This is a genomic window from Leisingera aquaemixtae (assembly GCF_019801145.1).
In the GTDB taxonomy this organism is placed as follows: Bacteria; Pseudomonadota; Alphaproteobacteria; order Rhodobacterales; family Rhodobacteraceae; genus Leisingera; species Leisingera aquaemixtae_A.
The window spans coordinates 57,672-102,990 of record NZ_JAHVJQ010000014.1 but is presented as its reverse complement, the minus strand read 5'-3'; the positions used below and the strand labels follow the sequence as shown (position 1 = coordinate 102,990).

Genomic DNA, 45,319 nt, shown 5'->3' with positions numbered 1-45,319 from the left:
GCCTGTTCTTTGATGCAGTCAACCCGGAACTGGAAGGCCGGATGCTGAAGGAATTCGAGCGCATCAAGGCCGGGTTCTGATCCCCGCAAGCGGCGGGCCCTGACGCCCGCCGCCCCGCCGTTTTTTCCGCTCGAACCTTTTGCCAACCACTTGCCAATCAATGAGCTACACGTCAGTCGACCGTACTTGTGTTAGCGGCGCAGGGAAGCTCAGAGCCGGCATCACGTTGCTCAACGAACGTTTTAACACTGATTGATACGTTCATCTCTCGCTCAGAATTCCGTAGATTGGCCTGTCCGCCATCAACTTACCTACTTCAGTTGATGACGGACAAATTCTTGGTCAAAGATTTTGTTGCGGCCCACCGGAATGGCCGCAATTCCCTCTGCCATGCAGCGGGAGGAATTCGGCGGTGCAGCGCACCGGCGCGCTGCGAGCGCGCGCAGCAAATTTTGACACTTCCGCTCAGGGCTCACTGCTGACCTCGAATGCGCTGCAGCATCCACGGGCTCCAGATCGCCCGGCTAGGCGCGACCGGCCCATTGCGGACCTTCGCCCTACCTTCACGTTGCTGCAGGCGCAGCCTGCTTTCCGGTCATTCGCCGCACGAGCAAAATCTGGAGATGATCGAACTCGCAGTCTGCCGGACGAAGTGTGAATTCGCAGCTCCTGCGCCTATGGCCGGTTTAGGCGCTTCGCGCTTATGCTGCACATTCGAAAGTAAAAATCTGCCATTCTGCGTCCAGTAGCCGATTTTTTGGAACTGGCGGCAGGTAATTTTCAACCCTTCGTCGCAAGCCAGTGAATTTCCACCTGTACAGAACCTGACTGAACACTAGCTCGTGGTTGAATGTATTCTTCATCTAACAGCAGAAAATGGAGAAGTGAAATGGCATTCTTTAGATTACTTGTATCGTGCGCTCGAGTCGGCGCCGCTCTGCTTGCGTCAGTATCGATGGGATGGGCATGCACCGGGATCATGCTGACAGGAGCAGATGGAAGCATCATTCGCGCAAGAACCGCAGAATGGGGGCCGTTCGACCTCGAAACGAAAATTAATGTTGTCCCTAAGGGCTTCGTTTATAGCGCTGGCGAGATGCCTGACGGAGCGGAAGGAGCGTCTTGGACTGGCCGCTTTGGCGTAGTCGGCATCAGTATGCTGGACCATGGTGCGCCTGCCGACGGGATCAATGAGACCGGTTTGACCGCAGGGCTGTTTTATCTGCCGGGCTTCACGGATTACCAGGAATACTTACCTGAGCTCGCCGGCAATTCCATTCCTGGCGACTTGCTTGCCAGCTATGTCTTGTCAAACTTTGAAACGGTTGATGAGGTGCGGGCCGGTCTTGAGGGCATTCGTGTCGTGGGCGTTGTGGATGAAACGCTCGGCTTTCCGTTTCCCCTTCACATGTTGGTGGCAGACCGCTTGGGCGGGAGGATTGTCGTCGAGTATATTGACGGTGAGCTAACTATCTTTGAGGCTCCGCTTGGTGTTATCACCAATTCCCCGACCTACGACTGGCACATGACGAACCTCAACAACTACGTCAATTTGTCCGCCCTCTCGATTCCCCAGGTTGAGGCCGCCGGGGTGACGTTCGCGCCGCTCGGAGCGGGAAGCGGCATGATCGGCTTGCCAGGAGACTTCACCCCCCCATCACGCTTTGTCCGAGCTGTTGCCTTCTCGCAAACAGCACGAGAAACCGAAGGCGGCTACGATACAGTGCGTGAGGCGTTTCGAATCCTCGACAACTTCAATATTCCCGCTGATGCCGCAGAGGGCGCAGATGACGACGTCCAGTCGGAGGACTTGCTCTTCAGCGCAACCCAAGTCACGACTGCAAGTGACTCGCAAAACCTCACCTATTACTATCACACGATGTACGACCGGACCGTGCATAAGGTCGATCTCAAGCAAATCGACTTCGGAGCCATGGGCGGCGAGATGATCGTCTTCCCGACAAGTGGTGATCGCGAGCCCACAATTGTCGATATGACGCCAACCAATTGAGATTTAATAATCTCGGGCGGCAGAAACGGCAGCCGCCCGAGACACATGTAGCCTCAAAGTAGCCTACGTTGCATGCTTGTCAGGACAATCTTCATCACCGGACGCAGCGCGTACGCCTTGATCAGCGCTCACAAATCAACTGAATCTTTTGGTTGTGTTGGGCCCGACGTCTAAGGTAGACGCCAGGTCCCGCCAAACCGCATCAGGAAGCTTTCGCGTCGCGACGGGTAACTGCCACCACTAAGCAGTTCAATCATGTGCTCTGCAAAGGGCGGCGGGATTGGTCCTGAGCTATCGTTTTGAGCGCAGCATCGCACTTCACTTGATGGCTGAATTTGAGCCTGGTTCTGTTCACAGCGGTGATGCCTGAAAGGCTTCGAACTTACGTTTCAAGTTTTCTGTATCAGCTGCAGTCCAGTTCCTTGGCTGGGTCACAGCAATCCAAGCATCAATGTATTCAGCAGGGATAAAATTATGCCCGTATCCTTGCGAAACAGATGTGGCCATGGGGATATCAAAGGCAACCTGAAGAAAGGTGACCAGCGGGAACCATCGGAAGTATGGAGACACGTCCCGGCCCCGGTATTCCCCCAGCCAGCCCGGCTTTGACATGGCCAACTCAGCTGAGAAGAAGCTCATCGGATCGCTGGCATGCTGCAGGTAGACTATTCGCAATGGTCCCCATTCCGAAAACCCTTGAGGGTCAAATCCGTCCTGGTTCATGAACCTGATCAAAGCACCGTCCCGGTAACGCGGCCGCCATTGGGGGGACCCGCTCTCACGGTTCCGGGTAATAGATGACCAGGTGCGACTGGCGAATGGCGGCCCAGCCCAAACAGCCCCATTGATTGGATCTGCAAGCAGTTCAACAAGATCAGTGGAAGCCTCAGACCCAAGTGCTCCCAAACTCAAACCAAACAGGTACAGGCGCGGCCGCTTGTTCTTTGGCAACGCCTTCCAATGTTCGAAAACCTCTCGAAATAGGGCTCTCGCAGCCTGTCGTGAACGTGTTGGGTCAACCATTAGCGTCAACCAGCTAGGAAGGTAGGAATACTGCATCGACACGATTGCAAGGTCGCCGCTATGCAGAAAAGCCACCGGTTGTATGGCTGCCGGATCCAACCATCCAGTCCCGGTGGGTGTTGCAACTATCAGGACAGACCGGTTGAAGCCCCCAGCACGTGTGAGTTCTGTAACTGCAGCCTTTGCGCGGTCTTCCAGCGTTTCTGCAGTATTCACGCCCGCGTATACACGAATTGGCTGCTTAGCTGGCCGGTTTGTAAATGCTTCGATCTGCTGGCGATCCGGTCCGCTCGTCAGAAACAGCTTTCCATTGCGGCCGATATCTTCCCAATCGATAAGCTGTACAGATGTTTCGAACCCGGAGGGGGGCTCCACACCAGCGTCAACAATCCTGTCGACTTCGGCAAAGGCTTGATCGAGAAACGCCAGCATATTCCGCACGACTAAGCCATCGAAAAGCGAACCGGCAACAACTGCCACAATGATTGCGCCAGCTCCGATAGACACTCTTTTTGGCATCAATCTGGCACTCCACCTAGCCACACGCTTAGCCGACCAAAACAGAGTGCGAGCCAGGAGCATCAAGGCTACCACTGCAACAAGCGCGATGGAGGCCACGCGGAAGGGATAGGCACTGTCGACAGGCTCCATTTCCATCACCAAGCGAATAGAGTTCTGCCACAGGGTGATGCGACTTAGTGTGAACACCACAGCCAGAACAGATGCAGCAAGGGCAATCTGGCACAGGCGGGTTCTCCAAATTCCTCGCACTTGCCGAAACTCTAGAAACTCCCAGAGGAGCCGCAGAAGGTTGCCTATTGAGTAGCCTGCGATAAACGCGACACCTGACAATGTGCCTTGGACTTCCGGAACCCTTGGTAAAAGCGATGGGGTGAGAGATGCGCAGAACAACGCCATCCCCACCAGCACTCCCACAACCGACAGAGACCGTAAAAACACAAAAACCATACCCCGACTCTGAACTTAACCCGCGCACAGGAGTCAAACTAAATCGATGACATAGATTAAATGTGCCGCATCAAGAAAGCCGCGAAGTGAACCTGTGGGGATAGTCTCAAACAAGGGGCGCAGGCGCGTCGCCTCGGATCTGGAACAGGTCGGCGTAGATCTCGGGATTTTCGCCGTTCTGATCGGAGCGGAAGATACGGAGCGCCGCAAGCCTCATCCTGATCAGCCCCACCTGAGTGGTCCGGTTTGATTGCTAGTGCATGACCGGCCTTTGATCCATCAAAACGATGGTTTCCGGCGCGGGTGCAGTACCGTTACCAAGTACATCAGCTTAGCGCAGACAGCCGACGTTGCTGCCTTATACAGCGCACGGCGAGTTCGAGTTCTGTAACTCGGACACAAATCACAGTGCTTCAACCAAATCCAAGGAACCACTGAATTATGAACGCGTTCGCTAAATCGACAAAGAAAGCTGACACCAAAGGCAAAACAATAAATGCCACTGGCGAAGGACCATAGCGTTGTGTGACTGCGGTCATATTTGCAATGGCGGTTGGCGTCGCACCCAAAGAGAACCCAGCGAAACCCGCCGAAATCACTGCTGCAAAGTAGTTTTTTCCCATCATGCGGAAGACAATGAATATGATGAATAAAACGGCCGCGATTGATTGCAAAAGCATGGTGGTTATTAGAACGCCAGCACTGCTGGCGAGCGTCCACAACTCCATACTCATCAGCGACATTGCCAGAAATACTGACAGGCTGAATTCGGAGATCACGTTCATCGCAGGAGTGCCTGCGGGCCATTTGAGCTTAGAAAACAAGGGCGGCAGCAAGTTCGACAGTAAGATGCCGCTCAAGAGGCACGGCACGAAAAGCGGCAGTTTAATCCCTGCTGCCTCAAGTGTTTCGAACACTGAATACCCAATCGCGATGGCGATGTGAATCCAGAGCACGCAATTCATCAGGTCTACATGGGTAACGGTTGAAGGTTGATCGGTGATTGGCTCTGCAACCGTCGCAACTTCTTCTTCTGAGTTCTCGACACTCTTTAGATCGTTCTTTTGGGTGAGAAAACGAGCAATGGGACCACCCAGAACACTGGCCAAAATCAGGCCAACCGTCGCAGTGGCTATTCCTAGCTCCGAAGCCCCGGTGACTTGGTAGTTGCTCTCAATGGTCGGCCCCCATGCGATGGCTGTGCCGTGGCCGCCGATTAAGGATGCGGTACCCAGCAGCACACCTGCTTGTGACGGCATACCGAACAAGAGCGCACCAATCATGCCCACCACATTCTGCACGAGCATAAAGGCTATCGTGAGCCCAAGCATGAATACAAGAAGTGGTCCCCCCTTTAGCAGGTCAGCAAAACGGGCGTTTAGACCAACAGTCGTGAAAAAGTAGACCAACAAAAAATCTCTGGCGCTTAGTTCGTAACTGATCGCCCGACCTGTGCCCAGAACCACAAGCAAAGCCAGAATGGCCGCCAGGAGACCTCCGCTGACTGGCTCTGGGATGCTGTACTTAGACAAGACTGCATAGCGACGGGTCAACCGTGCACCAAGAAAATAGACCAATATCCCAATTGTAACGGCGCCAAAGCTGTCAATTTCTATCGGATCAAGCATTTCCATGGTGTCTTGTGTCGCTGTCCAAGCAAGTGAATTTCTGTCAGTTACGTTGGGATCGGTTTTATCTAAGTTTTGAGCTTGAAGAGTTAGATCAGATATCCTTTTTTGATTTTGCTCGGAGGTATCCCAGACCACCTCTTGAATGCGTGCGCGAAGTTTACTGATTACCGATGTTACATGCGTTGCGGGGCAGATAACGCAAGTTTTTTCTTCGGCGGCAGCATTTTCCCGCTCTGCTTCCCGTTGGCCTGGAAAAAATACTGCGGTAGAGGCCGACGTATGCTTTGACGTGTGGCGTCGAAGCGTTAAGCCTCGCCCCATTGCAGAAAGAGGATAGGTTTGCAACTGGCGCCAACTGCGCTTCGCTACCCCTGGTGTGGAGCGCAGCATCAGTCGGGACCGCCTCCCCATACTAGATGGCTGCTTTCGGGAAAACGACCCTAATGCTTCGCACTTGCCGCGAAATGCGCGCTGCACCTGGTACGAGTGTTACGAAGAGCCGCGAGCAGCCAAGTGCGCTTGCAGCATCCAGGGCATGGGGCGATGGCTGCAATGGGCTCAGAGCCGACTTGCGGCGATGCGGCAGCTGGGTTGCAGCGAAACCTCACCGGAACCCTCCCGACAGATGGCACAAGCAGCCCGAAGCCGACCTCCGGCCGCTGCATGGCCGCGAAGAGTACGCATGCAGGTCGGGCGGGAAGCAGCCGTTCGCTGCGCCAAACATGAATGTCCAGATTACGGAAAATGTGCGCAACGCCCGTCTGTGAATGTACGGCGCCTTGGTATTGGCGGCGTTCGTCGACAACTGGGTGATCCAAGGGGTCATTCACGCAGACAGTTTCCGGATCAGAGCAATTGTTGACTGGTCCTTGCCCTCAGATGAGGCGCCCTTGATCATTGGCACCAGGGCGCTGGCCAGTTCCTTGCCCAATTCCACTCCCCATTGATCAAAGGAATTGATCCCCCAAATGGCGCCTTCAACGAACACCCGATGTTCATACAGCGCGATGATCTGGCCGAGGGAGTACGGCGTCAGCAGCGGATAGGCCAGCGTCATCGAAGGGCGGCTGCCTGGAAAGGTCCGGTATGCCGCTTGGACGCGCTGCTCGTCACCGGTATAGCCAAGCGCTGCAGCAATCTCCAAAGCCTGCTCCAAGGAGCGGCCAAGCATCAGCGCTTCAGATTGGGCCAGGCAATTCGCCTTCAGCAAATCATGATGTTCCCGCAGACTGGGTTCATGACTGCACGAAGCCACCAGAAACTCGGCGGGGATAATTTCGGTTCCCTGGTGCAACAGCTGATAAAACGCATGCTGCCCGTTGGTTCCCGCTTCGCCCCAAACAACGGGTCCAGAGCCGCGTACCAACTGGTCTCCGCCGTTTGAAACACGCTTGCCGTTGCTCTCCATGTCAAGCTGCTGAAGGTAGGCGGGCAATTTGGCCAGACGCTGGTCATAAGGCAGGATTGCACGTGTCGGATGGCGGCAGATGTTTCGGTGCCAAATCCCTACGAGCCCCATAAGCAAGGGCATGTTTTCCTGCGCGGGAGCGGTCACGAAATGTGTATCCATCGCCCGGGCACCCGCCAGAAAGTTGCGAAACTCCGCTGGACCGATGGCCAGCATGATCGGAAGGCCCACTGGCCCCCAAAGCGAGTAGCGGCCGCCAACCCAATCGGAAAAGCCAAAAACACGCTCTGGGCTGATCCCCATGCCGGCGGTCTTGTCCAGTGCAGTGGACACGGCAGCCAGATGTGAAGCCGCATCGTCCCCCAGCGCATTCTTCAGCCAGCGGATCGCCGTTTCGGCATTGGTCATCGTCTCAATCGTGGTGAAGGTCTTTGACGCAATGATGACCAGCGTCGAGCGGGGATCGAGCTGGCGCAGCGTGTCGGAGATCTGGGCGCCGTCGACGTTGGAGACGAAGTGGCAGCGCGGTCCGTTGTGATACGGGCCAAGTGCCCGGACAGCCATAACAGGCCCGAGGTCGGAGCCGCCGATGCCGATATTCACGACATCGGTGAATGCCCCGCCCCCTGCGGTTGCGATGCGGCCCGAGCGGATGCCGTCGGCAAAATCCTCCATCGTTTGCAGGGTTTTCCTTATCCCCCGACGCACGTCCTCGCCATCAACCACCAACGGCTCTTCATCTCCGGCGCGCAGGGCAGTATGAAGCACCGCCCGGTCTTCGGACCGGTTGATCCGCTCGCCGCGGAACATGGCATCGCGCTGGCCGGCAACGTCCCGCACCGCGGCCAGTTCCAGCAGCAGACCAAGCGCCGCACCGTCGATGCTGGTTTTTGAGAAGTCCAGCAGCAGCCCGTCTGCTTCAACCGAAAACCTGTTAAAGCGCTGCGGGTCGTCGAACAGGGAAATGATCGGCCGCCCTTCTGCCGCGCTGTGGTTCTCCTGCAGCTTGGTCCAGATATCCATCATGCGTTTCCCCCCAGTTGCGCGGCCTGTCTGGCCAGCAATTCAATCCCGTCCCAGTTCCCGGCCGCAATCAGATCCTTCGGCGCGACCCAGCTGCCACCCGCACACAGCACGTTGCCGAGGGACAAATAGCTTCCAGCGTTTGCGGGACTGATGCCGCCGGTGGGACAAAAAGTGATCTGCGGCAGCGGTGCGCCAATGGCTTTCAAGGCCGGGGCGCCTCCTGACGCCTCCGCAGGAAAAAACTTAAGCATGTCGTAGCCGCGCGCCAGCAGCCGCATGGCCTCGGTCGCGGTTGCAGCGCCCGGCAGCAGCGGCAGCTGTTCCGCCTCGCAGGCAGCCAGAAGCTCATCGGTCGCACCGGGCGAAACCCCGAAGGCTGCTCCGGCGGCCTTGACGGCGCGGACATCCTCCGGCGTGATCAGCGTGCCAGCGCCGACATGGCCGCCCGGAACCTGGGACATCACGCGGATCGCCTCCAGCGCGTCTGGGGTGCGCAGGGTGACTTCCAGGGCGGGGAGCCCTCCCGCGACCAGCGCTTCGGCCAGCGGGCGGGCCGTGGAGGCATCTTCAATAACCAGCACCGGCACTATCGGGGCGAGGCCGCAGAACTCGCGGGTCAGCTGGCAGGCATCTTTGGGTGATAAGGTCATGGATCAGGCTCCGAAAATGGAGGCGCCGTCCGTTGCGGCGCTAACAGAGTTTCTGAAGGCTGCGAACAGCTCGCGGCCGGTCCCGGACTGATTGGCGGTCAGGTTCGCAACCGCCGCCGGGCGCTCGCAGACACCTTCGGTCAGGATATCGAGTGTTCCGGCTGTGGCATCCACACGCAGGAGGTCCCCGTCCTGCAGGCGGGCAATTGCGCCGCCGTCGACGGCTTCGGGGCTGACATGGATCGCGGCGGGCACCTTTCCAGAGGCGCCTGACATGCGGCCATCGGTGACCAGGGCAACCTTCTGGCCGCGGCCTTGCAGGATCGCCAGCAGCGGCGTCAGGCTGTGCAGCTCAGGCATGCCGTTGGCCTTTGGCCCCTGGAAGCGCACGACCACGATCACATCCCCGGTGAATTCACCGGCTTTGAAGGCGACTTTGACCTCATTCTGATCAGCAAAGACACGCACTGGCGCCTCGACAACCTGATGTTCAGGCGCCACGGCAGAGACTTTCATGACCGCGGTACCAAGGTTGCCGGTCAAGCGCTTGAGGCCGCCGGTCGGCTGGAACGGGTCGTGCGGCGGGCGCAGGATGGCCTCGTTCAGACTGCGGCCCGCACCCTTGCGCCAGGCCAGAACGCCATCGTCCAGCACAGGCTCCTGAGTGTAATTCTCCAGCCCCTCGCCTGCCACGGTCATGGTGTCCGGATGCAGCTGCCCGGCTTCCAGCAAGCGGCCGATCATGTAACCAAGGCCGCCTGCGGCATGGAAATGGTTCACATCCGCAAGCCCGTTGGGATAGACCCGTGCCAATAGCGGGGTGACTTCGGAGAGATCCGAGAAATCTTGCCAGTCGAGCACGATCCCGCCCGCACGTGCCATGGCCACCAGGTGGATTAGAAGGTTGGTCGAACCGCCTGTGGCATTCAGCCCGACGATGCCGTTCACAAAGGCCCTTTCATCAAGAATGCTGCAGACTGGCGTGTAGTGGTTGCCAAGCGCACTGAATGACAAGGCGCGTTTGGCACCTTCCTGGGTCAGGGCATCGCGCAGCGCGGTGTCCGGCGGCACGAAGCTGGCGCCTGGCAGGTGCAGCCCCATGAATTCCATCAGCATTTGGTTGGTGTTGGCTGTGCCGTAAAAGGTGCAGGTGCCCGGCCCGTGATAGGCGGCCATCTCAGCAGCCAGCAGCGTATCCCGGTCAACTTCACCCGCTGCAAATTGCTGGCGGACTTTGGCCTTTTCGTCATTGGCCAATCCGCTGGCCATGGGCCCCGCGGGCAGGAAGACAGTGGGAAGATGGCCAAAGGCCTGGGCGGCAATGACCAGCCCGGGCACGATCTTGTCGCAGACCCCCAGATAGACGGCGGCGTCGAATGTCGCGTGGCTGAGCGCAACCGAGGCTGCCAGCGCGATCACATCGCGGGAAAACAGGCTCAGCTCCATGCCCGCCTCCCCCTGGGTGACGCCATCGCACATGGCAGGCACCCCGCCCGCCACCTGCGCGGTGCCGCCCGCCTCGCGGGCTGCCTGCTTGATCAGGGCCGGGTAATATTCAAAGGGCTGATGGGCCGAAAGCATGTCGTTGTAGGCGGTGACGATGCCGAGGTTGCCTGCTTTGCGCTCGACCAGTTGCGCCTTGTCGCCACCGGAAGCGGCATAGGCATGAGCCTGGCCGCTGCAGGACAGATGGGCGCGGGCCGGGCCCTTTTCCGCGGCCCGGTGCATTCGGTCCAGATAGGCGGCTCGAGTGGTTTCGCTGCGGGCAATGATCCGATCGGTCACGCGCAGAAGAGTGTCATTGAGCTGGCTCATTGGTGCGTTCCCTTGGGAAAACAGATTGGCGGGACGTTACAGAAGAGGTGAGGTTTGGCCGGGGCGAGGCTGGTGCAATCCTGATGCATTGCTCAGCCCCCGATCTCGCGCCACCGCCGGCCCTCGCGGTGCAGCAGCATTAGGGCGTCCTCGGGGCCAGACCCTCCCGGATCGTACGGAGACGGGGTAGGCCCGGCGTCCTCCCAGGCGGCAATGATGGGATCCGCCCAAGCCCAGGCTGCCTCGACCTCATCGCCTCGCATGAACAGGGTCTGGTCGCCGCGGATCACGTCCATGATCAGACGTTCATAGGCATCTTGGTGTTCAGCGCGTTCCCCCAGAGCCTCGGCAAAGGTCATGTCCAGGGACACTTCCGCGAGGCGGAAACCACCCGGACCCGGCTCCTTGATCGTGTTGCGCAGGGTGATGCCTTCATCCGGCTGCAGGCGAATAATCATTGCGTTGCTGCGCCGCCCGACCATGTCCGGAAATATCATGTGCGGCGGGTCGCGGAACACCACCGCAATTTCGGAACAGCGCGCCCGCAGCTTTTTGCCCGTGCGCAGGTAGAACGGCGTGCCCGCCCACCGCCAGTTACCGATATTCACTTTCATGGCGATGAAGCTTTCGGTGCTGCTGTGCGGGTTGCCGGCATGGTCGCGGTAGCTGCCCGCGCTGCCTTGGGCGCGGTACTGGCCGCGCACGATGTCCGATGGCGCCACCGGTTCCAGCGCCTCGATCACTTTGACCTTCTCATCGCGCACCGCGTCGGAGGTAAAGCGCGACGGCGGCTCCATCGCGGTCAGGCACAAGAGCTGCATCAGGTGGTTCTGCACCATGTCCCGCATCGCACCGGAGCGGTCGTAATATTCGCCGCGCCCCTCGACGCCGAGGCTTTCGGCCACGGTGATTTGGACATGGTCCACATGGGTGGAGTTCCACAAAGGCTCCCACAGGGCGTTGGCAAAGCGCAGCGCCATCAGGTTCTGCACGGTTTCTTTGCCCAGATAGTGGTCGATCCGGTAGATCTGATGCTCGTCGAAGTTGCGGCGCAGATCCGCATTCAAATCCCGCGCCGACGCCAGATCGTGACCGAAGGGCTTTTCCACCACAACCCGGCTGTTCGCCGATGCGATGCCCCGGCTTTTCAGATTGGCTGCGATGGGGCCGAACAGCGCTGGCGAGACGGAGAGGTAGAATGCCTGTACCACATCCGGCCTGATCGCCTGCGCCAGAGTGTCCCAACCGTCCTCGCCTCCGGCATCGACACGAACGTACTCCAGGCTGGCCAGGAACTTTTCCAGCAGTGCTGACCGTTTGGCCGCCTGCGGCGCAAATTCCAGCAGGCTGGCATGCACCGCCTCGATGAACTCCGCCCGGTTCATCGCTGAGCGGGCAGTGCCGATGATGCGTGCCCCCTCCGGCATCTGCCCCACCGCAAACCGGTGAAATAGGCCAGGCAGGATTTTGCGGCGTGCAAGATCGCCGGTGGCACCGAACAGGACCAGGTCAAAAGGATCGACGGGGATGACACGGGACACCATCAGCTTAGCCGACCCGCTTGAAGGGCGCCCCGGCCCGCGGCTTGCGGCCAATGGCGGCGAACTGGATGGTCATGGCGTTTTCTCCTGACGGCCTTGCTGCGGGTCATAGTTTGAAACTTCGGCGGTAGCGCTAACATTTCTTAGCGGAAAAGAGGACAAGAAAGTGCGCATTTACAGTTCTCCGGCCCAGGGCGGATTGGCGCCGGAGCGGGACACCGTAACGGCGGCCACTTTTGCGCCATGCGCCATTGCCTGCTGCAGAACGTCAGGCGGCAATGCGGCCAGCTCCGGTTTTGTCAGCCGGCCAAGCTCGGACAGTTTGGCGAGAACACCCGCATTGAAGGTGTCGCCGGCTCCGACGGTGTCGGAAATTCTGGCCCGAACAGCAGGCACATGCACTTCGCCGCCGTTCGCAAGATACCCGGTTGCACCTTCGCCGCCGCGGGTCAGGATCAGCACCGACGGCCCCCGTTCCAGCAGGATGGACACTTTCTCGCTCAGCGACAGCGGGTCCGGCAGCAGCCAGTTCAGATCCTCGTCGGACACTTTCACGATATCCGCCTGCGCCACCATGCGGTCCAGCCGGGCGCGGTACCTGGCGATGTCCTTGATGAACCTGGGGCGGATGTTCGGGTCAATCATCACTGCGCGATCCGTGGCTTCGCGGTCCAGCAGCGCGGCATAGGCATCGGCGCAAGGCTCAGAGGCCAGGCTGATCCCGCCAAAAAACAGGGCCGAGACCTCCTGAGGAAGCTTTGGCATATCCCCAGGCATCAGCATGCGCCCGGCTGAGTTCTCGTCGAAGAAGCAATAGGTGGCATGGCCATCCACCAGGCGTACAAAGGCCAGCGTGGTGGGGCGGCCGGACTGGATCACCAGCGAAGTGTCAACATGACTGGCCTTCAGCGACTCGGCCAGCTGCCGCCCGAACATGTCGGTAGACAGGCCGGTCAGCATCCCGGCCCGCACCCCAAGCCGCCCCAACGCAATTGCTGTATTGAACACCGCCCCTCCGGGATGAGGCACAAACCCGTCCGGTCCGTCCGCAGTTGGCGCGGGGATCATGTCAATCAGGGCTTCTCCACTGCATAGGATCATGTTTCCAAGCCCCCCTTGGCCTGCTCATGCCCGGTATAGGCGCGTAAAGCAGCTTCGCATCCTTCCGACCAGATCAGGCTAAGCCAGCGCGAAAACTCCACAGCGAACCATTGGTTGCCGGCCAGATCACCGTAGATATCATGCTGCTCGAGCCAGGCTTGCGGACGCAGCCTTGCGGCCATTGCAGCCTCAGCCAGCGCGTCCCAATAGGGGTCGTTGGCCTCAATCCCGGTGCTGTCCTCCCGGGTGCCTGCACACATGCGCGCCCAAAGCGCCTCGACGAGGCTCAGGCCTGCGATCGGGCCGCCTGCTGCCAGTGCATCCCGCAGAATGGGATGGACAAATCCCGGGTGCCGGGAGGAGCCGTCAAAGGCTACCCGCCGGACCGTGTCGCGGATGGCGGCGTTGGAAAACCGCCGCTCGATCAGTTCGGCATAGTCTTGCGGGTTCATTCCCGGAACCGCTGCAACGTAAGGGGCAATCTCCTCTAGCTGGACCTTTTGGAACAGCGCGGCAATCAGCGGATGCTCCATGCAATCGGCGATGGTCTCCATCGACAGCATCTCTCCGGCATTGGCCAAAACCTGGTGGCCCGCATTCAAAATGCGGATTTTCATCACCTCGTAGTCATGCACGGAGGGTGTGAACACTGCCCCGGCCTCATCCCAGTCGGGCCGGCCCGCACAGAAGCCATCCTCGATCACCCATTGGCGGTAGTTTTCATGGGTGACGGGGGCGGCATCTTCGATGCCCAGCTCACGGGCAAGGGCGATTTCGACGGGACCGGTTGCGGGCACAATGCAGTCGACCATCGAATTCGGGAAACTGCAGGTCTGATCGATCCAATCCGCCAGCTCCGGGTTGGTGAGCCTTGCCAGCGAGACCACCGCCTGCCGGGTGGCGTTGCCATTGCCGCGCAGGTTGTCGCAGCTTTGAACGGTAAATGGGCCGGCTCCGGCATCGCGCCTGGTTTTCAGCGCAGCTGCAATGGCTCCGAAAACAGTGCAGGGACGGGTTGGATTCTCCACGTCATGACGAATGTCGGGGTGCCGCACATCCAGCCCGCCGGTTGCCGGGTCCAAGAAATAACCGCCTTCGGTCACGGTCAGCGACACGATACGAATTGCGGGATCGGCCATGGCGCGGATCAGCGAGCCGTTCCCGTCTTCTATGGGCAGGTAATCGATCATCGATCCGGTGATCTCGGCCGAAACGCTGCCAGGCGCCAGTTCAATCAGGGTGGTCAGACAATCCTGCGCCAGCAGTTTCTGCCGCATCGCGGCATCATACGGGCGTACCCCGGCACCGATGATGGCCCAATCCTTTGCCAGGCCCTTCTGCATCAGCCGGTGCAGATACCAGGCCTGGTGGGCGCGGTGGAAATTGCCGAGGCCGATGTGGATGATCCCCGGCTTCAGTGAGGCGCGGTCGTATCCGGGACCTGCAACACCTTCGGGCAGATCCTTCAGCGCCTCCTGGCTCAGTTTAACCGGAGTAAGTTGTGCTGTTTCGCGTTCCATCAGCTCATCCATTGCCCACCGTCCACATTGTAGGTTTGGGCGACGACGTAACTGGCCTCGTCAGAAGCCAGAAAAACGGCCATGCCGGTGAGATCGTCCGCCCGCCCCATGCGCCCATAGGGCACCGCCTGCGCCACCTCTTGCTTCTTCTGACCCGGCGCCTTGCCCTCATATTTTGCAAAGAGCGCATCGACGCCGTCCCAGTGCTCACCCTCCACCACGCCGGGAGAGATGGCGTTCACGTTGATCCCGTGCCGGATCAGATTGAGGCCGGCGGATTGGGTTAGGCTGATGATGGCGGCCTTGGTGGCGCAATAGACGGCAACCAGTGGTTCTCCGCGCCGGCCAGCCTGGCTGGCCATGTTGATGATCGTGCCGCCCTCGCCGCGTTCAATCATGTGCCGCGCCACTGCCTGCAGGGTGAACAGAGTTCCGGCGACATTGACCGCAAAGGTGCGCTCATAGTCTTGGCGCGTGATTTCACTAACCGGAGCCGCGGTGAAGACGGCCGCGTTGTTGATCAGGATGTCAATCCGGCCCAGCTCTGAGACCGTTTCGGCAACGGCCTGTTCGATACTGGTCTGATCGGTGACATCCAGCCGGACGGCAATCGACCCGCCACCCAGTTCCTCAGCCGCTGTCTGCGCGCCGTCGAAATCAATATCAGCAATAGCCACACGGGCCCCTTCACGGACATAAGCCTCCGCGAAGGCGCGGCCGATCCCGCGGGCGCTGCCGGTGATCAGCGCTGTTTTGCCTGCCAGCCGTTTCATGCGATCCGCAGCCCTTCTGCGTCGAATTTGTGAATCACATCGGCGCGCGGGGTCATGAAGATGCGGTCCCCGTGGCGGAACCCGACTTCGCCGTCAGCGCGCACGGTGATGGTTTCTGCCAGACCGGTGCCGTGGACGTGAAAGAATGTGTCCGAGCCCAGATGTTCTGAGACGCTGACCACACCCGACCAGGTGCCTGCCTCGCCGGACACCTCGATATGCTCGGGACGGATGCCAATGGTGTGGGCGCCGTGTTTAGCGGCTTCTTTGCCCTCGATGAAGTTCATCTTGGGTGAGCCGATGAAGCCGGCCACGAACTTATTACGCGGAGTGTGATAAAGCTCGAGCGGCGAGCCGACCTGTTCGATCACACCTGCCTGCAGCACTACGATCTTGTCGGCCATGGTCATGGCTTCGACCTGGTCATGGGTCACGTAGATCATCGTGGTTTCCAGCCGTTCATGCAGTTCGGAGATCTCCAGCCGCATTCCAACGCGCAGGGCCGCATCAAGGTTCGACAGCGGCTCGTCGAAGAGAAAGGCCGAAGGTTCCCTCACGATGGCGCGCCCGATGGCCACCCGCTGGCGCTGCCCGCCAGACAGCTGGCCGGGACGGCGGTCCAGGTAATCGGTGAGGTTCAGCGCATTGGCGGCGGCTTCGATGCGGCGGTTCTGTTCCTCGACCGGGACTTTGGCCATCTTCATCGGGAAAGCGATGTTCTTGCGCACCGACATATGCGGATAGAGCGCGTAGGACTGAAACACCATCGCCAGGCCGCGCTTGGCGGGCGGAACATGGGTGGCGTCCTGCTTGTCGATGCGGATCTGGCCGGAGGTCACGTCTTCCAGCCCGGCGATCAGCCGCAGCAAGGTGGACTTGCCGCATCCAGAAGGGCCAACGAAGACCGTGAATTCGCCGTCGTCGATAGTCAGATCCAGCGGGGGGATAACTTGCACGTCGCCAAAGCTTTTGGAGACTTTGTCCAGAGTGATGCGTCCCATTTTGATGTCTCCTTATTTCACAGCGCCGAAGGTCAGGCCGCTGACAAGTTGCTTCTGGCTGAACCAGCCGAGGATCAGGATCGGGGCAATGGCCATGGTGGAGGCCGCGCTCAGCTTGGCGTAGAACAGACCTTCAGGGCTGGAATAGCTGGCGATGAAGGCGGTGAGCGGTGCTGCCTTGGCCGCAGTCAGGTTGAGCGTCCAGAAGGCTTCGTTCCAGGCCAGGATCACATTCAGCAGCAGCGTCGAGGCGATGCCGGGAATGGCCATTGGCGTCAGGATATACAGCACCTCTTCGCGCAGGGTGGCACCATCCATCCGTGCCGCTTCGAGGATCTCCCCGGGGATTTCCTTGAAGTAGGTGTAGAGCATCCAGACGATGATCGGCAGGTTGATCAGCATCAGCACGATCACGAGACCAATCTTGGTGTCCAGCAAGCCCAGTTTGATGAACAGCAGGTAGATCGGGTAAAGAACGCCAACTGCTGGCAGCATCTTGGTGGACAGCATCCACAACAGGATGTCTTTGGTCCGCTTCGAGGGCACAAAGGCCATCGACCAGGCGGCAGGCACCGCGATGATGATACCCAGGATGGTGGAGCCCCCGGCGATGATGATCGAATTCCACAGGAACCGGCCATAGTCGGAGCGCTCCTGCACCACCGAGTAGTTCTCCAGCGTCCAGTCAAAGAACAGGAAGACCGGCGGGTCGCTGATAGCTTGGGCTTCGGTCTTGAAGCTGGTCAGGATGGTCCAGAGGATCGGGAAGAAGATCAAGAGGCCCACACCCCATGCCAGGGCAGTATTCAGGGCTTTGCGTTGCGATGTGATTGCACGTGCCATGAGGGCCTCCTTACGCGTCCAGGTTCTTACCGACGATGCGCATCAGGAAGATGGCAACGATGTTGGCGAGGATGATGGCGTAGACCCCTCCGGCGGAACCCAGCCCGATGTTCTGGCTTTCCAGCACCCGCTGAAAGATCAGATAAGTCAGTGTTTTGGTGCCAAAGGCGCCCTGGGTGGTGACAAAGATTTCTGCGAAGATCGAAAGCAGGAAGATCGTCTGGATCAGCACCACCACGGTGATGGCGCGCGACAGGTGCGGCAGGGTGATGTAGGCAAAGCGCTTCACCGGCGGCGCACCATCCATTTCCGCGGCCTCCAGCTGTTCGCTGTCCAGCGACTGGATGGCGGTTAGCAGGATCAGAGTCGCAAAGGGCAGCCACTGCCAGCTGACGATCAGGATGATCGACTGCGTCGACGCCTCGGTCAGCCAGACCAGCGGCTCGGCGCCAAAGGCCCGCCACACATGCGCCAGCAGACCGTTGACCGGGTCCATGAACATATTCTTCCAGACCAGCGCCGATACGGTGGGCATCACGAAGAAGGGCGCGATCACCAGGATGCGGACGACACCGCGGCCCCACATCGGCTGGTTCAGCAGGATCGCCAGCAGCACCCCCAGGACCACGGTAATCGCCAGAACACCGCCGACGATAACCAGTGTCGCCTGTACACTGGGCCAGAAGGCGCTGGAGGAAACGAAGCGGACGTAGTTGTCAAAGCCGACCCAGCCCAGATCGCCGCCCCGCAGCGGCAGGAACTTCTTGAACGAGAAATAGAGCGTCATCGTCAGTGGTACGAGCATCCAGCCCAGAAGCAGGATCACGGCCGGCGCCATCATCAGCCGGGCTGCGGTGCGGGCGTGTTTCGTGCCGCTCTGGTGGTCCGCCGCAGCGGGCTGGCTTGCCGGCTCGGGTGCGGGCGGGGCCATCGTCAGCCGGTCCGCGGGTTGGGAGTGTTGCGTTGCCATTTGGTGTACCTCCTCCGTTGACGGCACGCGGGCCGCCTTGGACGATTATGCGCTCTGGGGGATCGCTGGGGCCAGAGGGCGGCGGCTTGGCCGCCCCCGGGTGTCCGTGCGGGAGATCAGTAGCCTGCGGCTTCCATCTCGTCAGTGGTCAGTGCCTGAGCCTTGGCCAGGGCTTCATCGACGCTTTGCTGACCAGCCAGCGCAGCTGCAAATTCCTGGCCGACCTGGCCTGCGATGCCGGCAAATTCGGGGATCGCTGCGAACTGGATGCCGACATAGGGAACCGGGTCTACCGTCGGATTGGTGGGATCGGCCGACAGGATGCTTTCCAGCGTCATCCGGGCAAATGGCACGTCCTTGTAGTTGGGGTCTTCATACAGAGAGGTGCGCGCACCTGGCGGCACGTTGGCCCAGCCTTCTTTCGCGGCCACCAGCTCAATGTACTCCTTGGAGGTGGCCCACTGGATGAACTCCTTGGCAGCATCCGTTTTCTGGGTGCCTGCAGGGATACCCAACGCCCAAGCCCAGAGCCAGTTGCCGCGTTTGCCCTTGCCGGTGTCCGGCGCCAGCGCAAAGCCGACCTTGTCGGCGACTGTCGAGTCGTTGGGGTTGGTCACGAAGGACGCCGCCACGGTGGCGTCGATCCACATGCCGCATTTGCCCTGCTGGAAAAGCGACAGGTTCTCATTGAAGCCGTTGTTCGACGCGCCCGGAGGGCCGGCGTCGTTCATCAGGTTCACATAGAACTCCAGGGTTTCCTTCCACTCCGGCTGATCAAACTGGGCTTGCCAGTTCTCGTCGAACCAACGCGCACCAAAGGCGTTGGCGGTGGCGGTCAAAAAGGCCATGTTCTCGCCCCAGCCGGCCTTGCCCCGCAGGCAGATGCCATAGATCCCGTTGTCCTTGTCGGTCATGGCGCGGGCGGCCTCGGCTACGAACTCCCAGGTCGGGGCGTCTGGCATCTCAAGGCCCGCCTTCTCCATCAGGTCGGTCCGGTACATGATCATGGAGCTTTCGCCATAAAACGGGGCCGCATAGAGCGTGCCATCGACGCTCAGGCCGCCGCGCATGGCCGGCAGGATATCATCGGCGTCATAATCGGCAGGCAAGTCATCCAGCGGCACCAGCCAGCCGTTCTTGCCCCAGATCGGGGTTTCGTACATGCCGATGGTCATGATGTCGAACTGGCCGCCCTTGGTGGTGATGTCGGTGGTCACACGCTGGCGCAGCACGTTTTCCTCCAGCGTCACCCATTCGACGTCGTGGCCGGTCTTGGCGGTGAAATCGTCTGTCAGGCCCTGCATCCGGATCATGTCGCCGTTGTTTACGGTGGCGATGGTGATGGTCTCGGCAGAGGCACTGCCTGCTGCGATCAGTGAAATGGCCGTTGCCGCACCCAATGCGTACTTAGCAAACATCCTCTACCTCCCTGTTGAGATGTCGCCTCCAAGATTACCGGCGCCGGTGTGCTGGCGTCAATTTATTTTTTACGCGCGTAAAGTTTAAGGTGCTTGCCCGAGAAATCAGCAGCTTAGGCGGACCCCCGCATGACCAGCCGGCCATCAAACAGGGTTTCCTCCCGCGAATCAGCCGGTTTTTCCGCCTCAATAAGGTTCATCAGTGTTTCGGCACTTTTCCGGGCGATGGCTTCGTAATCCTGCGAGACCGTCGTCAATGTCGGGCAAGTGTAGCGGGAGAACGGGTGGTCATCATGCCCGGCTACCCGCATGGTGCAGTCTGTGCCCAGACCAACCCTTATCCCAGCCTCATAGGCCGCCGACAGGAAGCCGATAGCAAGGCGGTCATTGCTGCACAGGATCGTATCGGTTGGCAGGTTCCTGTCACGGACCACCCGAGTTCCTTCCCGAAAGCCGATCTCTTCAAATTCCCAGCCTTCACCGGCGGCCTGGATCAAATGCGGTGTGTGGTTCAGCCGTTCCATGGCGGCGAGATAGGCGTGGCGCCGTTTGTAGGCGTTAGGGTTCGAGGGCTCCTTCATCTCAAAGAATGCCGGTGGTTCGCCTGTCCTGCATAGGTAGTCCACAATAAGATCAATGCTTTGATCATTGTTTGAACCCACAAATGCCAGGCCCGCGGAGCCTACATTGGCGTCAAACAACACCGTCGGAACCTCTTCGCAAAAGGCGGCAATGCGCGCCTGATCCGATGCCCGCCCCAAGGGGGCCAGCAGAACACCAGCCGGTTTGAGCAGCCGCAGATTCTCGAGGTTTTCGATCTCCTGATCTGGGCTGCCGTGGGAGCCCAGCAGGACCGGCCGGTACCCGGTGCTCAGAATGTGCTCTTCAATATTTCGGGCGATTTCCGCAAAGAAGGGGTCAGCCAGATAGGGAACGATGATTCCGATGTTCTTGGTCAAACGGCGGTTCTGATTGATTGCATAGAGGTTGGGCCGGTAATCGTAGCGGTCGAGCGCAGCTTCGATGCGCTGCCTGGTCGAGGCCCTTACGCTGGACGGGTCGTTGAAGAATTTCGACAGCGTCGGACGGGAAATGCCGCTGACCGCCGCGAATTCCTCCATGTTCCGTATCTTTTTGTCATCCATGAAGGGGTCCGCTTTGTCTGCACTGGGTATGGCAAGGTCAATGCGACCCTGCCAGAAAGGCTTCCGTCATAGTAATTGACGCGCGAAAAATTTCCCACCCTGTTTCGCAAATGGCATCACCACTTCTGGAAAACATGTGCCGCAACACCGTATGTGCGCGTCTCCCTGCGGCGATGCGATGAGCATTTATCAATGCAAGAAAGACGTTCTTGAAGATGGTATCTTAACCTTGGTGGGCCAAAGGACTTCGGAGTTAATCACTATGCCAGCGTCCTGCACAGCCATCGCCAGCAGGTATGCCTAAGAGAGATACCGGAACGGCAGCGCTGCGCACTCGCCGCACTGAGTCAGGGTGATTTCTGATAAGGACACCAAGGGAAAATTGGTTCACTCAACGCTGATCTCTTACCCCCACAGCGACGGACAATCCGGTTGAATTGAGTAGACACCGGCCAGCCAAGAATGCTGCGCAGTAAACCGAAAGTCCGGTTAGAGGAATCTGCGCTGCAGAAGACGCTAAGCTTTGGACGGCAGCTAAGGGCCGACCTCGCCCGCCGGGGCCTGCAGGACGCGCCCAGGGCCGCCGCGGCGCGGAGATCGGCCGGTTTGAGCCCACACCGGAAGTGCTGAAATCTTGCTGCGCGCGCTCGCAGAACGAATTACGCCGCGAATGCATCCTTTTCACCGCCGCCGCGAGGCATGAAGAGCGGCCATTCTGGCCAAGCGCCGCGAAGTCTTGATAGGCAGGGAAAGTCCGGACCTAAGCCACCGATGCGAATACACGTGCAAAGTGTGTCAAAACATCTTTGCGCCCGCTTCAGCCTTCCCAAAATCGGTCATTCAAAGCCAAGCTGCAGGGCGGATTTCAAACCGTCCATGCGCTGCATCTAGCTTCAACATTCGAAACGCGGGACAATCCGGGCTCATGCTACCGCAGCGAATTGGGCGCGGGAACACTGCATCACTTCAAATCACTGACCAATCGCTTCATCTGCATCGGGCACTTCTCCACACCATTTCTGAGCGCGTAGTTCACGCGGCGAAAGCTGATATCTTTCCTTTATCAGACGAGAAAAGTGGTTTGGTGTCTTGAAGCCGGTCTGATACGCGATCTGACTTATGCGCATGCCGGTGTGCTGGAGCAAATAGGCTCCGCGACGCACCCGCAGCCGCCACAAATAGTCCAGCGGGTTCTCTCCGAAGGCGGCATTGTACAGCCTGTTCAGATGTTGAGGCGACAATCCTGACACTTTGGCCAAGACGGCAGATGTGACTGGTTCGCTCAGGTGCTCTTCGATGTAACGGCGGACCAGCTGAGCCTGGCGGGGGATGTCAGCCGAGGTTGTCTCCAGAGTCTTGCGTACCAACAGTTCTTCAAGAACCGCAACGCCGAGAGCGGATGAAAAACTCCGCATCTCTCCGTAGATGCCAGTGGGGATATTTGCGCCTATCTTCATGAGCGAAGCGGCTGCCGGCGAAACCTGCATTGGACCGCAGAAAGGGGCGATAGCGACAACCCGAGCAGCGTCCAGGCCGCCCGAGATATACTGGCACCACAATACATTGCACATGCTGGCCGGACCGTAGCGGTATTCCAAAGTGTGCCTAGAGGCAACCAACGCGATACCAGGCGAGGACAACTGGAAGGAAGCGCCATCAGCGCGGATTTCGACTTGTCCAGTACGAAGATAGACGGCCTCCATTTGAAAGCCGGTCATGGGCCCAAAGACTTCACCTTCCCGGTATGTGCTTTCTCCAAAGGCGAAGGTGGCGTCTGGCCCCACCAAGTTCGAAATGGATAAGGTGGCAGAGGCGGCGCTCATCTGTGACTCCTCACTGAACCAAGTAATGCAATACTGTATTTGCGGAGTCTTCTTGGCAATGGCGGCGTTAAGTAACATAGCCACTTGGTCCATGAATATTCACTCCAGACAAGCAATAACGATGAGAGATACGTTAATCCCGTTGAGAAAACCACGCCTCTCGCTGACTGTTTATGAAAACGGGAGAACAATATCGTGGAAATCAAAGAACTGATCCGAGCCGGACACGGCGAAGCTAAAGCCGATTTGGTGATAACCAATGGCCAGTTAATCAATGTAGCCTCCTCCGAGATTTATCCGGCGGAAGTTGCGATCAAGAACGGGTATGTCGTGGCGATTGGCGATGTCGATCACTGCAAGGGTCCTGAGACCCAGTTTCACGATGCCGGCGGCCGCTATATGGCACCGGGCATGATCGACGGGCATCTGCATGTGGAATGCTCAAAACTGTCGGTCTCCGGCTTTGCTGATCTGGTTGTGCCGTACGGGACAACCTCGATTGTATCCGGGCTGGACCAGATCCTGGTTGTCTCTGGACTCGAGGGTGTGCGCCACTTCCTGGATGAAGCCAACGCGGGGCCCATGACAATCCACTGGGGTGCGCCTTGCAAGACGCCCTACACAATGCCGCGTTCTACCGTGAACCACTATTTCAGCCCCGATGATCACCGCGCTACCCATGACTGGCCGGAGTGCATCGGGATCTGGGAAACCGTGCGTGAGTTCATACAGGAAGAAGACGATCATGTGATCGAAGCGCTGGAGATCGCCCGTAAGAACAAATTGCCGGTGTTCGGCTGCTCACCGATGTGCAAGGGTTCCAAACTGGCTGGCTACGCCAGCGCAGGAATCCGGCTGGACCACGAAAGCTATGAGGTAACCGAGGCGCTGGAAAAGCTGCGCAATGGCTTGTTCATCCTGATCCGCGAAAGCTCGATCAGCCATTTCCTGGAAGAAAACATTCAGCTGGCCACCAAACACGCGCCGGAAGCGGCGCACCGAGTCAGCTTCTGCACCGACGATGTGGTGGCCACGGATGTCCTGAAACGGGGGCATCTGGACAACATGGTCAGAATGGCGATCCGCGCAGGCGTGGAGCCGATGGAAGCCATTCAGATGGCCACCATCAACAGCGCTGTCGCCTGCCAGATCGACCATAAGGTCGGCCTGATCGCGCCGGGCCGCCAAGCGGATATCGTGCTGGTAGACAGTCCGCAGAGCTTCAACGTTCAACAGGTCATCGCCAAGGGCAAGTTTGTGGCGCAGGACCTCAAGATGCTGGAACCCGTGGCCCGTCCGGAACGCCCGAAGTTCCTGACCGAGACCATGAAAGTCGCTCCCGTCTCCCCTGCCGACCTGCGGGTCCGCACGGATGAGGATGCAGTCAAAGTTCTGTCAATGAACATGTCAACGGAAGTGCCTTTTGTACGCAACCGGCGTGAGGCGGTACTGCGGGCTAGTGACGGGGTTGTACTGCCGGATACCGAACAGGATGTGCTCTATGTCAGCGTGGTCGAACGCTATGGCAAGACCACTAACAAGCCGGTCGCCTTTGTTTCGGGATTTGGTCTGAAATACGGAGCCATGGCCACCTCCACCGCGCCGGATGACAACAACATCGTCTGCATCGGAACCAATCCTGAGGACATGGCCGCAGCGATCAATTGGGTGATCGAAAAAGGCGGCGGACAAGCTTTTGTCAAAGACGGTGAAGTGACCGTAGGCCTGGAACTTCCGATTGGGGGGATCGTCTCGGATATCGACCCTGTCGAAATGGCCGCCAAGGAAGAGGCATTGGACGCGGCTGCTCGTGAGGCGGGCTGTCGGCTGGAGTGGCCCTTCATGAACATGTTCGTCCTGTCCATCACCGCCATTCCGGAATTTGCGATCACTGATCTTGGTGCCGTCGACTGCGTAGCGCTCAAGACCTTCGATCCGGTTCTGGAACCGGCCTGATCACGGCCGCGGCCCGGATCTTGCGGAGGAGAGGGCAAGGAGGGGCCGCAGCCAGCGAAGAAATGACAACAACGGGAGGAAGAACCTATGAACATTCGCAAACACGCAGCCATTGCTGCCTTGTCGATTGCCACAGCGGCGGGAAGTGCCACCGCCGAAGAGCCAACGGAACTGGGCATCGGCCTGATCCTGGCTACTGGCCCAGAGGCGGCCTGGGACGCCACATTGCTGCGAGACCTGGAAGGGGTGGTGGAATCCGCTCCGCACGGCCTTGATATCGCTTTCAAGAATATCAATGGGAAATGGGGTGAAGACGCTGGCGATGCAATGGAGCTGCTGGCCAAATCGGGCCGCTACCAAATCATCTGGGCGCACAGCAGCTACTCCGACCAGGTCAAGGCACTGCAGGAGAAGTATCCGGAAATACTGTTTGTCCTGGTGGGGGCCGGGAACGAAGGTTTGGGCGGCAACGCCTATTGGGTTTACAAGCGCGCGCACGAGCCCTCCTACCTACTTGGCGTGCTGGCTGGCCGACTAACCGAGAACAATGTTGTCGGTGTAGTCGGCCAGTTCCCTTCCGAAGACGTGAACGACCAGATCAACAGCTTCTTTGCAGGTGCTCGCTCGGTAAACCCGGAGGTCCAGCGCAAAGTCGCCTTCATTGAAAGCTGGTACGATCCGGCCAAAGCCGAACAGTTTACCAACGCACAAATTGCCGCCGGGGCGGATCTGACATTCCAAATGGTCGAAAGCTTCGAGACCTGTGAAAAGGCCAGCATCATGTGTTTTGGCAACTATGTCGATCACGGTGAGACTTCGCCGGACTCGGTCGTTGCCAGTGCGCTGATCTCCTGGACCGAAGACATCAACTGGGTCATCGGTGAATGGTACGACTATGCCGCCAATGGCACACCTTATGACGGCAACACCTCCGAGAAATGGGTCCCTATGGCCGACGGCGGCAGCGCGCTATCCAGCTTCCACGCTTATGAGGACAAGTTGTCCGCCGAGCTGAAGGAGGAGATTGCCACCTTGTCCGCGCAAATCGCCTCAGGCGAATTGGCGATCCCTGTCGATCTGTCACTGCCCACTTCCGACTGACCGATATCCCGGCTTCCCGCCGCGCGGGAAGCCGGCTTACCCAGGATTCTGACGATGCCCATACCGACCATAGAAGCCCGCGGGCTTTGCAAAAGTTTTGGCCCGGTCCGCGCCAACCACGACATTAGCTTTTCTGTGCATGCCGGGGAACTACTGTGCCTCTTTGGCGAGAACGGTGCCGGGAAATCAACGCTTTCGGCCTGTCTGACCGGCCTGTTCCCGCCGGACAAAGGCGAGATTATCTACAAGGGCGCACCGCTCAAGATGAGCTCAGCTGCCGATGCTATTCGCGCAGGGATAGGGCTGGTTCATCAGCACTTTGTGCTGGTGCCGGACTTCACCGTGCTGGAGAACATTGTCATCGGATCGGAAAGGCGGCTGGTGGTTAACTACGGCGAGGCAGAAGCCAAGCTTCGGCAGATCTGCGAGACCTACGGCATCGATATCGACCCCAATGCGCTGGTGCGAGACCTTTCAGTAGGCGAGCAGCAATGGGCCGAACTGTTGAAGGCGCTATATTTTGATGCTGACCTGCTGATCCTGGACGAACCGACCGCCACGCTCGACATCGAAAACTCCAAAAAGCTGTTCCGTATCATCGAAAAGCTCAAGGCAGATGACGTGGCGCTTATCCTGATCTCGCATTTCCTTGACGAGGTAATGCAGTCTGACCGGGTGGCCGTTCTTCGCCAGGGCGAGGTGGCCGGCATCCGCTCCACGTCTGAGACCTCCCCCGAAGAGCTGACCAGGATGATGGTTGGTCGCGATTTGGAGCCGAAGGTACGGCAGGCCTCTTCTGTCGGCCCGGCACGGTTAATGCTCGAGAATGTCACTGTTGGTCAGAAGGGGCAGAAGCCGGAACTGAGCAATATTTCGCTAACAATCCATCAAGGCGAGATCTTCGGGATCGCCGGCGTTGCCGGCAATGGCCAGAACCCGCTGATGGAGGTGATCGCCGGGGTACGCGTGCCTGCTTCCGGGCGGATCACTCTGGATGGGACCGAGATTAGCGGCTTAAATGCTCGCGTCATTAAAGACATGGGGCTGGGGCACATCCCCGACGACCGCTTTGTCGAAGGGCTGGTGCCAGAACTCTCGATCGAGGAGAACTTGATCCTAGGCGATCACCGCGGTTTCTATTCCCGCGGCGGGCTGCTTGATTTCCCCAAGATGCGTATGAGCGCGGAGCGGATGATCAGGGAGTACCAGATCTCGGCCCCCTCCGCGGAAACTCCTACTGGTAACCTGTCAGGCGGTAACGCCCAGAGGGTGATCCTGGCCAGGGAAAAGCGGCTTGCGACACGAGTGCTGCTCGCCAACCAGCCGACACGCGGGCTGGATGTAGGTGTCATCGAATACATCCATACCAAACTGCTGGAGAAGCGCGCTGAAGGCGTTGCGGTGCTGATTGCCTCCTCCGAATTGGAAGACTTGATGAACCTTTGCGACCGGATCGGAGTGCTGTTTCAGGGCCGCCTAATGGGGATCGTCGAGGCCGGAAGAACCAATCTCGAAGAAATCGGCCTGCTGATGGCAGGCCAAGCAATGGAGGAGGCCGCATGATCACCATTACCCCCCGCACATCCGCAGGCTGGCAGGCGCAGCTTGCAGCCTATGTTCTGGCGCTGCTCCTGGGCTTTAGCGCTTCGGCCCTGCTGATAACAGCAAGCGGCGCCAGCGTTTCCGAAGGGTTTGGTGCGCTTTACGAAGGCGCCTTTGGCAGCTGGGAGGCAGTGCTGCAAAGCTTGGTTGCAGCGACGCCGCTGATATTTACTGGCCTGGCTACCGTGATTGCCTTCCGGGCTGAGATCTGGAGTATCGGCCAGGAAGGGCAAATGTTTGCCGGTGCCATGTGCGGCTATTGGGCCAGTCTGTATCTGGGCGGCGCCCCGTGGCTGATCGCAATTCCAATTATCATCCTGGCCGCGATGGTCGGCGGCGGCGCTCTCGGCGGACTGTGCGGCTGGCTGAAGACCCGATTCAGTGTCAATGAGATCATCTCAACTGTGATGCTGAACTATGTGGTTGTCTATCTGCTTTCGTACTTGCTGGCAGGCGGGCCGTGGACTGCAGAAGGTTCCACCTCTTACCACCAGACACCGGTGTTCGCTGAAAACTTCCACCTGCCGCTTTTGGTCGGCAGTGTGAAGCTGCATATCGGTTTCCCGCTCGCCCTGGCCGCGGCGGCGGTGTGCTGGGTGATCATCAAGAAAACGCCGCTGGGCTTTGAGATCCGCGCCCTTGGCTTCAACCCCACAGCGCTGCGGTTCAAGGGCGTAAATGTCACCCGCACCGTGCTGATTGTTATGTGCCTCAGCGGTGCGTTATCAGCGCTGGCAGGGGTTTCCGAGATTTTTGGCGTCAACTACCGTTTGCGCGGCGATGTGATGGCAGGCCTTGGCTTTACCGGCATCATCGTCGGCATGATTGGTGGGCTGAACCCCATTGGCGCAGTGATCGCAGCGCTCTTGTTCGGCGCCTTGGCCAACGGTTCACTATACATGAGCGTGCTGTCCGACATCCCTCCGTCTCTGGTGCCTGCAATGCAGGGCATCCTGCTGCTTTTCTTCCTCAGCGCATCAGTTCTGGTCCGTTACTCAATCAACATTGTGAGGCCTGTTCATGTCTGAGCTGCTTGCCCCCGATATCCTTATGTCGATCATAACCGCCGCTATGGGTGTGGCCACGGTGATCCTGCTGGCCGCTCTGGGCGAATTGGTAACCGAACGCTCAGGCATCTGGAACATGGGTGTCGAAGGAGCCATGCTATTCGGCTGCCTGATTGCCTATCTGGTAATGGCGGAAACCGGCTCTCCCGTCCTTGCAGCCATGGCGGCAATGGCCTCCGGGCTGGCGGCCGGATTGCTGATCGGCGTCATGACCGTAACCCTGCGAGTAGATCACTTTGTCACCGGTCTTGGCTTCAATCTTCTGGCCAGCGGCCTGACACTGTTCTGGTTCCGCAGCTATGTGGGCGGCGGCAAACCGCCCAGTTATTCGACTATCAATGAGTTTCCGGTGCCGCTTTTGTCTGAAATTCCAGTGATCGGTCCGATCCTGTTTGACCAGCACCTGCTGACCTACGCGGCTTTCCTGAGCGTGCCCTTCATCGCGTTCTTCCTGCGGCGGACTACCTACGGGTTGGAAACTCGCGCCGCGGGCGAGAACCCGCAGTTCTTGGAGGCCAAAGGCCTGTCGGTAGCGACCCGCCAGTACAGCGCGCTGCTGTTCGGTTCGGCGTTGACTGCCCTAGGTGGCGCCTTCTTGATGATGGCCTTTGCTGATCAGTTCCGCCCGGATATCTCCGGCGGCCGAGGCTGGCTGGCCATTGTGGCGGTCATTGCCGGCAACTGGCGCCCGGTCCGCACCATGATCGCGGTGCTGATCTTTGCCTTCCTGGACAGTGTTGCAGTTCATGCGCAAGGCGTCGGTGTCGACATTCCTTATCAGTTCTTCCTGATGCTGCCTTACGTGGCCTCGATCTTGCTTCTGGTGATGATCCGCAGCCGCTCAGGCCAGCCTGCAAAACTTGGCGTTCCCTATCTCAAGCACTAATGACAGGAGTTCCCATGTCTATTCCTTCCTGGACAGAATCCGCACCGCGCCTGATCGAAACCGCAATGGGGCGTACCCCAGCCGACAGTGTCATCCGCGGCGGCAAATGGGTGAATGTGTACTCGGGCGAGATCATCCCTAACACAGATATTGCCATCGCCGCCGGACGGATAGCCTATGTCGGCCCGGACGCAAGCCACGCGATCGGCGCTAATACCAAGGTAATCGAGGCCAAGGGCCGCTACATGGTGCCGGGTCTGTGCGATGCGCATATGCACGTCGAAAGCGGCATGGTCACAGTGACTGAGTTCGCCCGCGCGGTAATCCCGCACGGCACCACCTCAATGTTCATAGATCCGCATGAGATCGCTAATGTGTTGGGCCTGGCTGGAGTTCGGCTGATGCATGACGATGCCGCTAGCCTGCCGATCAACGTACAGGTGCAAGTGCCCTCCTGCGTGCCCTCGGCACCTGGGTTGGAGAACGCAGGCGCAGAGTTCAGCATCAGGGATGTAACCGAAGCGCTTGGGTGGCCACAGACCTGTGGCCTTGGTGAAATGATGAATTTTCCCGGCGTCGCCATGAATGATCCCAAGATGATCGGCGAAATCGGCGCCACTCAACTGGCCAACAAGACCGTTGGCGGTCATTTCGCCTCGCCGGATCTTGGGCTGATGTTCCATGGCTATGTGGCCGGCGGTCCGGCGGACGATCATGAGGGCACCCGCAAGGAAGATCCCGTCGCCCGCATCCGTCAGGGCATGCGCGCCATGCTCCGGCTTGGCTCGGCCTGGTATGACGTGGCCGAGCAGATCAAGGCAGTCACAGAGGATGGAATGGACCCGCGGAACTTTCTCCTCTGCACCGACGATAGCCACTCCGGAACGCTGGTGAACGACGGTCATATGAATCGTGTGGTCCGCCATGCCATCCAGCAGGGGTTGAAGCCCATCACCGCCATTCAGATGGCCACTCTTAACACCGCCCAGCATTTCGGCATGGAAAAGGATATCGGCTCCATCTCCCCTGGTCGCCGGGCTGATATTATCTTGACCTCCGACCTGCCGACCCTTCCGATGGAACTTGTGATGGCTGCTGGCGAGGTGCTGGCGGAAGATGGCAGGCTTACAGCAAATATTCCCTTCAACGACTACCCGGAATTTGCCAAGAACACCGTCAACCTTGGCAAGCGCCTGGCTGCGGATGACTTTGACATTTATGCCCCTGAAGGCGCGGCAGAGGTGAGAGCCCGGGTCATTGGCGTCATTGAAAACCAAGCCCCGACACGGGCGCTGGAGGCCAATCTCAGCGTCGAGAACGGGTTGGTCAGCATGGATGCCGGAAAAGATGTCTGTCAGATAGCGCTGGTCGAGCGCCACCGAGGTACCGGCGGTGTGGTGAATGGCTTCGTGTCCGGTTTCGGCTATGACAAACCCTGTGCGGTGGCCTCAACTGTCGCACATGACAGCCACCATATGATTGTTGTTGGCACCTCCAAGGAGGACATGGCGGCAGCGGCCAATCACCTGGGAAAAGTCGGCGGGGGTATCACCGTCTTCTCCGAAGGCAAGGAGTTGGCAACAGTTGAACTGGCCATTGCCGGTCTGATGTCAGAGGAACGCGCGGAGATTGTCGCCGAGAAAGCCGCGGCGATGGTCGCCGCTATGGGCACATGCGGCTGCAAGCTGAACAATGCCTATATGCAGCATTCGCTGCTGGCGCTGGTTGTGATTCCCGAAATCCGGATTTCAGATTTGGGGATCATTGACGTCTCAAAGTTCGAAAGGGTCGATCTGTTCATCTGAATCAGGAGGAGAACGGTTACCGTATCCACCCTTCTGGAACCTTCAGCGAATACTCACTTGGTTCAGTGTTCTATGAGATTGGCTTCTGGTTTTCATTGCGAAGGAAATAAACTGCCGTATTCCCTACCGTCGCAGCGCGAATTGAGAGCGGGTGCAGCAAACTTTCGCTGCACCTGCGATCAACGAGAATTCAGCGTGAGCTGCTCGCCTCAAACGTCTGCAGTTTGAAGTTAACCTGTTCTCCAAGCCAGGAGACAAACAATGCTCGTAAACCGTTTCAGCGAAGAGCCGATTACAGGCATCCTGAAGGAGCATCAGGTCGAATGACCACAAATGGGAAATTGGCAGCGCTGCCGAAAATTTCGTGCTGCGTGAGCGAGGTTTTCTGCGGCAGCAATAGCTGCAAGAGCAAAAGGCGGCTCCGTCCGCAGTGTGTGAATTCACGCAGCATCAGATTTCGGCGTCGCGGCTAAAGTCCGAAATGACGGGCCGCAGTGCAGCGGAGGAACGCAGTGGCCAACGGCAGCAAAGGGCCGAAACGCGACATGCCGCAGGCAGGATAGGAAACCGAAATCATGTTGTAGAGGGCCTGCGCCGGAAGGGTGCCTCGCTCTCAGTGGTGCTGATTGAAAAAGGCTTCTGCAAAGGCGCTGAAAGCCTGGAGAATTGGCCGCTTCAGAGCTGCACCACGATGGGCAAGAGCGATCTGATGAAGGGGCGGATTGCCGGAAAGAGGGACCCGGATCAATGGGCTCCCATCATAACAGGGGGCATCCGGCAGATCGGTGGCCAGCAGCCCGACGCCGAACCCGTTGGCCACCATTGAACGCAGCATTTCGATTGACCTGGTTTCGTGGGCGACCTGCACTGAGCCCTTGGCGTTTTGCAGCAGGGACAGAAAATAACTGCGGCTGTGGGGCAGGTTCATCAGGATGACCGGCTCCTGCGCCAGGTCTTCGGCGTTCACGCTGGGCTGATGTGCCAAATGGTGCTCCTGCGGCAGCAGGGCATAGGGCACCGCCGCCATCAGCGGAGTGATGACAAAGTCGGATGGAATGCCGAAGTCGTATAGCAGCGCCATGTCAATCCGGCCTTCGCTGAGCCAGTCGAACAGCGTTTGCAGGTCACCTTCGAGGATACGGACTTCGGCGTCCGGGCGGTCGTCCAGGAAGCGGCGCACCAGCCGCGGGGCATAGCGCGGGCCGAGGGTGGAAAACACTCCCAGGTTCAGGAACTCAGGTGTTCCGTCACCGCCGCTCAGTACCCAACGCGCTTGCTTCTCCAGTTCGCGCAGCTGGGCGACCTTGTGCCGCCCGAACGGGGTCAGCTCCATCCCGCGCCCGGGGATGCGGAGAAAGAGCTTCTGTCCGAACACCTCCTCGCAGCGGGTAATGGCTAGCGAAACCGAGGGCTGCGAGGTGTTCAGCGCGCGGCTCGCCGCGGCAGTGCTGCCGGTGTCTGCGACCGCCAGCAGGACTTCAACCTGGCGGAAGTTCAATGGTATATTCAAACAGGAATACCCTTCATACCTATCTCGTATTTCCTACAATACCTAACCGATCGCTATCCTCCAGCAAGCAATTGAAGGTGGATGCATGTTCAAAGATGACAAAACGGCAGGCCGCAGGCCGCTCGAAGGAGTCCGGGTGCTGGATTTCTCCCGCGTTCTGGCCGGGCCTTACTGCACGGCGCTGATGGCTGATCTGGGCGCGGAAGTAATCAAGGTTGAGCCCGCTGCAGGCGATGACTACCGCCATATCGGCCCGTTCAAGGAAGGCGAAAGCCTGCTGTTCCAGTCGGTGAACCGGGGCAAAAAATCCATCGTTCTGGATCTGAAATCCGCGAAAGGCGCGGCGGCGGCACGGGCGTTGGCGGCAGATTGCGACGTGCTGATCGAGAACTTCCGCCCCGGCGTGATGGAGCGGTTCGGGCTGGGTGCTGAGGAGCTTTGCACGGCCTATCCACAACTGGTCTATGTCTCGGTTTCAGGCTTTGGCCAGACCGGTCCGAACCGGATGCTGCCAGCCTATGACATCATCATCCAGGCGATGAGCGGCCTTATGGACATGACTGGCGATCGGAATGGCCCGCCGATGATGGCCGGTGATGCCTTTGCCGACGTTGCAGGCGGCATGTTCGCGGCCTTCGGAGCGATGGTGGCACTGTTTGACCGGGAACGCAGCGGCAGGGGGCGGCATGTTGATCTGGCGCTCTACGACTCGTTGGTGTCGATGATGCCGGTGGCGGCCTGCCGGGCGCTGATGGCGGGTGAGACGCCAAAGCGGACGGGCAGCAAACATGCGCTATCGGCACCATTTGGCACTTATCCGGCCAAAGATGGCAGTTTTTCCGTAGCGGTACTGAACGACCGGCTGTTTGCCCGTTTCACGGAGGCCATTGGCGCGCCGGATCTGGCGGAGGACGAGCGTTTCTCCAGTGATGTGTTGCGGCGACAGAATGAACCGGCCCTGGCTCGGCACATCGAAGACTGGGCCGCCGCGCGCTGCGCGCAGGATGCGGTGGCGGTCCTGACAGAGGCGGGCATTCCAGCCGCGGCCCTGAGTACAGTGTCTGAGGCCTGGGCCTCGCCTCAGATGCAGGCGCGCGGACTGGCATCCCCGGTGAAACATCCCATTCTCGGTGAATTTTCTGTGCCGGAACAGCCTGTCCACTTCAGCGGTGCGGCAAGAGGATCCCGGCAGGCGGCCCCGGAACTGGGCGCGCACACACAGGAAATTCTACAACAGTTACAGGAAGGAGAGGCCAAATGATCGGCGACCTGAACAGCGAAGAACAGGCCGTCATCGGCCAGATCGAACGGTTTTCCAGCGAGGTGCTGGCACCGGCCGCCGCCGCTCTCGACGCCAAGGGGCAGTTTGCAACCCTGCACCGCCCGGCACTGGCAGAAATGGGCATCATGGGCATGAACTTGCCCGAAACCAATGGCGGCATCGGTCTGTCCGGGCCAGCTCTGTACGGCGCAGTGGAGTCTATCGCAGGCGCCTGTGGCTCCACCGCTTCGATGCTGACGGCGCACTTCCTAGCAACGGATTCGCTGCTCCTGGGCGGGGATGAGGCGCTCAAACAGCGCTTCCTGCCGGCCGCCGCAGCGGGTGAGGCACTTGGCGCCTTCGCGCTGACTGAGCCGATGGCGGGTTCCAACCCTGCTGATATGCGCAGTACCGCCGCCCGCGAAGGCGACGGCTACCGGCTGAAGGGCTCCAAATGCTTCATCTCCAATGCGGGTGATGCAGATTTTATCGTGGTCTATGCCAAGACCGACAGCGCAGCCGGCGCCCGCGGGGTCAGCGCCTTTGTGGTGGAACCAGCCAAAACCGCTGGGGTGGAGATCGGCAAACATGAGGAGACCATGGGGCTGCGCGGCGGCCACGTGTTTCCGATCTCGTTTGATTGCCATGTGCCCGCGGAAAACCGGCTGGGCGAGGAGGGTACCGGTTTCCGAACCGCGATGAAGGTGCTGGATAACGGCCGTATCGAAGTGGCCGCGCAGGCCACTGGCATTGCGCGCGCCGCACTGGATGCGGCTGTGTCCTATGCCAAGGAACGTGAGGTCGGCGGACGGCCGATCGGCCATTACCAGGGGCTGCAGTGGATGCTGGCCGACAGTGCCACCGAACTGGCCGCGGCGCGGGCATTGGGGCTGCAAGCCGCCCGCAAGCGGGGCACTGGTGAGCGTTATTCGTCGGAGTCTGCATTCGCCAAGCTTTTTGCCAGTGAGGCTGCCTGGCGTATTGCGGACCGGGCGCTGCAGATCCACGGCGGCTATGGCTATACCCGTGATTTTCCGGTGGAACGCTACTTGCGCGACTTACGGATATTCCGGATCTATGAAGGATCATCGGAAATCCAGCGAACCATCATCGCGCGCGAAATGCTGAGTTAGCGGCTTAGGCGGGCGTCATGTCAGTTAGCGCCGTTTTTGAACATTGCTTCGGCGGAGTGAACTGAACAGGCCTTGTGAAGGCTGTTGCGGTAGTTCGGGCGTTGGACCGAATTCTAGACAGCCTTCCAAGATCTTTTTTGCTCTGGCGAAACTGTTTTGCTTCGCCCAGTCGGTGCGGCATTCAACAGGCGTGCCCGGCTTCGCCATCGCTCATTCTAACTAAACTACGCCACCGGAACTGCCCAGATTTGCCTGGGCCCAACGGTCTAGCTCCTGCATTACGGGCTCAAGAGACTGCCCGGTCGGCGTAAGGGAATACTCCGTGCGGGGCGGAACCTCTGCATAAACTTTACGGACGACGATTCCATGCGCTTCCAGTTCCCGTAATTTGCGGGTCAGAACTCGCTGAGACACGTCGGGGATTTGACGGCGGATTTCACCGAACCGCCGGGTGCCGCCAAGCAGGAAGTGAATGATCTGGCACTTCCACTTCCCGCCGATGATCTCGATGACGGTTTCGACCGGGCATACATGCGCGGCCGCATCTTCCTCTGTTGCATCCTTCATCTGGTCTTCAAGCATCCCATTCAGCTCCTCGCTCCAGAAATGTACCCTTGGATACGCCGCCCTGCCAAGGCTTGCTCCTTTCGGAGGGCGTCGAGTTCCGCGTCATGAACAGCCTCTGTGCAAAGGCGAACTGACATCTTCAATAGTATCCAAAGTGTTCCTACTCACCGCATTGGGCCATAGGTGCTAAATTGGGGCACGGCGGCAAGGCAGAAACTGTCTTGGAGCCGCCGAACCTCGACCTGCCTGGAGGCACCATGAAACTGAAATCCACGTCACCCGCCCTGGCGGCAGGTATTCTGTCCCTGTCGTTTGCAACAGGCGCTGCCGCGCTTGAAACGCCTCAGTCCACCACCGTGCTTGAATTTGCCGACAGCAAAACACTGTTTGTGGCAGACTCCGACGGCGGAAGGGTCTTTGCCTACACGCTGCCCGAAGCTGCCCCGGCAGCGGAATCGCGCAGTTACAACCTGATTAGCCTGGGCGCCCGGCTGGCGGCCTCGACCGGCGCAGATCCGTACAGCATCAGCTATCACGATATCGCCGTGCATCCCGTGTCCAAGGAAACCTATATCTCGATGTCCCTGAGCTCGGGCGACAGCAAGTCGCCGATGATTGTGCGGGTGGATCAGGATGGCACCATCACGCCGCTGGATCTGACCACCTTGGAGGGCACATCGGTGGAACTGAACGGTACGCCCGATGACAGCGTCACTTTCTGGCATGACATTCCGGCCGCCGCCTTCACCGTCACGGATCTTGATTTCGTGGATGGCACGCTGTTCGCTGCCGGGTTGTCGACCGGAGAATTCGCCTCAACCCTGCGGCAGATCCCGTACCCGTTTACGGAATCTGCTTCGACGTCCAGCATTGAAATCTACCATACCGTTCACAATCAGACCGAAACCCGGGCGCCGATCCGGGCAATGAGCGTGGTCGATCTGGATGGTGTGAAGACGGTTGTTGCCGCCTACACTTGCACACCACTGGTCACGATCCCGTCTGGCGATCTAGCTGATGGCGCCCATGTGTCCGGCAAGACTGTGGCCGAGCTCGGCTATGGCAACACGCCCCTTGAAGTGCTGCACTTCACTGCTCCGAATGAGGAGTTCCAGCCGGAAGAATATGTGCTGGTCATCAACAAGGAACGAGATGCCGATCTGATCCGGGTGTCTGACCTGGCCGAGGCCAGCAAAGGCGAAGGGCTGTCGTCCCCAGAGCTTTGGGGTGACGCAGGGGTGAAAACCGCTGCACGCCCGCTGGGAGCAGTTTTGCAGGCCGATGACCAGGATGAACAGTTTCTGGTGACGCTCAAGCGCAACCTGGATACCGGCGACGTCGATCTGGTCTCGTTCCGCAAAGGCGCGTACTTCCGGCTCAGCGACTTCGTCAGCGAATATAACTTCCCCGACTATCAGTATGTGGAGGAGCAGGAGTTTTTCCGCAACTTCCAGAACATGCTGAAGGCAGACGCGGGCTACGCTGATCTGGCGAGGTAACGTGCAGATGCTCCGAAATCTGAAAACCGCATCCCTCTGGCTGGCCGCGCTCTTTGCGGCCAGTTCAGCGGCACAAGCCTGCGAGGAAAGCGTGTCAGATACTGCCCAGGTAACCCAAGTCTACCCCAGTGCTGATGTGCTGCCCGAAAACCTGCTGCGCTTCTATGTCTACTTCTCCGAACCGATGGCACGGGAGGGCATATGGGACTCCGTCGTGCTGCTCGATGAAGACGGCAAGGTGGTTCCGGGGGCCTTCATCGAGAACAAATTCGATCTCTGGTCGCCGAATGATCGAAGGCTGACGGTGCTGTTTGACCCGGGCCGGGTAAAGACCGGGCTGGTAGCGCACAATACGCTGGGCCGGGCGCTGGAGCCGGGGAAGGCGTATTCCCTGCAAATCAGGAGCGGCGCGGAAACCAGACGCGGCTGCAAGTTAACGCGCAGCTATGAGAAGACCTTCGTTGCCGCCCAAGCGGATTTCGAGGCGCCTGATTTGGCGAAGTGGCACGTGCAGGCGCCCATGGCGAATTCTACTGAACCGCTTCTGGTGACACTGAATGGCCCGATGGATCACGTCTCCCTGGCCTACAGGGTGCGGGTGACCGACACAGCCGGTGCAAAGCTCGGCGGCTCGCTGCGCCTTGGGCGGGATGAGCGGGAGTGGATCTTCACACCCCGCGCCCCTTGGGCAAGCGCCGACTACCGGATTGAGGTGGACACCACCCTGGAAGACATCGCTGGAAACAGGCTGACCGGCTTGTTCGACCGGCCGCTGGACAGCGATGGCTACAGCCAGCCGGGACAAAAGACAGAAAGCCTCACCTTCAAGCCGCGCAGCAACTGAAGAGCTGCATGGAAAGGACTCCGGTCATGAAACTCTACTACGCACCCGGCACCTGTGCCCTGGCACCGCATATCGCCCTGGAATGGACGGGCAAGCCTTACGAGGCAGAGCTGGTTGAACTCGGGTCCGAGGAATACCTCAAGATCAATCCTCTGGGCATGGTCCCAGCGCTTAAGGATGATGGCTTCCGTATCATGACGCAGGCAGATGCGATCCTGAAGTATATCGAGGCCAGATACCCGGAAGCCGGCCTGGGCGTGGCCAAGGACCCGCTCAGCCAATTCGGGCTGGATGAGGCGCTGGCTTTTCTGACGGGCGATTTCCATCCCGCTTTCTGGCCCTTCTTTGTGCCGGACCGGTACACGGTAAACGGTTCCACGGGTGCGCAGGATGAAGTGCGGCAAGCGGCATTCGCCAGGATTGATCGGGTAATGAGCCATCTCGGCACACTTCTGGACGGCGGCCCGCATGTTGCAGGCAGCAAGCGCACGATTGCCGACCCCTACGCCTTTGCGATGGTGCGCTGGACGGCACACACGCCGAAACCCTGGCAGGACTACCCGCCGGTGAAACGCTTCATGGAAACCATGCTGGAAGACCGCGGCGTGCAAGCTGCGATGAAGGCGCAGGGATTGAGCTGACAATGCACAACTACGACTACAACGCCCCCGACTACCACATTGCCTCGCGCGGCCGGATTGGCCCGGACCTGCTGCACGGCCTGTTTCCAGCGGACCGTTCGGCATGGGACGATGACCCCCGGTTTCTTGGCTGGCCCGCGCATCTTCAGCGCCTTCACGCCTCGATCTCTGAGGCCAGTGCCCGACTGATCGGTGGATTGAAAACTGTGCTGGACGAACCCGACGGCAGCGTCCAGGAGCTGATGGGGCTGACCGGCATGAACCGCCTGGGGCTTGATCTGGTCTCGCATGTTCACGGCCATCACAGCTTCGAGGACAGCAATGTGCTGCCCGGGTTCCTGGGGCGCTTCCCGCAGCTGGCTTCGGCCATTGACCTCCTGGAAAACGACCACCAGGTCCTTGATCAGGCACTGGACCAGTCGGAACAGGTTTTTGCCCTGCTGCGCGGCGGGAAAACCTCAAAATCACAAATCGGCAAGGCGCTGGAGCAGGCGAAAGTTCTGAACAAGATCCTGAACCGGCACACCTATGACGAGGAAGACATCCTGATCCCGGCGGTGCTGCATGCTTATGCCTGAAACACCGGATGACATCCCCCGGCTTTTTGCCGAGGCTTGGAATGCCAGGGACGCTCGCGCCCTGGCTGCCCTCTTTGCTGAGGACGCTGATTTCGTCAACGTGGTGGGCCTGTGGTGGCACAACCGCGTCGACATCGAAAAAGCGCACGCCTACGGGCTCAGTACGTTCTTCCGGCACTCAGAGATTACTGCCCGGGGTATCAAGGTCCGGCGGGTTGGCGGCGACACCGCGATCATTCACACCCGCTGGAAACTGGCAGGGCAAATTGGCAGGACAGGTGAAACTCTTGAGGACCGTTTCACAATAATGGTGTTTTTTGCACAGCGCCTGGCCAATGGCTGGGCCGTTCTGGCTGCGCATAACATCGACGTCATGCCGGGGATGGAGACCATTGCTACCAAGGACGGATCGGCATTTGCCGTAACCTACCGGGATGGCGAATAGCGGCTACCCCACTTGTTTGTTCTAGCCCTGGAACCAAGGTTTATTTGCCGCAACTGAGGCTCAGGCGGGAAGAAAATGTAGAACGAGCCCGGATTTGGAAGGCCTCTCCTGTTGCGGTCAGGAGAGGCACTCAGGACCAGCGGGCCGGTCTACGAACTTGTCCCAACTGGCGCGCGGTTGATCTGGCTGAGCTCTTCCATCACGTCGAACACGTGGTCGCTGACGACCTCGATGCCGATCGCGTTCAGGCGCGGGATATGCATGGCCTTGTAGGCCTCCACAGGCGTTCGATAAAGATGTTGTCCAGATGACGGCATTCCTGTTGTCCAGCCCCATTTCTATGGGCCATTTTGGTTTAGAGTTTCGGGCACTGGTGGGCGCATGTTGAGGGCCTGATGGGGTCGGGTGTGGTTGTATTGCCTGAGCCAGCAATTGATCACGATCTGTGCCTGCCTGGCGGTTGTGAACCATTCGGAATTGAGAACCTCGCGGCGGAGCGTTCCATTGAACCTTTCGTTGTACCCGTTCTCCCAGGGTGAACCCGGGTAGATCCGGATCGGGTTCACGCCAACTTTCTCGAGCCAGCGCTGAGTAACCTTTGATGCAAATTCCGGGCCGTTGTCGCTTCGGACGAACTCTGGCTTTCCGTGGCGCAGGAACAGCCCGTAGAGAACCTCGCGCTGCAAGAGCGAGGGGTTTCTGCGGTAGCAATAGCTGCAAGGGCAAAAGGCGGGTTTGTCCCGCGTCTCGATTGTCCGACCTGAATGCAGCGAAAGGGCGTTTTGAGTTCCGCCGATTTGTGCGGCCTTGCGGCAACGCTGCGTGCTGATCAACGCCCTGGACGGTTGCCATCGCTGTTGCTGTTGGCCGCAGGCAGCCCATTGCTGCCCTCGGCCACCTAGTGATCTCTCGCTGGTGAAGTTGCGGGTATGTTAACTAAGAGGATAGCTGCGTAACAATTTGAAATCAGCCTCTGGCAAACTCGGAGCGGTTCTGCCTGGCTGCAACAATGCCGGGATTCACTCCGAGCGTTTTGCGCTTTGAACGACTTAATATACTCTGAGATTGCGGGAAGATCCGTCGGTTTCGGAGAACGCATATGGCCAGCAGGAAAGTCGAGGGCGACGCGCTAAAAAAATTTATAAAACTTGGGGCGAAAGGCCCGCTGCCGTTTGGGTTTTGTCCGGGAGCCAAGGATCCGGATCACACCATTGCCATTCATCGCACGATGAAAGCCTCCGCTCTGGGCAAGGCCGCCAAGGCTGAAGGAACAGGCAGCAAGATAGCTTATGGAACATTCACGACACAGGGCAAGGTCATCACATTGACCTGTGAACGGTCCGTTCCCGCGCTGTCAAAGATGTTGAAGAAGTACTTGAAGAGTCAAAAAATCCAGATGGATGTCATCGTTCTGGATGCAGACGGCCATGCTTTGGAGCGTGATGTCGAAGAGGCCGATACGCCGCAGGAGACACCGCAGGACGACCCGCCGGGACCGGGCGTGCAGGAAGCAGCCGCACCCGTGGCCGCAGCACCCGAACCGTCTGGAACACTGCCGGAAGACGAGGAGGAGGACGAAAACCCCGGGGTTTTGGCCGACCCGGAGGCACATTCAGCCTACCTTCAAAAAATGGCTATGCGGCTTAGAAAGAAGCCGATGAATTTTGCACTGGCGATGCCGTCCGGCGACCCGATGTCTCTCAGGTTCCTGTTTGACCGGAAAAAGCCCGGCAAGATGCTTGCCGGACGCCTCAAAAAGGAGAGCGAAACAGTCAAAGTGACCTTTGGCCGGGCAGGAACGCAGGTCCTTGCTCTGGAGCATGGGCTTGAGGGTACTGGCGCGAAGACGCTGGTGCTTGATCTCAAGGGCCGGGAGCTTCCAAGGCTTGCCAAGCAAGTGCGAAAGATGCTGCGCGGGATGGGTGTCACCCAGTTCCGGAGGATTGTTATCCTGAAAGACGGTGCCGCAATCGACGAAGACACCCAAGGCACTGAAGACGTGCCCGAGGCCGACAGTGCAGACGCCGCAACCGCTCTTGCCCGATCCGTCGATGAACTGCGCGTGGTCCTGGCCAATGTAATCATCCCGACAACCGCGCCGCCTGCAAAGGTCAAGGCGTTGCAGGCGGCGATTGCAAAGCTGCGACTGGCGCTGGATGATTGCAAAACACCGGCAAAGCTGCAGAAAATTATGAGCGGGCTAAACTTGGTGATGGGAAAATCGGCGGCACTGATGGGTCAGTACCGTGGCAGCTACGCCAGTGTCGACACCACAGCCGAATTGCAGCGGCAGGCCGCGGTGCGCCAGGACCTGAATGCCATGCTGGACGGCATCCCTATTTCGGCCTCGGCACCGCCTGATCAGGTACGCAAGCTGGCTGCCGCCATCGAACTGCTGCGCAGCAAGATTGCCAAAGCCGCCACCCAGGGCGAATTTGACAAACTGGCCAGCGCCGCCGGGGTGGTGGTCTCCAAGTCCGTGCCGCTTCTCGCGCACGGGCCGCAGTCCATTGTCACGATGAAGGACGCCGCCCGGCATCAGAAAAGCTGGGACAGCTTGCCGGAACGGTTCCAAACCTTTTTTGCCAATCCCAAATGCAAGATACCCGTGACCTATCAGACTATGCCAGAGCTGATGACAGCAGCGGGCCGGCTGCGCGGGCTCAGCGACGATGATCTGCAGGGGTTCTGGCGGTGGATGCATATTGACGCAAAAAACCTGCGCACATTGAACGCCGGCATCAGCGCCTATCTTGGCGTGCTGAACACCCGTGCCCGGATGGGCGACCGGATATTTCAGAGCGGCGAGGAAACAGGCCAGACACTGGCGCAGCACGGCGACGGCGATCCGATTGTCGCCAATGAGCGAATTCAGCGTGATTTTCCGAACAAGGAAGACGCCATTTACTATGCGCGCAGCCTGAAAGGCGCTGCGGCGGTGGTGCAGGAAGGCAGCCGGTTTGTTGTCTACAAGGTCACCTTGCAGAACAGCGAATATGCCCTGGGCAAGGACAGCCTCAGGCTGGATGATGACGTAACCACGGATGCCGATACGGCTGCAGACACCGCGTTGCAGGCGAAAGAGCGGGAATTGCTGCTGGCTCAGCTCAAGTATTACGGGGAATACGCCAATTTCGCCGCCAAATTCGGCAACCCGGTTTATCTGCCCTTTGCAGCGCTGGAAGCCGGGGTGAAATTTCTGCTCGGCGAGTCCCCGACCGGCATTCACCAGGAATCCGAGGATGAAATGAACCGGCTGGCGGCTGAGGTCGCCGATCTCAGTGCGAAACGCTCCGGTGCAACGGCGATCAAGGGCGGCAAATCCAACCTCGTGGCGCTGCTGACCGAGGATGACTATGTCCTTAACGCTACAGGTGACGGCGGTGCCACGGTGTCACGCGCCGGCGGCGGGCCGGACCCGTATTCGGGGCCGCTGCGCCTGTACGGCCCCGGGCTGAAGGCGTGTTCAACCCCGGAAGAGCTGGAGACCCAGCTTGAACTTGTGATGCGTGACACTGCCTATGCCGCCGTCGACAGGGCAGAGGCAGCAGCGCGCGAGCTGAGAGCAAACCTTGGCGAAGGGGCGCTGAAACCCGAGGATCAGGCTGCGCTGGAGCAAACGCTGAAAGCGATAAAGCCGTTTGATGAAAAGCTCGCCGAAAAAGAGCTCGAGCTGCTGGTTGCCCAGCTCAAACTGTACGGGATGTATGCCAATTTCGCGGCCAAGGCAGGTAATCCGATGCTGTGGCCAATTGCCACTATCGAGGCTGGCTGGAACCTGCTGAATGACAAGCCCGCCCATGGGATTGACCCGGCGGCGGAAGCCGAAGTCGATAAGCTGAAGGCCGAGGTCGCCAAGATCAGATCGCAGCGCTCGGTCGCCGCGGCCGGTTTCCCGCTGGCGCTGCGGGTTTCGGACCAGGAGGACTTCCTGTCCAAATCCCCGGCCGAACAGGCTGATCTCCTGCGCCAGCAGGTGGACGCCATGTTTGTCGACATTCAGGCAACTCGCGAAAACATCGACGAGGGCGATTTCGACCTTTGGACCATGCCCGGTGTGCGCGATACTGCCATTGCTGCGCTGGATCTGAAGGGCGACCAGCTGAAGTGGGCCAAGGAAAAGGCCGGCTGGGAGCAGACCAAGGACACCGCCTTTGCGGTCGGCGAAGCGGTGGTTGCCATAGGTCTTGCGGTGGGCGCGATCGCGGTATCCGGCGGTTCGGCCACTGGCGTGGTGCTGGCAGGTGCCTCGGTCGCGGTCGGCGGCTACAGCGCCTATAACGCCACCGAGGAATATTTCCGCAAGGGCTCGGCAGCGAATATTGCCATTGATCCGAGCCAGGGGCTGGTGGACCCCGAGGATGTGCCGCATTGGGGCTGGGTTGCTGCAGCCTGGGTGGGCGTAGGATTTGATGCCGCGGCTGTCGGCTCGGCCATCAAGGCGTTCCGGGCCACCAAAGACCTGGCCAAGGCGGCAAAGATCCTCGGTGTCCCGCCTGATAAGATAGACGAAGTTCTGGCCCCAGCACTGGCGGGGCGCAATGTTTCCAACTTCAGCGCAAAGATGCTGGGGGCAGAAGCCTATGCCGCGCGTTTCGGGGATGAGGCGGTTGAGGCAACAACGGTGATCACCCGCAACAGCAAGGGCGGTTACGATGCCGAAGTGATCCTTCGGCCCGGTGCCGACCCGCGTCTGCGCGAGGCGGCAGTGCTGGAGGAAATGCGCCATATCTCGCAGATCAGCGACCCGGCCTTTGCCGATGACGTGGCGCGGCTGACAGAAGATGCCCTGGCCGGCTGGGCAACCAAGTCGCCGGTCGACAAGATGTTGGCGAAGCGCTCGCAGCTGGTTCTGGAAGCGGATGCACAGAAGTCACTGCTGGCAAAGCTGCAGTCTGATCTCTTGAAAGAGCGCAACCTGCAGAAACTGCAGGACCTGGAATGGGACATCGCTTCGGCGCAGTCCAGCCTGGCACGATACCAGGACGAGCTGGCCGAGATCGAAAAAGCACTGCCTACCGGCCAGCCGCCCCTGTCGGTGGATTTGCGCTACCCGCCGCGCCTGCACAACACCGCCGAGGAAACCCTGGCCTTTTCCGAGGCGATGAAACTGCCCGGCATAAAGGAGGCCTACGAGGCCCTGCCGGACAAGGAGCTGTACCTGTTTGCCAAGACCAAGGACGGAATCGAGATCCGCCGGGTCAAAGGCGCAGCGGAGGAGGCGCGCAAAGCGGGCAAGCAGCTGAATGGCAAGCGTCTGCAAAGAGGCGAAGACGGGATCTGGAGCATCGTAGAAGGCTCGAAACGCGATACCGCAACGCGTCGGGCTAACATTCTGCGTGACCACGGAACACCGAAACTGGACAGCGAAACCGGCGCAGTGATGCGGCCGCAGATGGAGGCCAAGCTTGCTGAATTGAGCGATCCCTATTTTCAGGCTTATGCCCGGAAATACAGCGAAATGGTTGATGCTTTTGAAGCGGCCGGCGGTGATCTGACCGCTGTGTTCCGCAGAATGGAAAAAGGCGCCGGTAAAAAGGGGGCGGACAAGGCGATCAATGAGTTTTCCATTCCGGCTTTTGAGGAAGCCTTTCGCCGCACCTTGCGGGATGAAACCGTGAGCCGACTTATGCGCCTGAAAGAGCCAGAGCGGACAACGGAGTTGACGGATCTCATTAATAAAATTCCCGACAGCGCCGATCAGGGGGCCTTGTTTGCCGCCTACCGCAAGGCCAGCATGGGGCCAGCACTGGAGG

At 59.3% G+C, this 45,319-nt stretch carries 35 protein-coding genes (1 of these 35 running past the window's edge); 16 read left to right on the top strand and 19 right to left on the bottom strand.

Going from position 1 to position 45,319, the window contains the following annotated elements:
- Positions 1 to 979: 979 nt before the first annotated feature.
- Positions 980 to 2,011, top strand: a complete 1,032-nt coding sequence (locus KUW17_RS21760) for a linear amide C-N hydrolase (protein ID WP_222482409.1) — start codon at positions 980 to 982, stop codon at positions 2,009 to 2,011.
- A 351-nt stretch (positions 2,012 to 2,362) separates the two neighbouring features.
- On the opposite strand, the gene KUW17_RS21755 is transcribed toward KUW17_RS21760, so the two are convergent.
- The gene (locus tag KUW17_RS21755; RefSeq protein ID WP_222482408.1) at positions 2,363 to 4,003 is read right to left on the bottom strand and encodes an alpha/beta hydrolase; all 1,641 of its coding nucleotides are present in this window, start codon (positions 4,001 to 4,003) and stop codon (positions 2,363 to 2,365) included.
- Between the two features lie 94 nt (positions 4,004 to 4,097).
- Here KUW17_RS21755 and KUW17_RS23545 point away from each other — a divergent pair, with 94 nt between their 5' ends.
- On the top strand, positions 4,098 to 4,253 hold the full coding sequence (locus KUW17_RS23545) for an HAD hydrolase-like protein (RefSeq protein ID WP_222482407.1): 156 nt from the start codon (positions 4,098 to 4,100) through the stop codon (positions 4,251 to 4,253).
- 163 nt (positions 4,254 to 4,416) lie between these two features.
- Here KUW17_RS23545 and gltS read toward each other — a convergent pair whose 3' ends face one another.
- The 14 genes from gltS to KUW17_RS21680 form a co-directional block, all read right to left on the bottom strand.
- A complete protein-coding gene (gene gltS, locus KUW17_RS21745; RefSeq protein ID WP_315899417.1) occupies positions 4,417 to 6,024 on the bottom strand; it encodes a sodium/glutamate symporter in 1,608 nt (535 codons plus the stop codon).
- Between the two features lie 436 nt (positions 6,025 to 6,460).
- A complete protein-coding gene (gene pgi / locus KUW17_RS21740) occupies positions 6,461 to 8,068 on the bottom strand; it encodes a glucose-6-phosphate isomerase (protein ID WP_222482406.1) in 1,608 nt (535 codons plus the stop codon).
- Positions 8,065 to 8,718 carry a bifunctional 4-hydroxy-2-oxoglutarate aldolase/2-dehydro-3-deoxy-phosphogluconate aldolase gene (gene eda, locus KUW17_RS21735; RefSeq protein ID WP_222482405.1) on the bottom strand — a complete coding sequence of 218 codons (654 nt, stop codon included), beginning with the start codon at positions 8,716 to 8,718 and terminating at the stop codon, positions 8,065 to 8,067. The genes pgi and eda overlap by 4 nt, the downstream gene beginning before the upstream one ends.
- Positions 8,719 to 8,721: 3 nt before the next feature.
- Positions 8,722 to 10,533: a phosphogluconate dehydratase gene (gene edd, locus KUW17_RS21730; RefSeq protein ID WP_222482404.1), complete on the bottom strand. Its 1,812-nt coding sequence runs from the start codon at positions 10,531 to 10,533 to the stop codon at positions 8,722 to 8,724.
- 92 nt (positions 10,534 to 10,625) lie between these two features.
- Positions 10,626 to 12,077 (bottom strand): glucose-6-phosphate dehydrogenase, encoded by a 1,452-nt coding sequence (zwf, locus tag KUW17_RS21725; RefSeq protein WP_222482403.1) that lies wholly within the window; start codon positions 12,075 to 12,077, stop codon positions 10,626 to 10,628.
- Positions 12,078 to 12,248: 171 nt separating this feature from the next.
- On the bottom strand, positions 12,249 to 13,175 hold the full coding sequence (locus tag KUW17_RS21720; protein WP_222482402.1) for a carbohydrate kinase family protein: 927 nt from the start codon (positions 13,173 to 13,175) through the stop codon (positions 12,249 to 12,251).
- Positions 13,172 to 14,695, bottom strand: a complete 1,524-nt coding sequence (locus tag KUW17_RS21715) for a mannitol dehydrogenase family protein (protein WP_261397346.1) — start codon at positions 14,693 to 14,695, stop codon at positions 13,172 to 13,174. Before KUW17_RS21715 ends, KUW17_RS21720 begins: the two co-directional genes overlap by 4 nt.
- The gene (locus KUW17_RS21710; RefSeq protein WP_222482400.1) at positions 14,695 to 15,468 is read right to left on the bottom strand and encodes an L-iditol 2-dehydrogenase; all 774 of its coding nucleotides are present in this window, start codon (positions 15,466 to 15,468) and stop codon (positions 14,695 to 14,697) included. Before KUW17_RS21710 ends, KUW17_RS21715 begins: the two co-directional genes overlap by 1 nt.
- A complete protein-coding gene (locus tag KUW17_RS21705) occupies positions 15,465 to 16,469 on the bottom strand; it encodes an ABC transporter ATP-binding protein (protein ID WP_222482399.1) in 1,005 nt (334 codons plus the stop codon). The genes KUW17_RS21710 and KUW17_RS21705 overlap by 4 nt, the downstream gene beginning before the upstream one ends.
- A gap of 12 nt (positions 16,470 to 16,481) precedes the next feature.
- Positions 16,482 to 17,312: a carbohydrate ABC transporter permease gene (locus KUW17_RS21700; protein ID WP_222482398.1), complete on the bottom strand. Its 831-nt coding sequence runs from the start codon at positions 17,310 to 17,312 to the stop codon at positions 16,482 to 16,484.
- A 10-nt stretch (positions 17,313 to 17,322) separates the two neighbouring features.
- Positions 17,323 to 18,153 carry a carbohydrate ABC transporter permease gene (locus KUW17_RS21695; protein WP_222482410.1) on the bottom strand — a complete coding sequence of 277 codons (831 nt, stop codon included), beginning with the start codon at positions 18,151 to 18,153 and terminating at the stop codon, positions 17,323 to 17,325.
- 245 nt (positions 18,154 to 18,398) lie between these two features.
- Entirely contained in the window at positions 18,399 to 19,700 is a 1,302-nt protein-coding gene (locus KUW17_RS21690) for an ABC transporter substrate-binding protein (protein ID WP_222482397.1), read from the bottom strand.
- 113 nt (positions 19,701 to 19,813) lie between these two features.
- The gene (locus KUW17_RS21685) at positions 19,814 to 20,845 is read right to left on the bottom strand and encodes a LacI family DNA-binding transcriptional regulator (RefSeq protein ID WP_027256042.1); all 1,032 of its coding nucleotides are present in this window, start codon (positions 20,843 to 20,845) and stop codon (positions 19,814 to 19,816) included.
- Between the two features lie 971 nt (positions 20,846 to 21,816).
- Positions 21,817 to 22,761, bottom strand: coding sequence for an AraC family transcriptional regulator (locus KUW17_RS21680; RefSeq protein ID WP_222482396.1), 945 nt, complete (start codon positions 22,759 to 22,761; stop codon positions 21,817 to 21,819).
- 102 nt (positions 22,762 to 22,863) lie between these two features.
- Between KUW17_RS21680 and KUW17_RS21675 the strand changes: the two genes are divergently transcribed.
- The 6 genes from KUW17_RS21675 (at position 22,864) to ade (ending at position 31,085) form a co-directional block, all read left to right on the top strand.
- Positions 22,864 to 24,624, top strand: coding sequence for an adenine deaminase C-terminal domain-containing protein (locus KUW17_RS21675; protein WP_222482395.1), 1,761 nt, complete (start codon positions 22,864 to 22,866; stop codon positions 24,622 to 24,624).
- Positions 24,625 to 24,711: 87 nt separating this feature from the next.
- A complete protein-coding gene (locus KUW17_RS21670; RefSeq protein WP_222482394.1) occupies positions 24,712 to 25,725 on the top strand; it encodes a BMP family protein in 1,014 nt (337 codons plus the stop codon).
- 54 nt (positions 25,726 to 25,779) lie between these two features.
- A complete protein-coding gene (locus tag KUW17_RS21665) occupies positions 25,780 to 27,288 on the top strand; it encodes an ABC transporter ATP-binding protein (protein WP_222482393.1) in 1,509 nt (502 codons plus the stop codon).
- Positions 27,285 to 28,355 (top strand): ABC transporter permease, encoded by a 1,071-nt coding sequence (locus KUW17_RS21660; RefSeq protein ID WP_222482392.1) that lies wholly within the window; start codon positions 27,285 to 27,287, stop codon positions 28,353 to 28,355. The genes KUW17_RS21665 and KUW17_RS21660 overlap by 4 nt, the downstream gene beginning before the upstream one ends.
- Positions 28,348 to 29,280, top strand: a complete 933-nt coding sequence (locus KUW17_RS21655; protein WP_222482391.1) for an ABC transporter permease — start codon at positions 28,348 to 28,350, stop codon at positions 29,278 to 29,280. Before KUW17_RS21660 ends, KUW17_RS21655 begins: the two co-directional genes overlap by 8 nt.
- Complete coding sequence (ade, locus tag KUW17_RS21650; protein WP_222482390.1) at positions 29,280 to 31,085, top strand: adenine deaminase; 1,806 nt, start codon at positions 29,280 to 29,282, stop codon at positions 31,083 to 31,085. The genes KUW17_RS21655 and ade overlap by 1 nt, the downstream gene beginning before the upstream one ends.
- Positions 31,086 to 31,698: 613 nt before the next feature.
- On the opposite strand, the gene KUW17_RS21645 is transcribed toward ade, so the two are convergent.
- Complete coding sequence (locus tag KUW17_RS21645; protein WP_261397350.1) at positions 31,699 to 32,583, bottom strand: LysR family transcriptional regulator; 885 nt, start codon at positions 32,581 to 32,583, stop codon at positions 31,699 to 31,701.
- 97 nt (positions 32,584 to 32,680) lie between these two features.
- Here KUW17_RS21645 and KUW17_RS21640 point away from each other — a divergent pair, with 97 nt between their 5' ends.
- Positions 32,681 to 33,856 carry a CaiB/BaiF CoA transferase family protein gene (locus KUW17_RS21640; RefSeq protein ID WP_222482388.1) on the top strand — a complete coding sequence of 392 codons (1,176 nt, stop codon included), beginning with the start codon at positions 32,681 to 32,683 and terminating at the stop codon, positions 33,854 to 33,856.
- Positions 33,853 to 34,989 carry an acyl-CoA dehydrogenase family protein gene (locus KUW17_RS21635; RefSeq protein ID WP_222482387.1) on the top strand — a complete coding sequence of 379 codons (1,137 nt, stop codon included), beginning with the start codon at positions 33,853 to 33,855 and terminating at the stop codon, positions 34,987 to 34,989. The genes KUW17_RS21640 and KUW17_RS21635 overlap by 4 nt, the downstream gene beginning before the upstream one ends.
- A gap of 219 nt (positions 34,990 to 35,208) precedes the next feature.
- Here the strand turns inward: KUW17_RS21635 and KUW17_RS21630 are convergent, their stop codons facing one another.
- A complete protein-coding gene (locus KUW17_RS21630) occupies positions 35,209 to 35,571 on the bottom strand; it encodes a winged helix-turn-helix transcriptional regulator (protein ID WP_226430787.1) in 363 nt (120 codons plus the stop codon).
- 242 nt (positions 35,572 to 35,813) lie between these two features.
- Between KUW17_RS21630 and KUW17_RS21625 the strand changes: the two genes are divergently transcribed.
- From KUW17_RS21625 to KUW17_RS21605, 5 genes are read left to right on the top strand one after another with little or no spacing between them, the layout of a single operon-like run.
- The gene (locus KUW17_RS21625) at positions 35,814 to 37,055 is read left to right on the top strand and encodes a hypothetical protein (protein WP_222482386.1); all 1,242 of its coding nucleotides are present in this window, start codon (positions 35,814 to 35,816) and stop codon (positions 37,053 to 37,055) included.
- Positions 37,056 to 37,062: 7 nt separating this feature from the next.
- Positions 37,063 to 37,899, top strand: a complete 837-nt coding sequence (locus KUW17_RS21620) for an Ig-like domain-containing protein (RefSeq protein WP_222482385.1) — start codon at positions 37,063 to 37,065, stop codon at positions 37,897 to 37,899.
- Positions 37,900 to 37,925: 26 nt separating this feature from the next.
- Positions 37,926 to 38,540 carry a glutathione S-transferase family protein gene (locus tag KUW17_RS21615; RefSeq protein ID WP_222482384.1) on the top strand — a complete coding sequence of 205 codons (615 nt, stop codon included), beginning with the start codon at positions 37,926 to 37,928 and terminating at the stop codon, positions 38,538 to 38,540.
- A gap of 2 nt (positions 38,541 to 38,542) precedes the next feature.
- Positions 38,543 to 39,118 (top strand): hemerythrin domain-containing protein, encoded by a 576-nt coding sequence (locus KUW17_RS21610; protein WP_222482383.1) that lies wholly within the window; start codon positions 38,543 to 38,545, stop codon positions 39,116 to 39,118.
- Positions 39,105 to 39,563 carry an SgcJ/EcaC family oxidoreductase gene (locus tag KUW17_RS21605; protein ID WP_222482382.1) on the top strand — a complete coding sequence of 153 codons (459 nt, stop codon included), beginning with the start codon at positions 39,105 to 39,107 and terminating at the stop codon, positions 39,561 to 39,563. Before KUW17_RS21610 ends, KUW17_RS21605 begins: the two co-directional genes overlap by 14 nt.
- A gap of 149 nt (positions 39,564 to 39,712) precedes the next feature.
- Here the strand turns inward: KUW17_RS21605 and KUW17_RS21600 are convergent, their stop codons facing one another.
- The gene (locus tag KUW17_RS21600) at positions 39,713 to 39,880 is read right to left on the bottom strand and encodes a YdhR family protein (RefSeq protein WP_222482381.1); all 168 of its coding nucleotides are present in this window, start codon (positions 39,878 to 39,880) and stop codon (positions 39,713 to 39,715) included.
- Positions 39,881 to 39,901: 21 nt separating this feature from the next.
- The gene (locus KUW17_RS21595; RefSeq protein ID WP_222482380.1) at positions 39,902 to 40,396 is read right to left on the bottom strand and encodes an integrase core domain-containing protein; all 495 of its coding nucleotides are present in this window, start codon (positions 40,394 to 40,396) and stop codon (positions 39,902 to 39,904) included.
- A 563-nt stretch (positions 40,397 to 40,959) separates the two neighbouring features.
- Here KUW17_RS21595 and KUW17_RS21590 point away from each other — a divergent pair.
- On the top strand, positions 40,960 to 45,319 hold the 5' portion of the coding sequence (locus KUW17_RS21590; protein ID WP_222482379.1) for a hypothetical protein. 407 nt of this gene lie beyond the right edge of the window; only the first 4,360 of its 4,767 coding nucleotides appear in the window; the start codon lies at positions 40,960 to 40,962; the stop codon falls past the right edge of the window.

Coding starts and splice junctions, on each gene's coding strand:
- gltS (WP_315899417.1), bottom strand. CDS start 6,024: ATGCTGCGCTCCACACCAGGGGTAGCGAAGCGCAGTTGGCGCCAGTTG.
- KUW17_RS21655 (WP_222482391.1), top strand. CDS start 28,348: ATGTCTGAGCTGCTTGCCCCCGATATCCTTATGTCGATCATAACCGCC.
- KUW17_RS21665 (WP_222482393.1), top strand. CDS start 25,780: ATGCCCATACCGACCATAGAAGCCCGCGGGCTTTGCAAAAGTTTTGGC.
- KUW17_RS21690 (WP_222482397.1), bottom strand. CDS start 19,700: ATGTTTGCTAAGTACGCATTGGGTGCGGCAACGGCCATTTCACTGATC.
- KUW17_RS21625 (WP_222482386.1), top strand. CDS start 35,814: ATGAAACTGAAATCCACGTCACCCGCCCTGGCGGCAGGTATTCTGTCC.
- KUW17_RS21715 (WP_261397346.1), bottom strand. CDS start 14,695: ATGGAACGCGAAACAGCACAACTTACTCCGGTTAAACTGAGCCAGGAG.
- eda (WP_222482405.1), bottom strand. CDS start 8,718: ATGACCTTATCACCCAAAGATGCCTGCCAGCTGACCCGCGAGTTCTGC.
- KUW17_RS21710 (WP_222482400.1), bottom strand. CDS start 15,468: ATGAAACGGCTGGCAGGCAAAACAGCGCTGATCACCGGCAGCGCCCGC.
- KUW17_RS21635 (WP_222482387.1), top strand. CDS start 33,853: ATGATCGGCGACCTGAACAGCGAAGAACAGGCCGTCATCGGCCAGATC.
- KUW17_RS21610 (WP_222482383.1), top strand. CDS start 38,543: ATGCACAACTACGACTACAACGCCCCCGACTACCACATTGCCTCGCGC.
- KUW17_RS21600 (WP_222482381.1), bottom strand. CDS start 39,880: ATGCCGTCATCTGGACAACATCTTTATCGAACGCCTGTGGAGGCCTAC.
- KUW17_RS21620 (WP_222482385.1), top strand. CDS start 37,063: ATGCTCCGAAATCTGAAAACCGCATCCCTCTGGCTGGCCGCGCTCTTT.
- KUW17_RS21700 (WP_222482398.1), bottom strand. CDS start 17,312: ATGGCACGTGCAATCACATCGCAACGCAAAGCCCTGAATACTGCCCTG.
- zwf (WP_222482403.1), bottom strand. CDS start 12,077: ATGGTGTCCCGTGTCATCCCCGTCGATCCTTTTGACCTGGTCCTGTTC.
- KUW17_RS21720 (WP_222482402.1), bottom strand. CDS start 13,175: ATGATCCTATGCAGTGGAGAAGCCCTGATTGACATGATCCCCGCGCCA.
- KUW17_RS21760 (WP_222482409.1), top strand. CDS start 980: ATGCTGACAGGAGCAGATGGAAGCATCATTCGCGCAAGAACCGCAGAA.
- ade (WP_222482390.1), top strand. CDS start 29,280: ATGACAGGAGTTCCCATGTCTATTCCTTCCTGGACAGAATCCGCACCG.
- KUW17_RS21755 (WP_222482408.1), bottom strand. CDS start 4,003: ATGGTTTTTGTGTTTTTACGGTCTCTGTCGGTTGTGGGAGTGCTGGTG.
- KUW17_RS21695 (WP_222482410.1), bottom strand. CDS start 18,153: ATGATGGCGCCGGCCGTGATCCTGCTTCTGGGCTGGATGCTCGTACCA.
- KUW17_RS21705 (WP_222482399.1), bottom strand. CDS start 16,469: ATGGGACGCATCACTCTGGACAAAGTCTCCAAAAGCTTTGGCGACGTG.
- edd (WP_222482404.1), bottom strand. CDS start 10,533: ATGAGCCAGCTCAATGACACTCTTCTGCGCGTGACCGATCGGATCATT.
- KUW17_RS21670 (WP_222482394.1), top strand. CDS start 24,712: ATGAACATTCGCAAACACGCAGCCATTGCTGCCTTGTCGATTGCCACA.
- KUW17_RS21630 (WP_226430787.1), bottom strand. CDS start 35,571: ATGCTTGAAGACCAGATGAAGGATGCAACAGAGGAAGATGCGGCCGCG.
- KUW17_RS21680 (WP_222482396.1), bottom strand. CDS start 22,761: ATGGACCAAGTGGCTATGTTACTTAACGCCGCCATTGCCAAGAAGACT.
- pgi (WP_222482406.1), bottom strand. CDS start 8,068: ATGATGGATATCTGGACCAAGCTGCAGGAGAACCACAGCGCGGCAGAA.
- KUW17_RS21685 (WP_027256042.1), bottom strand. CDS start 20,845: ATGGATGACAAAAAGATACGGAACATGGAGGAATTCGCGGCGGTCAGC.
- KUW17_RS21615 (WP_222482384.1), top strand. CDS start 37,926: ATGAAACTCTACTACGCACCCGGCACCTGTGCCCTGGCACCGCATATC.
- KUW17_RS21640 (WP_222482388.1), top strand. CDS start 32,681: ATGTTCAAAGATGACAAAACGGCAGGCCGCAGGCCGCTCGAAGGAGTC.
- KUW17_RS21605 (WP_222482382.1), top strand. CDS start 39,105: ATGCTTATGCCTGAAACACCGGATGACATCCCCCGGCTTTTTGCCGAG.
- KUW17_RS21660 (WP_222482392.1), top strand. CDS start 27,285: ATGATCACCATTACCCCCCGCACATCCGCAGGCTGGCAGGCGCAGCTT.